The organism is Undibacterium sp. WLX3042 (assembly GCF_049544825.1).
Taxonomy (GTDB): domain Bacteria; phylum Pseudomonadota; class Gammaproteobacteria; order Burkholderiales; family Burkholderiaceae_D; genus Undibacterium.
In genome coordinates, this window is the sequence record NZ_CP186698.1 from 749,730 (window position 1) to 807,400 (window position 57,671).

Genomic DNA, 57,671 nt, shown 5'->3' on the forward strand with positions numbered 1-57,671 from the left:
AGACTCACACCTTGAATCGAAGCGTCGCCGAGATTGGCGGGTCTTTGCACATAGCGCGGGCTTGGTGCCCAAGACACAGGCATTAACAGAAGCTCGCTGCCAATTTTCCTGTCGATCTGGCGCGAATAGACATCAATACTGATTTGACTATCCCGACTCAGGCCATGTTCATAACTCAAATTCAAAGCGAGCGCCCGTTCTGGCTGCAAGCCCGGATTACCGGCACTGTCGGCGGTATCGATCGTATTATTACCGCAACCAGTATTGGTAAAACATGGTGCAAACGGGTTAATTGCGGGCTGCAGCATTAACTGGCTTGAATCTGGTGCCCGGAAACTACGTGCCAACGAAAGACGGAACTGGCGCTTCTGATCGGCCGCCAGTTTTTTTGACAAATGCGCCGACGGCGACCAAACTCTGAAACGCGCCTGATTACGCATACCCTCTTCAAGCATATTCAGCGTCTGATCTTCCATTGACAGACCAGCATTTAAGGCCAGGGTCTTATTCACACGCCAGTCATCCTGAACAAAAATCCTGTACTTTTTCTCAACATTCTGACTTTGTCCGCCTAACCAAATGAGACTCGTATCAACGACATCATTGAGCCAGTACACACGCCGGGTTTCATGTCTGCTATGTGTCCACTGCAGGCCGGATTTGATGTTATGCCCATCGCTGATACTGTTACTGTAATTGAATGACCAGATCGTGTTGCTTTGATCATCGCGATAATGCTGGCGACGCAAGGCATAATTAGCTCCATTCGGATTGGCGCTATCCTGATCAATTCGCAAGCTATCACTTATATTTTGCATTTGACTCAAGCGCAGGCTTGTATCAATCTGACCGAAATCGCCACTATCATAAGTCCAGCTCAGTGGCAGGTTATAACCGCTGAGGGGTGATGTGCTGCGTTGCCAGGCTTGTTGCAAACGGTCATTGACCCAGTGTCGTTGTTCGGTCTTGGTTTGATCCAGCGTGATCTGGCCATAATCCGGTTTAAAACTCAGCGTATTTCCGGCACCAAATTGATACGCCAGCTCAGTGGTCAGCGTTGAAAATTCATCCCTCCTCAAGGTATGACGGCTTGCCTGGAACTGCGGTTGCATACCGAGCGATGTGAGCAATTGCTGATCATCTGCTCCGTTACCCGGGCTGCGGTTGTGGCGCGCATTGGCGCTCAGGCTAAAACTCCATAGACTCTCCGGACTGAACTGATTCATCCTCCATGTGCCATTAGCGCCATACTCACCCCTCGTTTCGGTCACACCAAGGTTTAGTTGCTGCTGAATTTTGCGTTCAATTTTGCGACTGATCACGTTGATCGTTCCGGCTATCCCGAAGGGCCCAGTTTCTGCCGTAGTGGACTTAATGATTTCTATCTTATCAACCTGGCTCAAATCCAACTCTAACGGGCTTTTTCCCATCGGAGCACGTCCATCCAACAAGATTTGGGTATAGCCAGGCAAACCCAGCAAACTGATACGGCCGTCTTTACCAAGTGTAATGACAGGGTCGCGTTTCAGTATTTCTGTCACATTTTGCAAGCCGCTTTGTTCGATTTGCTTGCGCCCGATAATCACCTTGCCAGCCACAAAATCCTGGCTGGCCTCGATATCTGTCTGTGATCCATTCACGACGACTTGCTGGGGGGACTGCTCAGAACCTTGAACCTGACCGGCTTGCTGTGCAAATGCGGATACGCTGGTTAGCAGCAAGCTACCTAACGTGTTGATCTTGTTATACATAAATCCTATTTCTACGCTGTCAGGAATCGCTGGCTTGTCTCATTAATTGGCAGGGTACTACCTTTGGTGGCTTGGCTTCTATTCAGGATTACCTTCGCACATAAACTCACAAAATTCAGCCAGCTTTTCTGTGGCGCGTTCCAATTCCTCTTTTTCTTTTTGGCGCAATACCTGGACTTTTTCCGGATCGGTTTCTTTTGCGATCTCTTCACGGATTTTGTTTAGCTTCCCACCAAACTTAGGCTGCGTTAATCCTCTTTCATTGCAAAGCTGTGTGCATTCAGCGCGAGGACGTGCCTTCTTCAATGTCTGCGCAAAACTTGTTGTCCCGACTAGTGCCGCGACGATGAGAACGAGCAGATGACTTTTTTTTATATCCATTTTTATCAATGATCCACTTAATTTACTTAAGGACATCTTTTCCTTCGAACAAACCTCATATCTCTTATGTCAATTGCAGAAAGAAAATTCTATTTATTCCAATTACTTTACGTATTACATTAAAGATAAAGTATTGTTTAGATAATACTTTGTTGCAACTCTTTTTACATTCTTGTTTTAATCGAAATAAATACGTCTATTGGTTAGCCGCAAACCGCCCTGCCGAATCAGCACCAAGTGTTATTAGCGTTTTGAGATTGATGACATAATCGATATTCAACGGTGTCTTACCGTTGAGTGAATCGGGTGGGAATTGCTTCTTGTTTCGCTGATCTACAATTCCGTTCGTGCTGTAACCTCCTGCAAGCACGCGTGACCGCCCCACCCGGCCGCTCATTCACCTTGCTGGCGAATTGCAAGTTCAAGTAATTCCGGTTGTACTGACAAAAAAATCCCCGGCAGTGATGTCGGGGATTTTTTATCAGGGGCAGAAATACTTCACTTCGCATTCAGCAGTTTTGTCAGTTTGTCGATACCGACCGGCTCTTCCGCCTGCAAAGGAATAATCGCCCAGCGCTGGCTGTGTTGATCTGCGACCAGGCGGATTTGTTGCAATTCATTTTTTGCCCTTTGCTGCAACAAGCGCGATTGCGGCTGCGCCATCGCCAGGCTGTTGTTGATGACCCATGCCCACGGCTCAATACCGGCGCGGCGTAAGTCATTCTGCAGGCCAGCGGCTTCCAGCACTGGTGTGGTTTCTGCCAGTGTCACGATCACGATTTTCGTTTGTTGCGGGTCCTGCAATTGCATCATCGGTGTTGTGTAATGTACGCCGGTATGCGCCATCTGCCGTTCGATTTCGCGATGATAGGCACCGGTGGTATCGAGCAGCAATAAGGTATGGCCGGTCGGTGCGGTATCCATCACCACAAATTTTTTCCCGGCTTCGCGGATGACGCGTGAAAACGCCTGGAACACGGCGATCTCTTCGGTGCATGGCGAGCGTAAATCTTCTTCCAGCAAGGCTTTTCCCTGTGAATCAAGGTGCTTGCCTTTGCTCGCCATCACTTCCTGACGATAACGCGCTGTTTCGGCAACAGGATCAATCCGGCTGACGCTCAGATCCGGCAGGCTGCCTTCCAGTGTTTCAAGCAGATGCGCAGCAGGGTCAGAGGTTGTCAGATGCACCGGAAAACCGCGTTGCGCGAGGGCGATGGCGATCGCCGCAGCAACTGTGGTTTTACCGACGCCACCTTTGCCCATCGTCATGATCAGGCCATGCCCGCTGCCTGCCAGCCCATCGACCAGCGTCGCCAGCGATGGCGCATCAGTCAGGGCAGGCAATGTTTGCGTTGCGGATGGATCAGCGGCATTAGCACCAACAACCGCGGTAGAGGCTGTCAGCAAATGGCGCAAGGAATCAAGCCCGACCAGATTAAATGCGCGCAACGGAATATGATCTGTCGGCAAGCCGCGTAATACCTCGGGCATAGTTGTCAATGCTGCCTGCTCGCGTTTCCAGACGGCGCGCGCCAGCGCATCGCCTTGTGTTTCTGCTTCCGGCAACACGCCATTGATGATCAGATATTGTTGATGAAAACCGATGGCAGCCAGCTCGTCATGTGTGCGGGCGGCTTCCTTCAGGCTGGAATGCTGGGCACGTGCCACCAGCACCATGCGGGTACGTGCGGGGTCGGCTAAGGTCTGCACGGCTTCATGGTATTTTTCACGCTGCTTGCCCAGACCTGCCAGCGGCCCGAGGCAAGAGGCATCGCCTTTACCCTCTTCCAGAAAGCCCGACCAGGCACCGGGCAGTTGCAACATGCGTATTGTGTGCCCGGTTGGCGCGGTATCAAAAATGATGTGATCGTAATCGTGCAGCATCTGCGGATTGGTCAGCAGCCCGGTGAACTCATCAAATGCGGCAATTTCTGTGGTGCAGGCACCGGATAATTGTTCCTCCATCGCTTTGATCACCACCTCGGGCAGGGTGCCGCGCGCAGGTGTGACGATGCGGTCGCGGTACAGTTGTGCTGCCGCTTGCGGATCAATTTCCAGTGCAGACAGATTGGCAACCGACTCCACCGCTCTGATGCTGTTACCGATACGGATGCCGAATACCTGACCGACATTCGATGCCGGGTCGGTGCTGACCAGCAATACGCGTCGTCCCTGATCGGCAAGCCAGACGGCAGTGGCGCAAGCGACCGAGGTTTTGCCGACGCCGCCTTTACCGGTAAAGAATAAAAATTTCGGCGTATGGTCCAGAAAAAGCATATTCATTCCTTTTATAAAAACGGTATAAGGCTGTTACCCGGCAACGACTCAGTTAAGCACGAATCAGGCTTTGGCGATGATCTTGTTGGCGGCGTTCAATGCATCCTGTTTGCGTTCACTGTAACGGCTGGTCAGGTAATCGCTGCGACCACGTAGCAGCAAGGTGAACTTAAATAATTCTTCCATCACATCCACCAGCCGGTCGTAATACGGTGATGGTTTCATGCGTCCGGCCTCATCAAATTCTTCATAGGCTTTCGGCACCGATGACTGATTCGGTATCGTGAACATGCGCATCCAGCGTCCCAGCAGACGCAGCGTGTTGACGGTATTAAACGACTGCGAGCCGCCACATACCTGCATCACTGCCAGTGTACGCCCCTGGCTGGGGCGTATCGCACCTTGTTCGAGAGGAATCCAGTCGATCTGATTTTTCAGCACCGCCGTGATCGCGCCATGACGTTCAGGGCTGCACCAGACCTGCCCTTCCGACCACAAACAACTCTCGCGCAATTCCACGACCTTGGGATGCGTTTCCGGCACACTGCCGACCAGAGGCAAATCATGCGGATTAAAAATTCTGACTTCCGCGCCCATGTGTTGCAGCAGGCGCGCCGCTTCCTCGACCAGCAAGCGACTGAACGAGCGTTCACGCAGCGAGCCATACATCAGCAGTATCCGTGGCGGATGCTCAAAACCCGCCACCGGTGCGAGTTTCGCGGCATCAGGAATATCCATGTGTGCCATCTGTACGTTCGGCAGATCATGCGTTAAATTTTGGGCCAACTCATTGACGAATTTACCTGCCACATCAGTCATGCTTTACTCCTTTTCGTTGATAGCGCCGGTGTCAGCTTAGACGTAATGCCAGCGCGGCCAGTGTCAGCAACAGCACCGGCAAGGTCAGAACGATACCCAGCCTGAAATAATAGCCCCAGGAAATCGTGATATTTTTGTTTGCCAGCACGTGTAACCACAACAATGTGGCGAGGCTGCCGATAGGCGTGATTTTCGGGCCGAGATCGCAGCCGATCACATTCGCATAAATCATGGCTTCGCGCACCGCATTGTTTGCCACGGCGGCATCAATCGACAAAGCGCCGATCAGCACGGTCGGCATGTTGTTCATGATCGAAGACAAAAATGCGCTGAGTAATCCTGTGCCTAGCGCCGCGCCCCAGACACCATGTTCGGCAAAATAATTGAGCACGCCACTGAGTTGATTCGTCAATCCGGCATTGCGCAAACCGTACACCACCAGATACATGCCCAGCGAAAAAATCACGATCTGCCACGGCGCATTTCGGACGACATCACGGGTGTTAATCACCCCGGCGCGCGTAGCGACGCCCAGCAACACCGCCGCCCCCGCTGCTGCGACCACACTGACGGGAACACCCATGCCGTCCAACCAGAAAAAACCGAGCAACAGCCAACCCAGCACCCACCAGCCCGTATTGAATGTGGCGCGGTCACGAATCGCCAGCGCAGGTTGGCGCAGTTGTTGCACCTCATAATCGGCAGGCAAGTCGCGCCGGAAAAACAGCAGCAACACCGCGATCGTGGCCGCGACCGATACCAGATTCACCGGCAGCATCACCGATGAATAGGCGGCAAAGCCCAGCTTGAAATAATCAGCCGAGACGATGTTCACCAGATTCGATACCACCAGCGGCAGACTGCCGGTGTCGGCGATGAAACCCGCCGCCATCACGAAGGCCAGCGTGGCTTGCGGTGAAAACCGTAGTTCCAGCAGCATCGCAATCACGATCGGCGTCAGGATCAGCGCCGCGCCATCATTCGCAAATAAAGCGGCGACCACGGCACCGAGTAACAGCAGCAACACAAATAATTTGCGGCCGCTGCCACCGCCCCAGCGCGCCACATGCAATGCCGCCCACTCAAAGAAACCCGCTTTATCCAGCAACAGACTAATGATGATGACCGCGATAAATGTGGCCGTTGCATTCCAGACGATATGCCACACCAGCGGAATATCCGATAACTGTATGACCCCGGCCAGCAAGGCCAGCAACGCGCCGCCAGCCGCGCTCCAGCCTATGCCCAGACCGCGCGGCTGCCAGATGACAAAGGTCAGTGTCAGCAAAAAAATCAGGATAGCAATCAGCACGACATGCGCCCCATTTCAGAAATGAATTTGATGTACTGCGAGATCATCAGATGGACGCATCAGTTGAGCTGATCTCTGATCGCTTTAAGTTCCTGATGAATGGTATTTTTTTCCAGTATGTGCGCAGGGAGCGAGACGAAGCTATTGATGCAAGACATAATTTCGCGGAATACCTTATGAAATGCCGCACGCTTTGCTTCATCGCTGCCAGTCACTGCAGCCGGATCTTCAAAACCCCAGTGCGTCGTTACCGGACGACCGGGCCAGACCGGGCAGACTTCACCGGCGGCGTTATCGCAGACGGTGATGATGAAATCCATCACCGGCGCATCGGCCGCTGCGAACTCGTCCCAGCTTTTGCTGCGTAAAGCAGTCAGCGGATAGTCTGTCGTCTGAATCTGCTCTATCGCCAGCGGATTAACCGTACCGGTGGGAAAACTACCGGTAGAATAGCCCTTGAAACGCCCCTGCCCCATCGTCGTCATCAGGGCTTCCGCCATGATGCTGCGCGCAGAGTTACCGGTGCAAAGAAACAGTACGTTGTACACTTTATCAGTCATTTTTGTCTCGATTCATTGGTGGAAAGGAATTGCAAGGATAAGGAATTACAAAGAAAACCAGTGTTCACAGCAGCTGCTTACTACGCTTTACACGGAGCCTGATCCGCCAAGTGACTACCCGCCAGGCTGCCTGTCTGCAATGCAGGCAAACAAGCCTGACCGTTGCAACAGCTGTCACTCAGAAATGCCAGCAAATCATTCATGGTACTGAAATTGGCGGCGTAAATAATAAAACGCCCATCCTGACGCGCCGAAATCAGATCAGCATTACTGAGTTCTTTGAGATGAAATGACAATGACGAAGCCGGAATCGCCAGCTCTTCCGCGATTTTGCTGGCTGCCAAACCTTCAGGGCCAACCCGCACCAGCAGGCGAAACACCGCCAGCCGCGACTCTTGCGCCAACGCCGCTAATGCGCTGATTGCTTGTTTATTTTCCATAGGCGGACTCCGGTTCAGGCTTATTTCTATATTTCGACAATTATCGAATTATAGAAATGAAAGCGAAACTTTGGCAACAGGAATTTGTGATTCCTCATGTCCGGCGTGTGCAAAACCGACAGCCCAGTCAATATTGGTACGTATCAGCCAACGCAGCCAATATCCGCCTTGAAAAAAAGCATGAAAACAGCCCTAAAATAAGCACTTTTCGGGGAGTATCTGGCGATTTTGCCTTTATGTCCTTATAAATAAAGGGCTTTAAAAAATACTCCCCCCAGTATATTTATGCGTCCAGAGGCATGAAAATCGACTTTTCCAGCCTCTTTAGCCCGCGACTTCCAACCAGATTCATATTCCGCGTCTGTGCTTATTTTTGCGACTGCAGATCCAATTCAGTTTCAGCAACAAAGACTTCTGCACCGACGCCAACCTTGTCGAACAATTCGACGATATCGGCAGAGCGCATGCGTATGCAACCATAACTGGCGGGATTGCCGAGCAGGCTTTCCTGCGGCGTGCCGTGAATGTAGATGTAGCGCTGATACGCATGCTGATTGCGCTCTTCTGTGCCGCGTAACCAGAGTATGCGGGTCACCACCGGGTCGCGCCCGGGCGCATCAATCGCAACGATTTCGCCGGTCGGCACACGATCTTTGAACGCGGTGCCGATGGGCATACCGGCACCGAATTTTTCAGCAATTTCCATTTTGCCACCCGGTGTCATGTAACTATCGGGCAAATCGCCAATACCCCGCTTCGCAGTTGAAATGGTATAAGTGGCGATGAGCTTGCCGTTATCGAATAAGCGCATTTTCTGTTCCGGCACAGACACGACGATGCGGTGTTGCATATCTTTTGGCGTCTGCGCAGTATTCAGCAAAGACTGGCAGCCGGATAAGAATAAAGTCAGCAGCAAAAAGAGGAAGGCGAACAGTCGTTTTTTCATGTGGCAGAGATGTCAGATGTTATGTCATGGCCTGCTAAACAGGGCAGGCTTAAAAAGCCAGTTGATAGCGCCGGATTATGATGCAAGAAACAAAGTGCATGAGTGGCAGAATAAGCACAGGCAGCCATGCTGGCAAATACCAGTTCGCCAGCAGCACATTACCTGCGGTTATGACTGCGCGATCAGCTTTCATTTGTGAGCAGCGCTAGTCCTCTGTAAGTTCAATAGCATCGTGGAGAAATGATCATGTTGAACACCGAAACACCGAATGTCTTACATACCGAGCTGGATACCTATGCGACGGCAGATCTGGCCGCCGCATTGATCGACGATCAGTTCATTGCGGTGCAGGCGGTGCGCGCTGCTGCACCACAGATCGCCGCAGCGATAGATGCGGCACTGCCACGTATAGAAGCGGGCGGGCGTCTGGTGTATGTCGGTGCAGGCACATCGGGGCGGCTCGGTGTGCTCGATGGCGTGGAATTATTACCGACCTTTTCGTGGCCGGATGAACGGGCGATTTCGCTGATCGCTGGTGGCAAACAGGCGATGTTCGTCGCCGTCGAAGGTGCAGAGGATAATACAGAACAAGGCGCGATCGACATTCGTGAGCTGCATCTGAATCAGCATGATGTGGTGTTGCTGATCGCGGCATCGGGTGCCACGCCGTATGTGCTGGGCGCGTTGCAGGCAGCGCGTGCCAGTGGCGCATTAACCGTGGGCTTCGCCAATAATCCTGATGCGCCGGTGACCCGATGCGCAGACGTCGGCATCACACTCAACACCGGCAGTGAAATCATTTCCGGCAGCACAAGGCTGAAAGCCGGTACCTCGCAAAAGATTGCGCTGAATACTTTTTCCAGCGGGCTGATGGTGAAACTGCATAAGGTTTACGGCAATCTGATGGTGGATGTGAAACCGACCAATATCAAACTACTGCGGCGTACGGTCAGCCTGACCATGCATGCAACCGGCAAAGATGAACAGACCTGTCGCAAAGTGCTGGAAGAATGTGACTTCCACGTCAAGACTGCGATCGTGGCGATACGCAACAAGCTCAGTGTGGCTGACGCTGAAAAACTGTTGTCGCTCTGTCAGGGTGACGTTCGAAAAGCGCTCGAAGCTGCCGAATAAACTCCTTCTGCGGTTACAATCGCAGGGTACAAACGGGTAACGGTAACAGGTCAACACTCATGCGATTGCGTCACATAGAAGTTTTTCATGCGATTATGCAGGCCGGCACGATCAGCGGTGCCGCACAATTACTCAGTATTTCCCAGCCCGCAGCAACCAAGGTCTTGCAACATTGTGAATTGCAGCTCGGCCTGAAATTGTTCGAGCGTATCAAAGGAAAATTGCATCCGACACCGGAAGCGCACAAGCTGTTTGCCGAAGTCGATAAACTGAATCGCGATCTGCAATCGGTACGCCGTCTCGCCAATAATCTGAAAAATCATCCGGATGAGGCCGTCCGGCTGGCATCGACACCGACCTTATCGATCACGGTCGTGCCAGCTGCACTGGCCGCCTGGCGCAAAAAATTCCCGCAAGTGCACTGTACTTTATCAACGCACCATACCAGCGATATGGTGAATGCGCTGCTGCTTGGCGACGTTGATTTTGCTTTGTCTTTGTATGACCCATGCCATCCGAATCTGGCATCGGAACCGCTGGTACGCGGCAGTATGACGGCAATTGCACCGATAGGCAGCTGGGCAAAAAAACTCGACAACACGCCTTTGCACGTCGCTGATTTACCCAAAAATCTGATCGCGCTGGATCTGGATGATCATCTGGTCAGTCGTGTGATGGACGCCTGCGAAGAACTCGGCATCAGCTTTACTTCTTACACCGAAGTGCAGACCTATGTGCTGGCGCGCACGCTGGTGGAGTTTGGTGCCGGTGCCGCAGTGATCGATCCGTTCACAGCCGCGACCGCTAATCACGATAAAGTGCAATGCCGCCCACTGCTACCGAATGTGCCGGTGGATCTATATTTACTCACCAAAAAATCGACACCATTGTCGCGCTCTGCCCGGGCGTTTGTTGATTGCGTACAAGCGGCGGCCGCTGAATTTATCGCCAGAACCAGCAAGGAATAATTCAGCGAAGCTGTTTTGCCAGCGCGGTCATGATTTGTTCCTGCCACAAACTGAGGCTGGAATACTCACCGGTGTTTTTATCCGGATCGGCACCAGTGCCGCCGATCAGATAAATCATACCGTTACGGATTTGCGGGTCGAACACAAAACCTGACTCCAGACCGTAGGCAAATCCCAGATGACCAACACCGGTGAATCCATGTCCGCCGGACGTGACAGGTGGCGTAAGACGATCGCCATGATGCGCTGCGCTCGTATCGGTGAATACCTGAAACCCCAGCGCCCAGGACTGAAACATGCCCTGATAATCATCGCCATTCTGCAATGTTGCATCGTAGCGCCACTGTGGTGTTAATAACGCCCGCACACTGGCTGGCTGCAATACACGTACGCCATCAAGCTCGCCCTCGCGCATCAGCATCTGCATCAAGCGGCCGAGACCGCGCGCGCTGATACGCAAGCCGCCCTGCGGGCTGAATAAAGTGGCATTCCAGCCTGGACGATACGTCGCCAGATATGTGCGCTTCGGCACGCCTTGCTGATGATAATCATCGACCTGAGGCTGCCATGCAAGTGCTGTATCCCAGACATCATTTTTCTGTTTGCGGTACAAGGTGGCGAGATTACTCAGCTCTGCCGAATTCAGATTTTCCGGATGAAAACTACCGCTGATATGCAGCGGTTGCAAAATCAATTCCTGCATCAGTACATCGAAACGTTGTCCTGAGACCGCTTCCATGACCGAGCCGATCACACCCCAGTTCAGATTCACATAACTAAAGTAGCTTCCCGGTGCATAATTTTTGTTGCTCGCATCCGGTCTGGCCCAGACCACGGCGGGTGTTGCAGATTTATCTGCTGCCTGCAAAACGCTTTGCAGCGAAACATTCGCCGGGAAATTATAGCCACCATCATCGCGCAAGGACGAAGTATGACTCAGCAACATGCGCAGCGTAATCGCGACATCGGGATAGTAAGTATTTCTGAGGGTGTAACCAAGATAGCGGCTGACATCGGTATCGAGCGTGAGCTTGCCTTGCTCAACCAGACGCATCAGCCCCAATGCCGTCACCATCTTGGATACCGATGCGACACGGAATAAAGTGTCGGCATTCACCGGCAAGCTGGCGGTGGCCTCAGCGGCAATATATCGTTTGCCGAACTGCTGTTCATAAACGACACTGCCGTCACGGATAGCAATCACGGATAAACTTGCGAGTGGCCGTTGCGGCTGACTGACAATCGCTTGTAGTTGCTGATCGGTCGTCGTTTTCATGGATGACACTGAGGACGCTGGCTGCATCGTTTTTGCCTTGTTCAGCGGTGCGGACGGGGTCGCTGCCGGCACTTCAGCAATGAAAAACAGCGTCAGCGCAAGACTGAGAGTGACGCAGGAAACGCGCTGCGCAAACATGCTCAGTCTATCCGCAGATAAGTCTGACGGACGACCGCCGGATCACCGAAATTGAAATGCCACCATTCGCTGTTGATCCCTCTGAAACCCGCATGAAACATGGCTTGTCGCAGTATCTCGCGATTGCTGCGCTGCTGCGCGGTAATTTGTCCGGCCGCGAGCATTTTTTCTTCCAGCGCCGGATGCGATTTTTCTGCCATTTCATCGAAGCCGCTGCCCATATCGATTTCTTTGCCTTGCGGATCAAGGATAGTCACATCCACCGCCATGCCAAACGAATGAATAGAACCGCGCGCAGGGTCAGCCACATACATTTGTAAAGGTGTGCCATCGAGATGCGCCCACAACATTTCCTGTACACGGTGCGGGCGCAAAGCGTCCAGCACAATAATCCGGTAACCCGGATGCTGCTCCGCAAGATAGTGTGCCGCCTGCTCCAGCGCTGCTGCGGCTTCCCTGTGCAGCCACGCGCAATCAAGATCGCCATACAAGTCGCGTCCGACAAAATTATCGGCACCGACATAGCGCAGATCAACTGCAATGCCCTCTATCGCAGAAAGACGACGGAAGTCAGGGTGATCAGCAATCAATTCACAACGCATGTACGACTTCTCCAGATAATCAGACAACAACCAGAACTCTTTTCAGTTTGTCAGAATAGAGTTTGCTCTCGCTGTCTTCCAATGAAACTTTACTTGTCACGTATAACCGTAACTCATTATTTGATATGCGCCCTTAACGGTGGCGCATGCGCCTGTATTTATCGCTTCGCGTTTTGTTTCGCATCCGGCGCGATATCAAGATAACGCCAGTTCGTAAAATCGACCGGATGGCGCTGATAATGCAGTACCCACGGCTGTCGTATATCAGCGGATAAAGGATGCACCCGTGGTATCCACGGGTTATAGGCATGCATCAGCAAGGCCATTTGACGGTATAACGCGCGCCGTTCCGGCGTGTCCGTCATCGACAGCGATTTTTCATACAACTGATTAAATGCAGGCAAATTAAAGCGCGAATAATTTGCCCGCCCGATATTGGCGCCATACAGCAATTGGTAAAAATTTTCGCCGTCAGGAAAATCCGCAACCCAGTTTGCCTCAGTCATCTGCACCTGCCCCAGACGGGAAGCGCGCAAGATTTCTGAATGTTTATCGGTTTTAAAACTAATACGTATGCCGATCGCATCCATGGTCTTGCGCCAGACTTCATCGCGCAGACGCCCGGTGGTATTGGCCTGACTATGCATCACCAGATGCAAAGGCTGCCCGTCCGGTAAACGGCGATAGCCGTCCGCACCGCGCTGATAGGAAAAACGATCAAGCAAAGCATTCGCCAGCGCAGTATCGTAAGGCACCGGGCTCTTGAAGCCGGCATCGTAGCCAAGCACGTTCGGTGGCAACGGTGACTGCGCGGGAATCGCCAGACCTTTTTCCATCAGGCTGATATCTTCGCGGCTGTTATAACTCATCGCAATTGCGCGCCTTAACGCAATTTTTTCGTGGCTATATCCTCCGATAACAGGATCATCCATATTCATCCAGACATAGTAGGTCTGCAACGGAGAGAATAAAGACAGCTGCACACCTTGCTGTTGCAGATCAGGTTTCAGTTTACCGTCTTTCATGACCATGTCTGCCAATGGTGGCGGCACCTGTTCCAGCGTATCAAATTCGCGATTCAGGAAGCCCAGCACACGCGCCTGCTGCTCTTCAACGATCGCAATCGTGACGCGCGACACCAGGGGAATAGTCCGTCCTTTCAAGTCTGCCGCGATCTGCTGTGCTACGCTGTCCTTGCCTGCCTCGCCATCAAACACTACCTTGCGATAGTCAGGATTGGCATTCAGTACCAGACGAAAACTACGCTGCCATTCACCCAGCATAAACGGCCCGGTACCAACAGGATGATTGCCCGCCTGATTGCCGTAGCTCTCGATCACTTCTCTGGCAACTGCAGATGTGGCCGTGGTCGCCAGAATAAACAAAAAATTGTTATCGGGCGCATTCAGTCGTATGCGTAAGGTATAACGATCCAATGCCTGCAGGCCAGGAATGGCGGCATTGCTATCGAATTTCCAGCTGGATGCGGCTTGCAGATTGCGCAGTTTTTCGTCGCCCAGCAACTTACCTTCAAACATGAATAACCACGGCGATTTCAGCGCAGGATCGTACAAGCGGCGTATGCTGTACACATAATCATCAGCGGTTAATTCGCGTACTTTGCCTTTGAACGCCGGGTCGGGTGTGAAATGGATGCCGGATTGCAAATGCAGTGTATAAGTCTTGCCGCCATCGCTGATTTCCGGCATCGCCTTGAGAGTATTCGGCTTCAATTTGACCGGGCGCGCCAGATAATCGTAGCGCAGCATAGGTTCAAAAATATTCTCATTAATGCTGAGCGTGGCAATATCGGAAGCAACAGCCGGATCGAGAGCGCTTTCGGGCGTCGTCAGCAAAACATTCAAGGTTTTGCCTGCACTTACCGATGTTGAGTGCGCATTTAGCACCAGCAACGACAACGCTACTAATATGAACAGACGAGACAACCAGGGCATCGCTAACCTCATGCGTTTTCTTCCTGAATCCTGTCGCTGTAACGGGTGATATAAAACCATTCCTCGCCACAATGCGCACCGGCATCCGGAAAAATCATACGGCCATCCATTTCCGCTCTGACCTCGCTGCCATCATGACGGAGGCCGATCAGATCACCTTTTTTTACTTCGTCAAAACTGCGCCACTCACGAATGAAATGATCGTCGTCGTGCAGCTTGTCGATCACATCATAGATACGTAGGGTTTCAATTTCTTTGACAGCAGCAGGTGCTGTTCCGGCAATGATACCGAGATGCGTCAGCGTATTGATAATCGCGCGGTACGCGACTTCCGGTGCCTGCGGGTCGAGATGCTGACCGCATTCCAGCGTGACTGCATAACCGCCGACGGAACGCATATATTCGGTAGTGCCGACACCGAACTGGGTATTCGCATTCGCCAGCATTCTGGCATCCGCATCCGGCCCCAGCCTTTGCTGACGGCGGGCGACACCGCGCGCATAAGTGCTGAGCCAGCCATCCACCATGCGATGCACTCCCAGACGCCGCGCCATCGCCAGCTCGGCTTCTGCATGCCGGAAAGGTTCGATATCGCCATTATTATTTTCCGGCCCGACCAGAACGAAAGCCTCGCCTTCGCCGCGGAAAGAATGCAGGTCGAGTAAAACATCGTGCTCCGCCAGTAAAGGGCACAACCAGTTGGCAACATGATCCTCAAACTCCACTGGCGTTGCCGTTGGCAACAAGCGGCGGTTCAGATTGCGGTCGCCCTGTCTTTCGCCGCGCTGATAAGCCAGCGGATTTGTGACCGGTACGAAAGTCACACAACCGGACACGATCTGAATGATGCCAGCGTCGATTTCAGCAATCACGCGCCGTATCGCCAGCGTGCCGCAAATCTCGTTACCGTGTACCGCACCGGTAATGATGATGCGTGGTCCGGCAAGCGTGGACTGATAGCGCTGACTGTTAAAAAACAAATGTTGCGAACTCATACTTTTACTCATTTCAGACTAAAACAACGCTGTATTTTTATTTATTACTTCTTGCTTATAGGACTGACGCAAAATTGCCCTGACACGGAACCATAACGCCGCTGGAGCGGTTTTGCGTCATTCCCTTACTTATTACTTCTTGCCAAATTCGGGATCAACCTTAATCAGGGCAGTCACAATAAAGGTCGGGATCGCGGCAAGACAAATCCATACAAAGAAATTCGCGTATCCCAGCGTTGCCTGCAACCAGCCACTGAACATACCGGGCAGCATCATGCTCATCGCCATGAACCCGGTACAGATTGCATAATGCGCCGTCTTGTGTTCACCATCGGCAATCATGATCATATACAGCACATAAGCGGTGAAACCGAAGCCATAGCCCATTTGCTCTATCGCCACGGCGGCACCGACCAGATAAATATTTTGTGGCTGTACGAATGCCAGATAGACATACACGATATGCGGCACGTTGATTGCCAGCGCCATCGGCCACAGACAACGCTTTAGGCCATAAATTGAAATCAGCGCACCACCGGCGAGGCCGCCCAGCGTCAGCGCGATCATGCCGCCGGTACCGTAAACGATACCAACCGCCTGCGTCGATAAACCCAGCCCGCCTTTATCCAGACTATCGAGCAAAAACGGCGGCGCCATTTTGACTAACTGAGCCTCGCCGAAGCGATACAGCAACAGGAAAGCAATCGTCAGCAGAATATTTTTTTTCTTAATGAATTTGCCGAAAATCGTAAAAAACGTCGCGACCACCTGATTCGGATCACCCTGCGCGTGATCGCTGTCGGGTCTGGGCAAAGCCCATTTGTGATACAGCGACAGGCTTACAAACATCGTCGCCAGCACGCCGAACACGACCATCCAGCCAAAGGCGACATTGCCGGTCAGATCTCTCAGCGTACCGGCAAGATAGACCAGCGCACCCTGTCCCGTCAGCATAGAAAAACGGAAAAACATACTGCGCACACCGACGAATGCCGCTTGCTGATGCTGTTCCAGCGCCAGCATATAAAAGCCATCACTGCTGATGTCATGCGTGGCGGCACCGAATGCCAGCAACCAGAACACCAACAGGGTCATCTGAAAAAAACTGCTCATCGGTATCGTGAATGCGACCAGCCCAAATAACGCTCCGATCACCAGCTCCAGTGTAATCACCCAGAAGCGTTTGGTCTTAAACATGTCCACAAACGGCGACCATAAGGGCTTGATCACAAAGGGCAGATATAACCAGCTGGTGTATAGCGCGATATCCGCATTGGAAATACCCATATTCTTGTACATAATGACGGACAAGGTCATCACAACCACATAGGGAATGCCCTGACTGAAATACAATGACGGTATCCAGCGCCAGGCACCGGTGGCAGGTGTTTGTTCAGTATCAGGAGAGGTTGTGACGTCTTTGGTCATCGTGTGAATTTTTCTTAGTGAACTACTGCAATTACATCTTCCCAGCAAAATTACTGGAAAACGATTGAATTTTTACGCTTTGCTCATAGAGTAAAGTTATACACTGGCTTTATCTTTTCATTTTCTGCCTGTCGTAAAAGCGACCTATGATAAACGAAGCAAATACCGATGAGTATGCTGCGTTAAAATTTGATGCGCCATCGTGAGTAATACGTTTTACCCGACAACATGACAGAACAGATCAGCACAATATGAACTCAGCGGCAGCTTTTGTTTCCCCCGACATCAACGACAGCGCATCAGCGCTGGCTCTGGGTATCGATACGGGTGGCACACAAACACGCTGGGCACTGGCAAAAGCCAATCAGGACATTATCGCCAGCGGCACTGCTGCAGGATTGACAGCTCTGCAACTGAAGTCACAACAGGGCAGACGGGAGTTCGCGCAGGTATTTTCAGATCTGGCGGCAGCGGTTCGCAGTCACGGTCATTTACAGACAGTCAGAGTCGGTATTACCGGGTTCAGTGATGATATGCGTATCGTCATCCAGGAAATGCTATCCGGTATTCTGCGATTACCGGAAGAGCGGATTCGTATCGGCAACGATATTGAAATCGCCTATCTGGACAGTTTCAAACCCGGGAGCGGCTATCTGGTTTACGCCGGCACCGGCTCTATCGCTGCCTACATAGACGAAGCCGGACAATTTCATCGGGCAGGTGGCCGAGGCTATTTACTCGACGATGGCGGCAGCGGCTTCTGGATCGCGCGTGAAGCAGTACGCCATATCTGGCGCACCGAGGATGGGTGTCCGGGAGCATCGCGCGATTCCCTGCTCGCGCAAGAAATATTCAAAGCAATCGGTGGCGATGATTGGGACAGTTCCAAAGATTTCATGTATCACCGCAGCCGTGGCGACATCGGTAAACTTGCACTGGCAGTGGCTGCCAGCGCGAATGCCGACCCAGTGGCAGCCGATATACTGAAAAGAGCAGGTCAGGAACTGGCACGTCTGGGAATGGCGATGTGCCAGCGCTTTGGCAACAAGCCTGTGGTTCTCAGCGGACGGGTACTTGAACTTCATCCATTCATCGCAGCTTCTTGTCGCACCCATTTACCTTCAGAGATCAACTTACGTACCAGTATTTGCCAGGCACATTTTTCGGCAGCCCGGCTCGCTGCCAGACAACTTCAATCAATCACATGAAAAAATTACTTTTACTCGGATTTCTCGCCGCCTTCCTCACCGGCTGCGCCACGTCAAGGATCGATTCCAGTATCTCGGCGAAAAGCCAGGAGGATCGTGTGCAGTTTCTGATTCTGCACTACACCGCGATTGATGAACCGACCTCGCTCAAGGTGCTGAGCCAGCAGGGCGTCAGCAGCCACTATCTGGTCGGCGATCAAATGCCGGTCAAGGTATGGCAACTCGTTGACGAAAGCAAAATGTCGTATCACGCCGGGCTCAGCGACTGGAAAGGTTATAGCCGTCTGAACGCCAGTTCGATTGGCATCGAAATTGTGAATCTGGGCTTCCGCGACACACCTGAAGGCCGTACCTATTTTCCTTTCCCACAAGCGCAGATCGACCGCGTCATTGCGCTGGTAAAGGATATCGTAGCCCGCCATCAGATACGCCCTGAATACATACTCGGTCATTCCGATATTGCTCCGCAACGTAAATCCGACCCGGGCCCGCTGTTCCCGTGGAAACAACTGGCCGACGCAGGCCTGATCCCGTGGCCCGATGCAACCCAGGTTGCGCAGCGCGTCAGCATTTACGAACAGCAGTTGCCGGACGTCAGCTGGTATCAGAAAAAACTGGCGCAGCACGGCTACAACACACCGCAGACGGGTGTGCTGGATGAAGCAACCAAAAATGTGCTGATCACGTTCCAAACCAAATATCGCCCTGAAAAATTTGACGGCGTGCCGGACGCGCAGACCGCAGCCATGCTGGATGTCCTGACCTCGAACACGAAGACACGATAAATGCTGGACGCACTGGGGATCAGCGCTGAGATTTTGCGGCAACGAGGCTTTATTGCTGTCTCCGAAGCTGAAACCCTGGTGCTTGCCGAAGTGGGCGCCGATGGCCGCGAATATCTGCTGACCCCTGCTGCCAATCAGGCCTGGCAAGCAATGAAGATTGCTGCTGCCGATGACGGCATTGCACTGCTGATGATTTCAGCCTTTCGCAGCATCCAACGCCAGGCTGACATCATACAAACCAAACTGGACTCAGGACAAACCATACAAGACATCCTGCAAGTTTGTGCGCCGCCCGGATACAGCGAACACCACTCCGGTCGCGCAATTGATATTGCGACACCGGAAGATCCCGAACTGGAAATCTCATTCGATACCACAGCAGCATTCCGCTGGCTGCAGCAACATGCTCTCGCATTTGGTTTTGACATGTCTTACCCGCCACAAAACAGCAGCGGCTATCAGTATGAGCCGTGGCACTGGTGCTACCGACGCTGAACACATCAGCATTGAGGCTGCTCTGATCCTCTGAGTTTCCATCTGAAAATACAGATATTCATCGCGGATAAAAACACTCTGTTCCCGCAAAATGACGCTTCATCGCAAACTGCTCGCCTTTACTGATCGCAGTGCCTACAGTGACATCACCTCACCTTATATTGAAAGGACATGGTATGAAACTCACAGCAAATATGGATGGCGTCGTCATCGCTGCAATCGCACTGGTTATGCTGGGTAACCTTATCCATCAGCTGCTGGCCTGAGGCGATGATGCTGACATTACTCATCTGGATTTTTTTATTGGTATTTTGCTGGCCGCTGGCCACCATGGCACTGTTGCTATATCCCGTATTCTGGTTGCTGTTACTGCCGTTCAGAATAGTCGGGATTGCAGTTGATGGTGTGCTGGAATTACTGCGCGCGCTTGTCATGCTGCCAGCGCGCTTGCTGGGCGGACGCTGATCCGCCCGCAATATTTAATGAACGCTGCTGAACAAGTCGTGCAACTCTTCAAAACGATCTTCAACTTCATCGTTCGCGAGGCCAAGGAAATCACGTGCCAGCTGTCCGCCTTTATCCCACTCCGTCCAGTGTTCCTGGCCGTGATAACGGTGTATGCCATATTCTGCAACGAGCGCCAGTGCCACTAAGGCACGCACGCGTTCATCCGTCGCGGAATCGGCAAGAACGGCATAATCATGATGCAGCAAAATACCGTTAGAGACTTCTTCGGGCAATCCCCATGTACGCGCCATTAAAGCACCGATGGAGGTATGGCTGGTGCTGTGTCGCTGCTGCTCTATCGTTGTAAATTTTTCTTCCGCTTCCTGATTCGCTAATACCAGCGTCTCCTGATAATCCGGAAAACGTTCCAGCAGCAAGGGAATACCGATGTCGCAAAATAAGCCGAAAGTATGAGCGATATCCGCAGAACAAATCCGCATACGGCTCGCCAGATGCGCCATTGCCTGTGCACGTTTAGATGAAAAATCCCAGAATTTGGCGAGTGGAATTTTTTCCGTCTGGACAGCCTGACGCGCAATAATACCGGTCATCAGCAAACCACATTGCTGTATGCCTAATAATTTGACGGCATGCGCAACCGACGTCGCCTTTAAGCGCAGACCAAAAAATGATGAATTAGTCACTTTGAGTAAAGAGGCAGACAGCGATACATCATTCGAAATAATGGCTGCCAACCTTACGGGATCTGGTTCTTTACGGGATAACTCGGTCTGCAGATCCAATAGCATGCTCGGCCGTGGCGGAATGCGTATGGTCTTGATCAAGGCGTCAACGGATTGATCGCTGGCAACGTGCGCAGTGCTGGGTGGATTCATATCAGGACGACAATTAATAATCTTGTGCAGCGCACATTTTAACGCATATTCCCGCTGAGAAAGAACCGCATGACCTGCGTTTCTGTACTTATCTGAGCGGTGATTCTATTTATTTTTTAACAGGAATCGGTGTGTTTCTGTCGACCGGAACTGCGGTGACACTATTCTGCGGTGAACCATCAATCAGCTTGTCAGAATAGGTCAGATAAACGAGCGCATTTCTCTTCTGATCGACCATACGGACAATACGTAATTTTTTGAACAGTATCGATAAGCTCTGATTAAACACTTCTTCCTGCTGTTTCAGGGCTGCCGGAAAGCTGACAGGGCCAACCTGACGGCAGGCGATCGACGCTTCCGCTTTATCTTCCGCTAAACCCAGCCCCCCCGAAATGCCGCCAGTCTTGGCGCGCGAGACATAACAAGTCACCCCGTTCACTTTCGGATCATCATAGGCTTCCACCACCACTTTATGGTCCGGGCCTATCAGTTTGAAAGCCGTATCAACGCTGCCGATATGCTCAGCGTACGCAGCGATTGGAAATAAAATCAGTGCTGCACATGCCAGCAACAAATGTTTCATGTGGTTCGCCTTTCAGTGATGGTTCATTCATCGCCGGCATCTGGTGCCGGGCACTATTTATTCAGACCAGAGTGCCGCTTGCTGTATGCAAAATAAATACTGATCGCAATAAACATCCAGATAAAAAATACTTTAAATGTTGTTCCTGACAAATCTTTCAGAATATACAGGCAGGCAATAATACTCAGCGCCGGAATCAGATACGGACCAAAAGGTACGCGAAAACCCTGAGTACCATGACCGATACCTTTTTTCCGGATGACGGGTATCGATGCGGACACGACAATAAATGCCACCAGCGTTCCCATACTGACCATGTCCCACAAGAATGTCGCATCGACGAGACCGGCAACGATGCCGACCAGCAGGCAGACTAAAATCGTGTTGATGACCGGAGCGCGCGTACGCTGATGCACTTTCTGAAATGACGCAGGAATCAGGCCGTCTTTACTGATGGCGTACAAAATACGACTCTGGCCGTAAATCGTGACCAGCGTGACACTGAAGACCGAGATCACGGCACCGGCAGACAACACCAGCGCCGGCCACGCCTTACCGGTCACATTCTGCAGAATCACTGCCAGCCCTGCTTCCTGCCCTTCAAACATATGCGCGGGTTGTGCACCGACAGCGGCAATCGCCACCAGCATGTAAAACAAGGTCACCACAATCAGCGCCGCCATAATTCCCAACGGCACGTTCCGCTTGGGATTTTTGACCTCTGCACCGGCGGTCGCCACCGTATCCAGACCGATAAACGAGAAAAAAACGGTGCCGGCTGCAGCGGTCACACCCGCCATGCCCGCCAAACCCTTGCTGTTGTCAGTGTTGAAAAACGGGGTGAAATGCTCTGCATGAAAACCTGAAAAAGCGATGATGGAAAAAAACACCAGTATCGCCAGTTTAATCATAACCATGATCGCATTCACCGTCGCCGACTCTTTTGCACCGCGCATCAGCAGAACGCAACAAATCGCCACCAGGATAACCGGCGGCAGGTTAAATTGTCCCGGATGAATTTCAACACCATTTGCACCGGCAACGATCATCGGCGTGCGCAACATCTCGGGAATCTGCCAGCCCACCGCGTTGTGCAGAAAATTATTCAGGTAGGCCGACCAGCCTATCGCTGTCGCGCTTGCTGCCAGACCATACTCCAGCAACAGACAGGCGGCGACAATAAATGCAGCAAACTCGCCGACGGTCGCATAAGCAAATGAATACGAAGAACCGGAAGCCGGAATCCGCGCCGACAACTCAGAATAACAAAGCGCTGTCAGCCCGGCAGTTAACGCCGCAATCAGAAACGACAAAATAACCGATGGCCCGGCTTTCGGTACCGCTTCGACCATGGTGAAAAAAATGCCTGTTCCTATCGTCGCACCGACGCCGATCATCGTCAGCGAAAACAAGCCCAGCGAGCGATGCAGGCTGTGCTGATGCTGCTCCTCAATGATCACTTCATGTGCATCAATCGGTTTGGTGCGGGTTAATTGGCGGGCTAATGATGTAAAGCTCAAGATCATTCCTTGTTTTCAGAAGCGGCAGCGCATCCGATGAAATAGCAAAGACCAGACACTCAGATCTGGCGCGGCGTGTAAAAAGTGCAACTGCATCCGGAATCAGTCAGACACAGACAATTTCCTGACAGCAGAACTTGCTAAACAAAAATTGTACATACACAAACAGTTACGCTGAGCGGAGCGATTGCGTATATTTCATAACGATTACACGAAAACCGCAATAATAGCGGCAAATCCCTTCTGCATAACGCGAAGCAGTGTAATTTGCAGAGTTTGTGATACATCATGGTAAAAAAACACTGGCGATGTTAGCATTCGAAACTTATGCCTATACTCCGGATTTCCCTGCTGACATTTCACCACCTGGTGCGCACAGTCTTACTGACGTATGTACTGACGCTGGGTGTTGCGATGGCGTCGCCGCTGATGAAGCCGGACGCGATGAATCTGATCTGTACCAGCACCGGATATAAACTGGTCGGCACCAGCACAGATGCAGACCAGGGCAAGAGCAGTGCACAGACACATCTACTCGATTGTCCTTTGTGTGTCGCAACCACACTTCCTGTGGTGCTTGCCTCAGACAGTATTTTCGAACCGCCGCATGCATTATCGTATGCCACGCAGTCGATTCCGGCTGCACGACTTGCGGCAACCGTCTCCGCCCCCCTCCCCGCTCGGGGTCCTCCGTCGATCTGAAGTACCTTTCTGACTCTGTTGTCTCTTACGCATCTGAATGACATGCGCGGGTCTGATCACGCTCAAGCCTGATTGTGCTTGGCCGCGCTCGCCAGAAAGTCATCACACGCGCTCAACTGACAGAATCTTCTTTTAGCCCCGGTGCGGCCTGTGCCTGCCCCGAACGATTACTGAACCATGCCCGGAATCCAATTATTTCCGGAGCATGATGACTGCGGCTCTGCTTTTGTCCGCAGCGACGCATCACTTACGAAAGACCCTATTTTTATGCAAACTCATTTCAAACGACATATTCTGGCAACGTCTATCGCCGCCCTGCTTCCATGTGCCGCTGCGCACGCTCAGGAACTACCGTCAAAAAAGACATCTGAAGTTGTTGTCATTCATGCCGAAAAAATTGCGGCACCAAATGTCGATGGCATCAGCCAGAATGCGGCGCTCAGCGCCACCAGCGATGTCGCCACGCTGTTGCGCGACGTACCCGGTGTCAGTCTGTATTCCGCGGGCGGTGTATCGAGTCTGCCGGCTATCCACGGCCTCGCCGATGACCGCTTGCGGATACAGGTTGATGGCATGAATCTGATTTCGGCATGTGCCAATCATATGAACCCGCCTTTATCCTATATCGACCCGACGCAAGTGGGCAGTATTCAGGTATTGACCGGTATCGCTCCCGTCAGCAGTGGCGGCGACAGCATAGGCGGCACCATTAAGGTGAATTCGCCCGATCCGGAATTCGCAGCAGCAGGCCAGGGCACATTGCTCAAAGGTCAGGCCGGCAGCTTTTATCGCAGCAATGGCGATGCCAGAGGCGTCAATTTTGCAGCGACTTACGCCACTGAAATATGGAGCCTGAATTACACCGGCGCGATTGCCGAAAGCGGTAATTACCATGCCGCCAGCGATTTCAAAGCAGCAAAGCCAGCCGCGTCTGACAAAGCCTGGATCGCCGGTGACGAGGTTGGCTCATCCCGCTACAAATCTGAAAATCAATCCTTGTCTGTCGCAATGCGTAACGCAGGCCAACTGCTGGAACTGCGGATCGGTACACAAAATATCCCCTATCAGGGCTTTCCGAATCAGCGTATGGATATGACAGGCAATAACAGTGAACAGGTCAATCTGCGCTACAAGGGCCAGTATGAATGGGGCAAGCTGGAAGCACGTCTGTATAACGAACACACGCGTCACCGCATGAATTTCGGTGACAATAAGCAATTCTGGTACGGCAATGCACCCGGCATGCCAATGGATACCGAAGGTAAAAATACGGGTGCGCTGATCAAGGTGGAGTTGATGTTATCGGCGCGCGATACGCTCAGTGTCGGTACGGAATATCAGCGTTACCGCATGAATGACTGGTGGATTGCTTCCGGTACCGGCATGATGATGGCACCGAATACTTTTGTGAATATCGCCGATGGCCAGCGTGATCGTCTCGGTGTGTTCGCGGAATGGGATGCCAGCTGGACTCCGCAATGGGTAACGCAACTGGGCCTGCGCTACGAAAATGTGAAAATGAACAGTGGCAATGTCGCCGGATATAGCAATATGTACGGCGATCCGGCACTGGCCAGCTCTGTTCCAGGTGCATTCAATGCCGCGGACCGTCAGCGCAAGGATAACAATATCGATCTCACCGCCACCGCACGCTATACGCCGACTGCCACGTTCAGTATCGACGGCGGCTATGCGATGAAATCTCGCTCCCCGAATTTATATGAGCGCTATACCTGGGCCAGCAATAACACCATGGTGATGAATATGAACAACTGGTTCGGCGATGGCAACGGTTATGTCGGCAATCTTCAATTGAATCCCGAAATTGCCCACACCCTGAGCGCAACGCTGAACTGGCATGACGCGGAACTATCCGACTGGGAATTGAAAGTGGCGCCTTACTACACGCAAGTGCGCGACTATATTGACGCCAGCAGTTGTACTGCCGTCGGCAAAACCTGCGGCGCGCGCAAAGACGGCTTTCAGAATCTGAGCCTCAGTAATCAGAAAGCAAGGTTGTACGGCCTCGATATTTCCGGCCGCAAGCAACTCGTGAAAACGAGTGAAATCGGCAGTATTTCGCTCTATGGATTACTGAATTATGTGAATGCTAAAAACACCGTGACCGATAGCGGCTTGTATAACATCATGCCGCTGAACGCACGGATCTCGCTGACTCAGAAAAAAGATCATTGGGACAATACGGTGGAATTGCAGATGGTCGGTGCTAAAACCGATCTGTCAGACATACGCAAAGAACTGCGTACCGCCGGTTATACCTTACTGAATCTGCGCAGCAGCTACACCTGGAAACAGGCACGTTTTGATATCGGTATCGACAACCTGCTGAACCGCTTTTACAACTTACCGCTGGGCGGCGCCTATCTCGGACAAGGAGCCACGATGGGAGCCGGCGTTGCGCATGATACGCAAGTGCCGGGAGCAGGACGTTCTGTGTATGCCGGGGTCAATATCCGCTTTTAAACGGAGAAGCGCGCCTGCAACCGCGCCTTTATCCTGATAAAAAATGCCCGCCGTTTTTCATATGGCGGGCATTTTTTTATTAAAACAAAGCGTATCTGTTTTTCAGTGCCGATGCTCTTCACAGCGACAGCATGCAGTATTTTATTCGTGACGCAAGGCTTCAATCGGATCGAGCTGAGCGGCACGGCGTGCAGGGAAATAACCAAACAGCATACCTATGCCGGCGGAAAAGAAAAACGACATCAGGTTGATCGAAGGATTGAACATATAAGGCACCTGCATGATCTGCGCGAGCAAGATTGAGGCACCCGCTGCCAGCACAATACCGATCAGGCCGCCGAGCGTCGATAAAACAGTAGATTCAATCAGAAATTGCAGCAGTACTTCTCGCTCCAGCGCACCTATTGCCAGTCGCAAGCCTATCTCGCGGGTACGTTCTGTCACACTGACCAGCATGATATTCATGATACCGATGCCGCCGACCAGCAAACTCACCGCAGCAACCGCGCCAAGCAGGGTTGTCATGACCTTGGTCGTACCTGACATGGTTTCTGCCAGTTGCTTGGTATCGAGCACATTGAAGTTGTCTTCATCGGTATCGGCCAGTTTGCGTCGCTCGCGCAGCAATTGTGTCAGACTGACTTTCAGTGTCTCGCTATCGGCATCATCTTTCATCGACACCAGTAAAGTGGCGACGCGACGGTTGCCAGTCACGCGGCGCTGCAAGGTATGTAAAGGAATCAGTACCACATCATCCTGATCATTGCCCATGGCCGCCTGACCTTTCGACGCCAGCACACCGACGACTTCGCAGGAAAACTGCTTGACGCGCAAATGTTCACCAACTGCATTTCCCGCATCAAATAATTCGCGCCTGACTGTTTCACCGATAATGCAGACGGCAGAACCGGCCTGTAATTCCCCCTCGTCAAACTGACGCCCCGCCGCCAGTGTCCAGTTATTTGTGCGTAACCACGCATTGGTGCTACCGGTCACACTGGTTGACCAGTTACGGCCATTTGCGACGACGATGGCACTGGCACGTCCTTCCGGCGCCACGGCTTGCACACCTCCGATTTGTGAGGCGATGGCTTCAGCGTCGGCTTCTTTAAAAGAGGCAGTACCAGCACCGCCACCGCCGCCGAAGCTCAATCGCTGACCTGGGCGGACCTGCAATAAATTGGTGCCGAGACTGGAAATTTGCGCCTGTACCACAGCGGTCGCGCCGTTACCTAACGTGACCATCGTAATCACGGCGCTGACACCGATCACAATGCCGAGAATAGTAAGAAATGAGCGCAACAGGTTACGGCGTATCGAACGCAGCGCCAGCAATATCGTGTTCAGGAACATGTATCACCTCCTGTCGCAGCCGTCGCATCAGCCGTCGATATTGCGACCGGATGCGGATTGATGGTATCCGTATCCAGCAGACCGTCGACAAAGCGGACGATACGTTTGGCATACAAAGCCATATCAGGTTCATGTGTGACCATCAGGATAGTAATGCCATGCTCCTGATTCAGGCGCGACAGCAATTCCATAATTTCACGGCTGCGCTGAGAATCGAGATTGCCGGTCGGTTCATCCGCCAGCAACACCGCCGGCTCGGTCACGATGGCTCGCGCGATCGCTACCCTTTGCTGCTGACCACCCGATAATTCTGCCGGTGTGTGATGCTCCCAGCCCGCCAGACCGACCGATGCCAGGGCTTTAGCGGCCAGCCGATGACGACTGGCCGGGCTTTCGCCGCGGTATAACAACGGCAATTCCACATTTTCCTGAGCGGACGTACGCGCCAGCAAATTAAACCCCTGAAACACGAAGCCAAGATAACGACGCCGCAAGCGCGCCCGCTGATCACGCGTCAGGCTTTCAACATGCATGCCCTGAAATAAATACTCACCGCCGGATGGCGTATCGAGACAACCGATCACATTCATTGCCGTCGATTTACCCGATCCGCTCGGCCCCATAATCGCGACAAACTCACCCTCGCAGATATCGATATCGACGCCTTTGAGCGCCATCAGAGCCGCTTGTCCGCTACCGTATTGTTTCGTGACGCCACGCAGGCGTATCAAGGGCGGCGCTTCACCGTCTGCAAGCTTTGCCTCAGATACCGGAGCCGTTGCCGTTGCTGAAATCGGAGAACTCATTTTGCTGCCATCTGACGTTGTTCCGTAATCACCTGCATCCCCGGCTGCAATTCCGGTGCGCTGATTTCCGTCATTTTGCCGTCGCTGATGCCGCGTTTCACTGCAATCGCGACCGCTGCATTGTCACGTAAGATCCAGATCTGCTGCACTTTTTTACCATTCACCGATTCGGTCGCTAACTTCCGTGCTGCCTGACCTGGCGGACGCGGCATCAGACTGCTCATCAATCCGCTTTTACCCGGGGCAGCAGCAATACCAGCGTGCGATGGTGTAAAACGTAAAGCCGTATTCGGCACAATCAGCACATCGTTTCTCTCTTTCGCGGTGATCGTTGCGGTCGCCGTCATTCCCGGACGGAGACTGAGATCGCTGTTGTCCACATCCAGATAAGTAATGTAAGTCACCACGTTATCAGTAATCGTTGAACCATAGGCAACGCGGGTAATCGTCGCCGGATACTGGCGGTTCGCATAGGCGCTGACGGTAAAGCTTGATTTCTGCCCCAGCGCCACTGCACCCACATCGGCTTCATCGACATTTACCTGTAAGCGCAAACGTTGCAAATCTTCTGCAATCGTAAACAGCGTCACCGCCTGCAGTGACGCAGCTACCGCATTCCCGGGATCAACCGAACGGGTCAGTATCACACCATCGATCGGTGAGCGGATAGAAGCACGTGCCAGATTCGTTTCATCTGTCGATAAAGTGGCCTTGGCACTGACCACATTTGCTTCTGCACTGAGAACCGATGCGTTTGCTCTGTCGAGTGTCGCCGCGGCAGTATCGAGTTCGGCTTTCGATGGCACTTTGCCGCCGGACAGTCGCGCCACTTCCTGCAAACGATCAAAATTCGCCTGCGATTCTTTCACGGTTGCTTTGGCCAACGCCAGCGCGGCTCTCGCGGAATCCAGCGCGGCACGCGAACGGACAATCTGATCGTTTAACTTGGCAGTGTCGAGTTCGACCAGTACCTGACCTTTCTTGACTTTGTCGTTCACATCGACCAGCACACGGCTGACCGTGCCGGATAATTCACTGCCTATACTGACCGAACGCGTCGGCTGCAAAGTGCCATTCGCCGTCACGGTTAACGTCAGGTTGCCGCGCGTCAGCGGCGTGGTGACAAATACCGGTGCGGTCTGATTTGTCTGACTTTTATTCCAGAAAAACCAGGCCACCATCAACGCTGCCAGCAACAGCATGATCAGCGGAAATGCTGGCCGCCGCCACCAGGCGCGCGCCTTGGGATCTTGCAGCACATTGAGCGCATCCGCTCCGTCTTTTTTTGTCATCACAGGAGGTGTCATCATCATTTTTTAATATCATCATTGCTCGGGTTACGGCTGTCACGCATGCTGACAGCCTCATCCTGATCCGGCTGCCAGCCGCCGCCCAGTGCTTTATACAAACGCACATAATCTGCAGCCAGATCGTTGCTGCCGGTGGCGACAGCATCCTGGGCGCTGTACCAGGTACGCTGTGTTTCAAGAATGGTCTGGAAATCAATGAGCCCGCTGGCATAACGCTGACGGGCCAGTACCGCCGCATTACCGGCAGCATCGGCAGCATTGCGCAGACGTTGCAGGCGCTCTCGATCATTCTTCAAAGCGACCAGCGCATTTTCAACATCCTGTAATGCAGTCAGTACTACGGCTTTATATGCAACCTGCGTTTGCTCCAGTGCTGCCTGCTGCGCCTTGATCTGCGAGCGGTTTGCACCGCCGTCCAATACCGGCAGCGAGACACCCGCCAGTATGCTGCTCAGCAGGCTGCCGCTGCCACCGAGCGCACCGGCCGTCAACGCGCGCAGACCGAGCGAGCCACTCAGATTGAAATTCGGATAATTCGCCACATCTGCCTGACGCACCCGCGCCAGTGCCACATTGATCTGATGTTCAGCCACGCGGATGTCAGGACGTTGGCGTAAGGTTTCGGCAGGCAGACTCAGCGCCAGATTGTCATCTGCCTGTGGAACGCCGGATGCGACACTCAGCATGTCGCCAGTGATGGCAACACGGCTTTGCAGTTGTTGACGCAGGGATTCCGGTGCCTGCCCGCACAGCACCTCCAGACTATGCCGACTCTGCGCTTCCGTCGTTTCCAGCGCAGAGATCTGCGCCTGTGCCTGTTCACTGGCAGCACGTCCCTGCTCACCTTCGACAGACGTCAGTAGCCCTGCCTGTACGCGCCAGTTTGTAATTTGCAAAGTCTCAGCCTGACTCGCGACATTCGCCCTCGCAATTGCCAGACGAACCTGCGTCGTTCGCAATTGTATATAGTTCAGCGCGACTTCAGCCGCAACGGAGATCTGCACGTCGCCCAGACTGGCGGCACTGGCGCGGGCGCTTGCTTCACTGGCGGCAAGTCCCTGCCGGTTAGCACCAAAAATATCCGGCTCCCAGCTGGCATCGAAACCGGCAGAGAAGGAATTGGCCGGAGCAGTCGTTCCCGACTTACTGCGTTGCGCTGCTGCGGATGCACTGAGTTTCGGCATAAAGGCCGCGGCACTGACATCTCGCACAGCGCGCGCCTGGCGCAATGCTGCCTGTGCGCTCTGAACCGTAGTGTTGGTCTGCAGCGATTGTGTGATCAACTGATTTAACAACGGGTCCTGAAAGCGCTGCCACCAGACGGCTATATCTCTATGTGGTGTCCCTTCCGGTGATAACGCATCTTTCGTACTGCGCATGCTGCCGGACCAAGCAGCAGGAACATTGATCCCCGCGGCCTGATCTACCGTTGGCGGCACCATTGACGAGACGCAGCCAGCCAGTGGCGACAGCAGAAACAGCAGGCAGATTTTGTGCTTCATAGCATTTTTCTGGTAACTCATTAAGCCCATCAGGTCTGTTAATCAATCCAGTGCAAATTGTAGCGCCGTGGCGTTGTTATCAAAGCGTAATCTGTGTATCGCTTTGTGACGGATTATTGCGCACGATCAGACAAATGCGATATTCACCAGACGCTGCCCGGACCGCGCGTTTCCGATATACGCCGAGCAATGCTGCTACCCTGCTAAGACCGCGATCTGCTGCGCCATTCCCGCGCCAGAAGGGAATAACATTTCAGATCGACATAGCGATCGTCCTTGCGTTCACACTCGCGCAGAATTCCTTCTAACTGAAATCCGAGTTTTTCTATCAATTTCCAGCTTGCCGGATTATCCGGCTCGACCATGGATTGCATGCGATGCAGCCCGAGTACGGAAAAGCAGTAATCCAGCATCGCCGACAGACATTCCATCATGACGCCTTTCCCCCAGTATTCAGGAAAGATCCAGAAGCCGGTTTCGGCGCAATGATCATCCTGCTCCCATTCGTTGATACCGCAGGTGCCGATCAAGTCCTGCGGCGCATCGCGATGGCAGATGCCCCACCAGATTCCGGTACCGGTTTCATAAATCAGTTCAAACCAGTCCAGCTGCGCTTGCGTCAGTTCCAGTGTTTCGTAACTGATACCGTAATACTCTGTGACACGCGGATCAGACATGCCGCTGAAAATGCGCGGCAAATCTGTTGCGACAATTTGTCTGAGCAAAAAGCGCGGGGTCTGGATCACGGGAAACGGAGATTTTTCTGACATAATCGAATCTGTTCACACATGGACAATGCTTGGATAACACACGAATAACATAAGCGGATAAGCAGCAGCAATAAACTTGCCTGATTTAAAACCAGAAACAGGATATTTCGCGGATATTCTGTTGCATAATCGTGCCCTCAATTTTTTCAGGAGTTTTTATGAGTATGGCGATGATCGTCTTCTTCAAGGCGTTGCTGGTGGTGCCTATCACTTTGTTGCCAATTTTAAATCCGATTGCGATTGCACCTATCTTTTTGTCGATGACAGGACCGATAGAACCGGAAATCGCCAACCGGCTGGCGAAACGCATTGCGATCAACTGTTTTTTTCTGCTGATGGGCGCGATTTTTATCGGCTCTTACGTGCTGGATTTTTTCGGCATTTCGCTGCCTATCGTGCGCGTTGCCGGGGGCATCGTGGTCGGCATGGCCGGCTGGAAATTACTGAATGACCAGAGTCAGGACAAATTGCTCAATTCGGTCGCTGCTTCGCACGGCGGACAGTGGAACCGTGAAGAATTGCGCCGCCGCAGTTTCTATCCGTTCAGCTTTCCTTTAACCGTTGGTCCCGGCACGATTGCCGCCTCCGTCACACTCGGTACGCAAATGCCTCACAAGCCTATCGACTGGTTGCTGACAAGCATCGCCTCTGCGATGGGCGTGTTACTGACGACGGTGGTGATTTATCTGTGCTACCGCTTTGCGCGGAATATGGAACGTTTCCTCGGCGATATCGGCGCCACGGTACTGATGCGCTTATCCGCGTTTATTCTGTTGTGCATAGGCATAGAAATCGGCTGGGCCGGCGTCTCTGATCTGATGGCCGATCTGCATCTGCGCTGATTTCCGGTCTGCACATCGCTTTTTCACAGGTTCTCCGCATGGCAGGCACACGCTTCGCCATGCGCCGCAGCCACCAGCTCATGCAAAATCCCGCACTCTTTTCCATGATGCCGTTCGTCGCAACGCGCACGTAACTGACTGAGCTGCTTTTCCAGCGCCCGCATGCTTTTCAGCCGCGCTTTGACGCGTGCAATCTGCTGATCGATGAGCAGATTAATATCGCCACAATCATCCGCCGGGCTGGCGATAAACGCTACCAGCCTGCGCACATCGGCCAGCGGAATATCCAGCGCCCGGCAATGACGGATAAACGACAAGCGCTCCAGATGCTCGCCGGTGTAGCTGCGGTAACCGTTTTCCTCCCGATCCGGTGCCGGTAACAGGCCTTGTTTTTCGTAATACCGGATGGTTTCCAGATCCACTCCGGTCGCTTTCGCCAGTTCACTGATGCGCATTTTTTCACTCACGCTAAATGATGATGGGTTGCTGAAGATGCATTTATGATTAATTAATACTCCCCCGGGTATATAAAAAGCCCCTTTGTTTATGAAGACATTAGAGCAATTTAATTAAAAACAGGGGGGAGTATATAAATATTGGTCTGTATTGACAGCTTTTCTGATGCCGGCTTTCAGTCAGCAACATCCTATTTTCCGTGCGATATCTCTATCCGCACTAGTGCGGAAAAGTATCCTCAAAAAAAATCTTGACCCCGTAGCCACTCCAGAGTCTACACTAAAGCAAATGTAATCATCAGGAAGTGATATGGCAGATAAAATTGCTTGTTGTGGCCACGACCACACTCCGGAAAATTCCGCTGAACCAGCGCCGCATGTACACGCGCACGCCCATGAGGGCAAACAAAGCGTGTGCGGGCATGATGCATGTACGGCGACTGTCCCGGCAACTGCCCGAGAACCGCAGCCGGATCTGCCAAACGATGTGCAACGCCTGCGCTTTCATGTCGCACAAATGGATTGCCCAACCGAAGAAGCGCTGATCCGTCGTTCGCTGTCAGAATTGCCGGATGTCCTGCGGCTGGATTTTGATTTGCTGAACCGTATTCTGACCATCCATCACCGCCAGCAAAATATTGCCGATATTCACCGCAAACTGAATGCCGTCGGTATGGCCGGCACCCAGCTGGACGTCGGGCAGCCAGCAGCGACGTTCAGCGAAAAGCCATCACGCCGCCAGTACTGGAAAATGGCGCTGGGCGGCATCGCGGCTTTCAGTGCAGAAGTTATCGCCTGGATCAGCGGCAAAGAAAGCTCGATCATCATAGGCGTACTGGCACTGTTTGCGATACTGATCTGCGGCATCCCGACTCTGAAAAAAGGCTGGATCGCGTTGCGCCATTTCACGCTGAACATTCATCTGCTGATGACGGCAGCAGTTGCCGGAGCGGTCGCGATCGGCCAGTGGCCGGAAGCAGCGATGGTGATTTTCCTGTTCGCTGTCGCCGAAATGATAGAAGCGGCGAGCCTGATCCACGCCCGCAATGCCATCAGCGGCTTACTCGAACAGGCGCCGGAAACAGCGCAGGTACAGCAGGCGGACGGCAGCTGGCAGGCTGTCAGCACACACGCTATTGCCGTCGGTACGCTGGTCCAGTGCCGCCCCGGCGACAGAATCGCGCTCGACGGCTTCGTTGTATCCGGCCTGTCGAGTGTTAATCAGGCCGCCATCACCGGTGAAAGCATGCCGGTAGAAAAGCAGCAGGGCGATATCGTTTATGCCGGAACACTGAATCAATCCGGCACCTTACAGATACGCGTCTCTGCACCGGCGAACGCGAGCATGCTGGCACGCATTGCCCATTCGGTGCAGGAAGCGCAAAGCCAGCGTGCACCGACCCAGAGTTTCGTCGATAGATTTGCCTCCATCTACACACCGCTGGTGTTTGTGCTGGCCTTACTGACCGCGATACTGCCACCGCTATTCCTGCAGCAAGACTGGCATGACAGCCTGTACCGGGCACTGGTGTTGCTGGTGATCGCCTGCCCGTGTGCACTGGTGATTTCAACACCGGTCACTGTCGTCAGCGGGCTGGCACTGGCAGCACGTCACGGCATCGTCATCAAGGGCGGACTGTTTCTGGAGCAAGGCCGGCTGCTGAAAACGCTGGCTTTCGATAAGACCGGCACACTGACCGAAGGCAAGCCCGGCGTCAATCTGATACGCAGTCTCAGCGATCTCGGGGAACCAGAAATTCTGCGTCTCGCCGCCAGTCTGGATGCCGGTTCCAGCCATCCTCTGGCAGTGGCGCTGACGGCTGCCTGCAGCGAGAACTTATCCGCCGTGAACAATGCCCAGTTATATGAAACCCAGCGCGGGCGCGGCGTCAGTGGTGAAATAAACGGTCAGCTTTATTACCTCGGCAATCGCGCCATGCTTGATGCACTGTCCATCGCGACGCCGACCGCTGGCTGGCAAAATCTCGATGCCCAAATACACACTCTGGAACAACAGGGAAATACTGTGATTTTTCTCTGCCGTCAGCAGAACTTACTCGGCCTGATTGCGATCTCGGATCAGGTCAGGGAAAGCAGTCAGGCAGCGATTGCCGAATTACACGCGCTTGGCGTTACCACCCTGATGCTGACCGGAGATAATGCTGCGACCGCGCAGGCGATTGCAGCGCAAACCGGGATCAGCGAGGTACGCAGCCAGTTGCTGCCTGAAGACAAACTCGAGGCCATCCGAACACTGCGCGCACAAGGCGTTACCGGTATGACCGGCGATGGCATCAATGATGCACCAGCTATCGCCACCGCTCATATCGGCTTTGCGATGGCAGCCGGCAGCGATACCGCACTGGAAACAGCAGACGTCGCTCTGATGCAGAATGATTTGCGCAAATTGCCGGAATTCATCCGTATTTCACGCAAAACCAGTCAGGTTTTATGGCAAAACATCAGCTTTGCACTGGCAGTCAAACTGATCTTTTTTGCCCTCGCACTGAGCGGACATGCGAGTTTATGGATGGCGGTATTTGCCGACACCGGCACCAGCCTGCTGGTGGTGCTCAATGGTGTGCGGCTGTCCCGTTACGCTGGTAAAGATGTCTGAGCCGTTTCAGCGACCGGCTCATTCAGTATCAGTGCATGTTCAACCTGATCGGATTCATCACCGATGCGGCTCTGCCATGCACGCAGAAAGTAATTTTTTTCCGCAGACGTCGGTGCTTCGTGCCAGATCACCATCAGCGTTCCTTTATGGTCGTGTATTTTCGCCAGTTTGGTGATGCAGTCAGTATTCTGATCGACGTCAGCCAGCCCGATCGCATAGCCATAAACACGGCTCAGACGCTCAATCCGGTCTGGCTCGGTTTCACTGTTCGTGGCAGAAATTCTTGGATGATCCAGATACATATACAGTCTCCATCAGGGTAGTCTCCGCCCGATTTTATCTGAAGCCGGAAGACGCGGCTATGCTTTTCCCGGCGAAGGTCTGAAGCTGACGACAGTTTGCAGCAAAAAGCCTGCAAAAGAATCGACGCTGGCCTGAGGATCGCTGACTAACCCGCCTCTTTCAGCAATGGCAGATGGCTCACCAGCAAATCACTCATGTCACGCATATTGAGCGGATGGTAGAAATAATATCCCTGAAAGAAATCGCAGCCGACTTCTTTTAAAAAATGTTCCTGATCCTTGTTTTCAACGCCTTCCGCGACCGTCTTGCAGGACAGAATCTCTGCCAGAGAAATAATCGCCTTGATGATCATTTCGCTCTTGGCGTTGTAGCCGATCTGGGCCACAAAAGAGCGGTCGATTTTGACTGTATGGGCTGGAAAATGACTGAGCTTGGACAATGAGGAATAACCCGTGCCGAAATCATCAATCGCAATGCTGAAGCCACGCTTTTTGAGTGCATTCAGATGCTGGATCGATATTGCTTCATTCGCGATCAGGCCGGTTTCTGTAATTTCCAGTTCCAGATAGCGGGTTTCAATCCGGTAGTGCTGGCAACGCTCTTCAATCAGCTCGATCAGATTAACGCGTGCCAGATCTATCACGGACAAGTTGAGTGCCACTACCGGGCTCTCGCCGTAGGTGTCGAGCCACTGACGAATTTGCGCGCACACCGCGTCAAGCACAAAATCACTGATGTGGTGAATCAGACCGGAATGTTCTGCAACCGGAATAAATTCCGCCGGCGAAACCCGGCCCAGACTGGCTGAATCCCAGCGCAGCAGCGCTTCCACACCTGCCAGACCGCCATCGTGGCTGATCTTGGGCTGATACAGTAAATGAAATTCATTTTGTTTGAGACCGCTGATAATGCCGACCTCGATTTCAATATTCCGCCGGATTTCCTGAGCTTCGTCGTCATCAAACAGGCTGGTGCTGTGATCGCTGGATCGTCTGGCGGCATCGAGCGCCATTTCACTGCGGCGGATCAGATCGTCCGGCTCGCTTTCTCCATGACGCAACAGGGCAATACCGGCGGAGAACTGCACCTGTATCATTTCGCCGTTAATCTCGATTTCTTTCGGCATTTTCTCGCGGACCTGCTCGACAAACAGCACCACATCCCCCGGCGTCTGGAAGCGTTCGAGCACAAACGAAAATACGATACTGCGCAGCCGTGTGCAGAAACTGTTTTCCGGCAGCACAGCGCCCAGTTCGTCGGCAAAGCGCCGTAATAAAGTGTCGCCGGCGGGTGCGCCGAATTGCTGGTTGGCGTGCCGTATACTGTTCAGTCTGAACGATACCAGGGCTGTCACATGGAGTCCGTCGTGTGCAGCCAGAACTGTGGTCAGATGCTGACGCAGCATGCTGCGGTTAGGAAGATTGGTGAGCGGATCATGGCTGCTCAGATAACCTTCGCGCTGAATGCTGAGTTGCAGCGCATGATGCATTTCATAAAACGAGGAGACATCGTTTAAAGCCACAATAAAATCGCCGGTCGCGGTCTGCGAGATATTGTTCAGAACAACCATTTTTCCATTGCGCGTCTGATAAGCGGACGCGCACTTATTTTCTTCGCCCTGGTCGTGTTCAGCGTGCAGACGCACCTTGTCATCGACGGAAAGCCAGCTGAACAGATCATGAGCGTGTTTTTCGTGTGCCTGCCGCCCGAGCAGAGTGTTTGCCTGATTATTTGCCCGTAATATCTGACCAGCCTCATCCGTCAGAATCAGGGCTGTTCCTGCATTTTCAAAAATTTCCTGATATTGCGCATGACTTAATTTCAGTGCGTGGCTGGCGTTTGTGAACTGATCCAGTGCGGCATCAAGCTCGTGTAGGACCCTGAACACGGCAAGTGGCAGGCAAAAATTAAAAAACAGAAAAATTAATGCGTGCACATCTGTCCGCACACCGGACAATGAGGTCTGCAGATCCGGCCATCCTGACTGGCTGGACTGAGAAATCAGAAATAAAAACGGAAGTATATTGAAAAACATCAGCCACAAGGCCGGTCTCAGTCCCAGAAACAAGCGGGCAATCAACGGCGCGGCATAGATCAGAATATAACCGAGCGCAGCGATCTGATGATCCTGAATCAGGGTGATGACCGCGAGAGTAACGCCATAAATATTCAGAATCAGCAGAGCTGCGCTGGCTCTGACCGACCGGGTTGAATAGTAAATAGCGACCGCCTTGATCACACACAACAAGCCGACCACCCACATGACTTTATAGTTATTGCGGGCAAACGCCGAGGCAGAGGTGTGTATGGCAATCCATAGTTCAAGCAAGAAACCTGAAACCAGGATGATACGTAATGCACTGAGTTTCCAGGCGGCGTTTTCAGCAGGCGTGAGAGCATGCTCATTCGGGAAAAGCCAGCGAAACATCATCGTCAGTGATCTGGAAAGTAAGTAGGTAAGAGAAAATGAAAATAAATTTTCAGCCGTGGTCTGATTTTCTCACAATACAAACTTACCCGGAAGCAACTATTACAAATATTTCACAAAAGAAACACTTTTAACTCTTTTTCTCCTGTTGTTTGACATTAGACGACTGGTCTAATAGAATGACGGCTATGCAAAAACATGAAGAACGCCCACACAATTATCAAGATACCCGCGAGCGCATTTTGGCGACTGGCGAGCAATTGATTCTGGGTCGCGGTTTCAGCGCTCTGGGTTTAAGTGAAATTCTGGCGGCTGCAGCCGTTCCCAAAGGCTCGTTCTATCATTATTTTCAATCAAAAGAAGGTTTTGGCGTTGCCATGCTGGAACGCTACTTTGCCGACTATCAGCAACGCCTGGCTGCACATTTCGCTGACCAGACTCACTCAGCACGCGAGCGGTTACTGATGTATTTCGCCAGCTGGCAGGAAAACGCAGAAAACGGCGGATGTCATAAATTTTGTCTCGCAGTGAAGCTGGCGGCAGAAGTATCCGATTTATCGGAACCGATGCGAACCGTATTGTCGGTCGGTATGCGCGGCATCTGTACACAGATTGCCAGCACAATACGGCTCGCACAGGCAGAGGGCAGCGTCGCAGCGACACTCGATGCGGAGGAATCCGCCACATCCTTGTACAGCTTGTGGGTTGGCGCTTCGCTGCTGGCAAAAGTTCATCATGAGCTGCAACCGCTGGTGCAGGCATTGAAACAGACAGAACTACTGTTACCGGCAAGCCGGTAATGCAGACATTGATATTGTTAACATGGGCATGTGCCCATTTTTTTGAAGCAAAAACTAGACGACCGGTCTAATTCATAAAGGAAATCGTATGTTGAAAAATTTACTCTCCCCTGTGCAGGCAGGTAGCGCTTCGCTGAAAAATCGCGTCGTCATGGCGCCGCTGACACGTTCACGTGCCGGCCAACCCGGTGATGTGCCGCGGGCATTGAATGTCGAATACTATGCGCAGCGCGCCAGTGCCGGACTGATCGTGACGGAAGCCAGCCAGATCTCTCGTCAGGGCCAGGGTTATGCATGGACGCCAGGCATTTACACCGATGCACAAGAAGCAGGCTGGAAAAATGTGGTCGATGCAGTTCACGCAAAAGGCGGCAAGATTTCCCTGCAACTGTGGCACGTTGGCCGTATCTCACATAACCTGTTACAGGAAAACGGAGCGGCACCGGTATCGGCTTCTGCACTGCAAGCAGCAAACAGCCAGTGTTTCGTTGTCCAGCCGGATGGCACACCAGCCAATATCCAGACAGCCGTACCGCGCGCGCTGACCACAGAAGAAATGCCGGGCATCGTCGATCAATACCGTCAGGCAAGCAAACGTGCCAAACGCGCCGGTTTTGATCTGGTCGAAGTGCATGCAGCGAATGGTTACCTGCTCCAGCAGTTCATGTCCACCAATAGCAATCAGCGCACAGATGCCTACGGCGGCAGCCTGGAAAATCGCGCCCGCCTGACACTGGAGGCAGTGGATGCGGCCATCGCTGAAATGGGTGCGGATCGCGTTGGTGTGCGTATTTCTCCTAACTTTGTAGCGCACGGTATCGCCGACACCGAAGCAGAAGCAATGGCACTGTATTTAGCCAAAGAATTTACTGCCCGTGGTATCGCTTACCTGCACATTGCCGAACCTGACTGGGCCGGCGGCGCAGAACTGACGCAAAGCTTCCGTGAACAATTACGTGCAGCCTTCCCGGCAACCCTGATTTGCTGCGGGGGCTACAGCGCAGCGGAAGCCGATGCGCTGATCAGCAGCGGTCTGGCAGATGCTGTGGCATTCGGCCGTCCTTATATTGCGAACCCTGATCTGGTTGAACGCTTCGCGGCAGGCGCAGAACTGAACACTCCTGACCGCAGCACTTTCTACGGCGGTGAAGAAAAAGGTTATACCGATTATCCGACGATGTAATTCTGCGCCGTCAGGTCATCGCGATGTTCGTGCGCTGACAGATATCTGAGACGAATTATTCAAAAGGCAGACTGCAGTCTGCCTTTTTCTGTTTAATCTGAGACACTTCAACGGCCTTTCTGCACTTCAGGCAGGCAAGATCAGCGTCACTTGCAGACCACCTTCCTGACGATTGCTCAACAATATGCGTCCGCCATGCGCCTCAATAATTTCCCTGGTCAGCGCCAGCCCCAGCCCGGTACCGTGTCGCTTTGTAGAATAAAAAGGTACCAGTGCATTCGCCATCACGGTATCACTCATGCCACTGCCATTGTCTGTCACATCCAGACGCCAGCCATCATGAATCGCCCTCACCTGCAAGCTGACGCCATCTTCACCGGCACCGGATTCACGGGCATTTTTCAGTAAATTCAATAAGGCCTGTTCCATCTGCGGACGGTCCATTCTCGCCTCTGCCAGCAAGACGGTGTCCTGCTCGCCCAGAAGCAGCTGAAATGGTATCTGCGCTTGTAATGTGCTCAGTAAATCCTGCCAGCGAACAAGCGTGTATCTGGGTGCAGGCAGTTTGGCAAACCGTGCGTAACCGTGAATAAAACTTTCCAGATGACGGCTGCGGTCTGCGATTGTTTCCAGAATCAGTGGCAGGCGTGTCGCATCTCCGCGTCTGAGTAATTCCTGGCCGGAATGCGCCAGCGAAGTCAGCGGTGCCAGTGAATTATTCAGCTCGTGACTGATGACGCGTATCACCTTCTTCCAGGTCTGTACTTCCTGCCGACGCAATTCTGTCGTCAGATGCCGCAATAAAAATAAGGTATGCAATTTTCCGTTCAGGCTGAAACTGCGACGCGCCAGATGATAGACCTCGTCGCCCTCATCATCAGGCTCACTCGCCATTGCCTTCGCTGTGCCTTCAATATCCGCAGCATCTGTCGTTGAAGCGGCAGCTTGCTGTTTGTTGCGCGCAGCCACAGTGAACAAACCATCTCCACCTTTTTCTATCGCTTCCTTTACTGCCGGGGACAGCCCCAGCAAAATTTCCTGCAAACTGAATCCTTCCAGTTGACGACCGTGATGTAACAGCTGACGGGCAGCGATATTCGCGAACACGATGGTTTTATTGTCGGCTACCAGCAACATTGCCACCGGTGTATTTTGCACCATCGTGTCGAGCAAGAGTTCACGCTGCACCAGATTCAGCCTTTGCAGCCGTAAGGTATTGCCCAGTGCATTATGCATTTCGGCCAGTTCAGCCAGTTCATCTTTGTACGGCCAGTGCAGACTGAAAGAATAATCACCGTCCTGGTAGCCAATAACAGTACCATTCACTGCGCGAAACAAAGCGAGCATCGGCGCCAGCTGGCGATACATCAGCCACGCCGCCAGCAATATCATTACCAGCGCGAATGCGATCAGCGCCATCGCACGATAAGCATCAGGCAAGCGCATCAGCCAGACGCTGCAGAGTATGCTGACGGAGGTAAGCGCCCCCGCCAGCAAGCTGAATCGCCATACCAGTGAAATACGTCTGCTCTGTCGCATGCTCATTCCTGACCAGGCCTGGCAATACCGAACCTGTCCATACGACGGTACAGTGACTGACGGCTCAGACCCAATGCCGACGCGGCCTGCGCGATCACACCATGCGCCCGCAGCAAGGCCGTTTCGACTGCGGCCTTATCCGGCTCCGCATCACTGCTCAGACGCATTACCGGTGCTGCAGGCAGACCAAGATCGCCAACACCGATGTGCTCACTGCGGGCGAGTAACTGCGCCCTGTGCATCAGGTTTTTCAATTCACGGACATTGCCCGGCCAGGTATGTGCCAGTAATGCCGCCTTTGCATTTGCATCGAGTTGCTTATCCTGATCGAGAAACGCATGTGCCAGAGGCAGGATATCTTCGGGGCGATCTGCCAGCGCTGGCAGATTCAGTTGTATCACGTTCAGGCGGTAATACAGATCTTCGCGGAATTGTCCGGCCCGTATCATGGCCGGAAGGTCAGCGTTGGTCGCGCTGATGATGCGCACCCTGACCTGCTTTTCGCGGTTCGATCCGAGTCGCTGAAAACGTCCGGTTTCCAGTACACGCAACAACTTCACCTGTCCTGCCAGTGGCAGATTGCCAATTTCATCCAGAAATAAAGTCCCGCCATCGGCAGCTTCAAATTTACCTTCGCGCGATTTTCCGGCACCGGTATAGGCACCGGCCTCAGCACCGAATAATTCAGCTTCAATCAACTCAGCCGGAATCGCGCCGCAATTCAGTACGATAAATGGCCCGTCTTTTACAGCGGAATTTTTTTGTACAATTTCGGCGATGCGTTCTTTGCCGGCACCATTCGGCCCTGTGATCATCACTGAGGCGTCAGAGCGCGCAACCTGACACGCGATTTCCAGTACTTTTTCAGTAGCGCTATCCTGCCACACCAGACCGCACAGATTGAATTGTGTTTCCAGCGCTTGCTTACGCTGGCGTTCGCGCTGCAGGCGACGTTGCAGGGCACGATTGGCCTGTCCGAGTTCAATCAGGTTACGCACCACGGTCAGCAGACGCTGATCGTTCCAGGGTTTTCCCATGTAATCCGCAGCCCCGGCTTTGATCAGACCAATCGCAGTATCCAGATGTGTCCATGCCGTCAGCAAAATCACCGGCATATCGGGGCAGCGTTGCCGGATCTGACGAAACAGTTCCATACCCTCTTCGCCTGAAGTTGTATCGGTACTGAAATTCATGTCCTGTATCACCAGATCAATCACCTGCTGCGACAGTAATGTCAGCCCCATGTCGGGCGTCGATGCAGTCACACTCTCAATCTCGTGCAGCGACAACAGTACTTCGAGTGCCAGAGCGACTGAGGGATTATCGTCAATGATTAAGACTTTAGGCATGTCCGTATTAACTTTTAATTTGCTTCAAAAAGCCGCACGCCGGTTAATCAAGGATAGCAAGCAGCCGGGTGCGAATAAGAGTCTGTATTAATAAGCAACAGAGTTGCCTGCATTATCAGATAAACAGGCACCCTGCCGCAAACCATTTCATCAGACGCTGCGGGTGGCGGTCGCCGGTGCAATTCTGGCCGCCCGCCACGCAGGTGCCAGCGCCGCCGCAATACCCAGCAGACAGAACAACAGCGGGGACCACAGCAGATAAGACAACGGTAATTTGCGCATATCAAACTGGGTCACGAGTAACTGATTCAGACCCAGCGCCAGCACGCAGCCCAGTAAAACACCCAGTGCTGAAATCAGCAGATTTTCGGTCAGGAAGTGCATCAGAATATGCCGTCGTGTCGCCCCTAAAGCGCGGCGTATGCCGACTTGTTTGGTGCGTTGTGTCACCCACAGGCTGCACATGCCGACGATGCCGCTGGCAGTAATCACGATCAGTAATCCGCACACGGTGAGCAACATCCAGGACAAGCCTTTTTCATTGCGATAGCGGTTTTCACGTATCGTGGTCAGCGTCTGTATCGCGATATTCAGCGGCTCTGAAGATGCCGCACGCAGCGTTTTTTCGACCTCGGCCTGCACACGCTCACGCTGCCCCGGTGCAGTCCGCAAGACATAACCCGAATAGGCATCATTAGTCAGACGTACCGGCAGCAAAACAGACATATCGCCGGATAATCCTTCCTGCGCGCCCGAAGATTGCAGCGTATCGACGACGCCAATAATCCGCATCTGCAGCGCACCATCCCCTGTACCGAAATAAAAATTCTTCCCTGCATAGCTGCTGGCTTCAGGAAACAAGGTGCGTGCCATCGCTTTCGTGATTATCGCCACTTCCGGATAATTGTTCGCCGTATTCTGATCCAGCTCCTGAAACTCGTCCTCTTTAAAATCACGGCCATCGATCAGGCGCAGTCCCCACACCTTTACCAGCGAACCGGGCGAAATATAAATTGCTGCATTTCCGGTCGGAGAAGACTGCCTGCGATCCGCTGCAAAGCTGTTGTTGGAGCCGGACTGCGACATCGGTATCGAATTGACCCTTGCCACGCTTTGCGCCCCGGGTACGGAACGCATAAGCTGCTCCTCCCGTTTTTGCATCTCCAGTTGCTGCTCATGCCCGCCTGATTTCTGATTGCGTACGAACACGCTTAATATCTGCTCTTCCTGCGCAATACCACTGGGACGCGCAGAGCTGCTGAGTCTCTGATTCACCAGATATAAGGCGTTCGATAATATCGCCAGGCTCAGGGCAATTTGCAGCGCGACCAGCAACGGCCCCGTTTTATTTTTCAGCATCGCCAGTAAGACTGGCTTCAATGGAAACAGCTGTGTCATAGATCCTCACTGAGATTTCAACTGGATAGCAGGTGTAATCTGGCACGCACGCCAGGTCGGCAACAGCCCTGCAAGTAATGCCGCAAGTACGGACATGGCCACAGTCAGCAACAGCATTTCCCAATCCATGCGGGCAACCGTTTTCAGGTAACCGGCCTGCAAGCTGATCAGTTTCAGAAACAACATCGATAACAAAATGCCGCTGATTGCGCCAACCAATCCGACCACGCCGGTTTCTATCAGCACCTGTAAAAATATCTGCCGGCGTGTCGCACCCAGCGCACGTCGCACACCGATTTCTGCCGCACGCGCTGAAAATTTAGCCAACAACAGCCCTATCGTATTAACAAGGCAAAGCATCAGAAATCCGAAGGCCAGCCACACCGACATTTTTTCATCATCCCCCACGACTTTCATTTCCTGCAACCAGCCGCGTACGTCGAATAAAAGATTCGGCGCGTGCCGTGGGAAACGTCCCAGTTTCTGCTGCTCACTGACATAGGCATCCAGAAATGCTGCCAGTTGCGGCCGTTCCGAGGCCTTGTTCATCTCAACCCAGAAAGTCAGCCAGGTACATTCTGAGTCCAGTAACGCCTGCCAGCCCGGCTCACGCTTGCTTGAACAACTCATGCCACCCGAATGCGGCGTCTGATTACGCATCGCACTGTAAAACGGGACAATGAAACCTTCTTCGTTACCAAATGCACTATTACGCCCGTTGAACCGGTAAAAACGCGGGAGTGGACGCCAGTTATCCATCACACCGGCGATCAGATAACTCCGCCCCCACATGGTCGCTGTGCGGCCGACGGGATTTTCTGCGCCGAACATTTTTTCCGATGTTTTCCGGCTTAGAACAACCACATCAGCACCATTTTTGTCATCCGCCACTGACCAGCGTTCGCCATACAGCATCGGTACCTGCATCATGGGAAAAAAATCACGCGACGCCGCCATTCCCTCGACCTCTATCACCCCCAGATCTTTGCGCGGCATTTCTATCAGAGCGGAGATACCGTATAAACCTGCGCGATATTTTCCAATATCGCTATTGAGTAAAGCATGCACATCACGATAACTCATCTGCTCGTCACCATAGCGCTCTCCGGGGTGATAACCGCTGGCCGGTGCGTTATCAAGAATAGGACTGAATAATCTGTCACTCTTTTCGGGTATCGGGTCTGCAGACATCATATGCAGTATTGTCAGCGTGGATACACTGGCAGCCACGCCGACCGATAAAATTAATATCATCAGTCCCGTCAGCCACGGATTTCTGCGTAAGCTGCGGAAGCCCAGCCATGAGTAGTAAGAAAACATAGGTGCTCCCGTTCAGGCGTATTGCAATGAGGTTACCGCCAGCGACGGTGTCGGCCGCACCAGATCCGAGACCTGGCCGTCAATAATATGCACATTGCGCTGAGCGCGGATCGCCAGTTCAGGATCGTGTGTCACCATTAAAATAGTCGTGCCACGTGCATTGATTTCTTCCAGCAATTCCATGACGCTGCGCGCCATCTGGGTATCGAGATTCCCGGTAGGTTCATCTGCCAGTAAAAGCCGGGGCGAACCTGCCAGCGCACGGGCGATCGCAACCCGCTGTTGCTGGCCGCCGGACAATTCAGCAGGATAATGCTTCATGCGCGCCGCCAGCCCCACCTGCGCCAGCGCATCTTCAATCCGCTCCTTGCGCTCTTTCGCAGGCAAGCCACGATAACGCAGTGGAACGTCAACGTTATCAAACAAATTCAGGTCAGGAATCAGATTAAATCCCTGAAAAATAAATCCCAGCTTTTCATTCCGCAAACGCGTGCGTGCATTGTCATCAAGTCCTTTAACATTCACACCATCTAGAAAATAATCACCATCACTGAATTCTTCGAGCAAACCGGCAATATTGAGGAAGGTTGTTTTGCCTGAGCCGGAAGGCCCGGTCACCGTCACAAACTCACCTTCTCTGACATGAATTTCAAATCCCCGCAATGCATGGGTTTCGATTAAGTGTGTGCGATAGACTTTATTTAATTTCTGCATTCTTAACATCACAAACTCCTATTGATTGATGGTGATCCGTTCGCCTTTTTCGAACAGCTCCGTCCCGGAAATGAAGATTTTGTCTCCGGCTTTTAATCCACTTCTGATTTCAACCGCATGTAAACTTGTTGCGCCAAGAACGATCGGTGTCCGTACAGCGATCCCGTCGCGCAGCAGATAAGCGAAATGTCCGCCGTCACTCTCGACAAAAGGGCCGCGCTGCACCATCAGCACATCCGGTTTTTCCTCGATCAGCATACGCGCTGACACACGCTGACTCTGCCGCAATCCGGCTGGTACGTTTCCATCAAAACGAACCCGTGCCAGCACCTGATTTCTGACCACTTCCGGCGACATCGCCGACAGAATACCGCGTGCCTTGACGCCATTAATATCCAGATCCACGGCCATTCCCAATCCCAGCTCGGCAACATAACTCTCCGGAATTTCCAGCTCGACTTCCAGTTGCGATAAATCGACCAGTGTCATCAGTGCCGTGTTCGGTGCGACCACTGTGCGGTTCGCCACTGCCAGCGTGCCAACGACACCATCTACCGGCGCACGCAGACGCAGCTCATCGACCCTTCTTTGTAGATTATCTTTGAGGAGACGTTGTTGCTGTAATTGCGCCAGTTTTGATTTCAATCCGAGATCAACATCCTCGCTTTCCAGTGAACTCGCCTGCAATGCATGGCGGGCGCGGATCTCAGCGCTCTGTAAGGCATCCTGTACGCGCAGGAATTCATTTTTCTGCACCACGCCGCTGACGCCGGCTTTTTCGATACGCTGATATGCACGCTCAGCTGAGACGCGTTCAATTTCAGCCTGCTCGGCATCGCGTACTGCCAGCATTTTTTGCTTGCGTGCCAGAATTTTTTGTCTGGCAATTTCTGCTTCTAATTGTTCAAGCAAGGCTTGTTCGCGCTTCAGCTCTGACACCAGGTCAGGTGAATCCAGCTCAGCAACGACGTCGCCTTTTTTAACTTTATCTCCGGCTTTGACCAAAAAACTGACGGTACTGGCGGTACTGGAATACAGACTTGGGCTGTTAGCGGCCACCAGCCTGCCATTCACCGCTGCATCGCGCACCAGCGTTCCTTTGCCCACCGTCGCGACGCTCAGTCTGGACATAGACACAGAACGGCTGCTCCCTGTCCACAGTATTAATGCATAAACGGCGGCGATGAACAGCAAAAGTCCGGCGAGAATGCGCCAAACCCATTTAGACTGCCGCCAGAACGGTACGGCGGCGATCGGCGTATCTTGCAGTGAGGTGTCGCGGATAGACATAGTTAGTATATTTTTAGTAAATGAAAACTGAATCAGTTACCCGAAAAAGACATCGATATCAGCCTAATCTTCGGCGTTCCGGCATGTTGCTGCTATCGGCAGTTGAAAGCAGCAAATGCTTGCACGAAACGGGGAAACTGCGAGTGTCCGGAAAGTGTCCGGCGACTGTCCATTGTTTGTCCGGTACAGGCCAGCCGGTCAGCGTTCTGCCCCAGTCCAGCGGACCGAATGACCAGTGGCCGCTGGTGCGGTAATCCAATGTCAGACCGGCCCAGGGTTGCACACGGATTTGAAATTGAAAACGATCCAGAGAGAGTTCTGCTTGCACACCGCAACCACGGCAGGCGTCTGCCAATGCTGGTGCAGCACGACTATTTTTGAATTCAATGCGGCTGATGCTTTCACGCTGATCGGGGGTCAGCAGCAACAGCGATAACAATAATAAAGCGGTCGCACACATCAGTTCTGTCGCTCTGCAGCACAACCAAAGCCAGCGTTGCAGTCTCGCATCTGTCTTTGCTATATGTCTCATGATCACCTTCCTCCTCTGTGTTGACTGAGGTATTGCAGAAAGCGTGCCACAAAATATGAAATTGCAAGTATTTGATTTTATTCAGATTTATATGAATCAATCTGAATAATTGTGATAGTCCGGACAATAAAAAACGATGTCCGGACACTGTGCGGACGTTCAGGCGGATTCTGTACCTGAAGTTTGATGACAATCACTGGAATGACCTAAAGCCTTGATAATCGGGCATTGTGCCTGCTGCGGCGCCGATGCGCAGGCATCAATCAGTTGTGCCAGCATGGTTTCCATTTTTTTTAAGTCCGCCAGTTTGGCGCGTACCTGATCGAGGCGCTCACGGGCAATATCGCGTATCGCCGGTTTGTCGTTACTGTCTTCCAGCATCAGTAAATGCGAAATTTCTTCGAGCGAAAACCCCAATTCCTGCGCCCGCTTAATAAAGCGGATGCGCTCGGCATCGGCAAACGGATAAGTACGAAATCCGCTGCTCACATCGGGAACTGCCAGCAAGCCGCGGCGCTGGTAGTAGCGTATAGTTTCAACTCCCACGCCAGCAGCTTTTGCGAGTTGTCCTATGGTGTATTGATCTGAAGCAGACATAAATAAAAAGTCCTTGACTCTGTTCTCAGGTACGGAGTCTATGATACAGCGGATAGTCGATTAAGGAGAATAGTCATGACAGACCAGCATCAACATAGCGGCAATTGCTGCGGACAATCTGCCTCTGAATCTGCGACCCCATCTGCGCCTGAAGAAAAAAAATACATAGATCCTGTGTGCGGCATGCAGGTAGCAAAAAATACTGAAAAAACGGCGCGCTTTCAGGGTGTTGCCTACTATTTCTGCAGCCAGTCATGCGTGAGCAAATTCAACGCGGCACCTGAAAACTATGTCAAAACCAAACGTGTGATCGGTATGGGCAGCGTCCCGGGTGCATCTGCAGCGGTGTCCGCATCTGCGCCTGCAACTACGTCCACTGCTGCTGTGTCTGACCCGGTAGTACGTGAAGTCAGCCGGATCAAGCAGGCAGGTGGAAATTCTTGTTGCGGCGGCAGCCACGCTGCTCCGCAAAGCATGCAACACGACCCGCAAGGTGCGCATAAAGATCCGGTCTGCGGCATGACGGTGAATGAGAATAGCCAGCATCAGTTTGTGCACGCTGGTCAGACCTATTATTTCTGCTGCGACTCGTGCAAACAGAAATTCAGTAAAAATCCGCAGACATATTTAAATCCCGAGCTGGCGCCAGCAGCCAAACCGGTCGCCAAAGATGCGATTTACATGTGTCCTATGGACCCGGAAATTGAGCAAATCGGCCCTGGTATCTGCCCTATCTGCGGTATGGCACTGGAACCGAAAGAAGCGATCATTGAGGAAGACAACAGCGAACTTCAGGATATGAGCAGACGCCTGAAAATCAGTATCACACTCAGCCTGCCCTTGTTACTGCTGACGATGGGCGACATGCTGCCCGGTATTTCTTTCCATGATTTACTGGGAATGCGTATATTCGACTGGCTGCAGTTTGCATTAGCAACACCCGTTGTGGCATGGCTGGGGCGACCGTTTTTTGAACGCGCCATCGCCTCCTTCAAAAGTGGCAATCTGAATATGTTCAGCCTGATCGGCGTCGGCACTGCGGCGGCGTATCTGTTCAGTCTGTTTGCGTTGCTGTTTCCGCAGGCTTTGCCAGATGCATTCAAGATGGATGGCATGGCACCACTGTATTTTGAAGCCGCCGCCGTCATTATCTGTCTCGTTATTCTGGGCCAGGTGCTGGAGTTGCGCGCACGCTCACAGACAAATCAGGCCATCAAATCTTTGCTGGCACTGACTCCTGCGACGGCGATACGCATTGCCGCCGATGGCAACGAAGCTGAAATTCCACTCGACAAAGTTCAGGTCGGTGATCTGCTGCGCGTCAAACCCGGTGCGCACATTCCGGTTGACGGGTTGCTGGTCGATGGACATTCGCATGTGGATGAGTCGATGATTACCGGCGAACCGATTCCGGTTGGCAAACAGGCCGGAGATAAACTCAGCGCCGGTACCATCAATCAGCAAGGCAGCTTCAGCCTGCGGGCCGAAAAAATCGGCAGAGATACCCTGATCGCCAAGATCATCGATATGGTGAATCAGGCAGGTCGTTCCCGCGCACCAATACAAAAGCTCGCCGATAAAGTCGCGGGCTGGTTTGTGCCTGCCGTGATCGCGGCGGCAATACTGGCATTTATATTGTGGGCGCTATTTGGGCCGGCACCGGCACTCGCAAATGGCCTGATGGCCGCCGTGTCCGTGCTGATCATTGCCTGCCCTTGCGCTCTGGGTCTGGCAACGCCGATTTCAGTGACTGTCGGTATCGGACGTGGTGCGGTGGAAGGCATACTGATCAAAGATGCCGAAGCACTTGAGCGCCTGGAAAAAATCGACACGCTGGTCATCGATAAAACCGGCACCCTCACCGAAGGCAAGCCAACGCTGCAGGAATTCATCGTCGCAGATGGCGCGAATGAAAAGGAATTATTAGCAATCGCACTGGCGACAGAACAGCAAAGTGAACATCCTCTGGCGCAGGCAGTGGCGGATTTTATCCGCAAAAAATATATCACCGCAGCCAGCATCAGCGACTTTAAAGCCATCAGCGGCAAAGGTGTGCAGGCAACGTGCAACGGACAGCAGATCTTGCTCGGCAAACCTGCGCTGCTGGAAGAAAACCATATTGGCCTGCAGGAGTTCAGCTCTCGCATCAATGAATTACAGCAGCGAGGTCATACGGTCATGGTGATGGCGGTCAACGCGAAGGCCGCAGCGCTGATCAGCGTTGCCGACAGCATCAAAGCCAGCAGCCTGCAAGCCGTGCAACAGTTACAGCAACAAGGAATCCGCGTGATTGTACTGACTGGTGACAATGCTCAGACAGCGCAGGCGGTTGCAACACAGCTGGGATTAAACGAGGTGCATGCAGACGTGCTGCCGGAAGATAAATTCCGTTTCATTCAGCAATTGCAGCAACAGGGATGCATAGTCGCGATGGCAGGTGACGGCATCAACGATGCACCGGCACTGGCACTGGCGAATGTCGGTATTGCCATGGGTACCGGTACCGACGTTGCTATGCACAGTGCGCATGTGGTGCTGGTCAAAGGTGATCTGCGCGGCATTGCCAAGGCCCGCACACTGAGCCGGAATGTCATGCGCAATATTCGTCAGAATCTGTTTTTTGCGTTTGCCTATAATTTCATCGGCGTGCCGGTTGCTGCCGGTGTGCTGTTCCCGTGGTTTGGCATCCTGTTAAGCCCGATGATCGCCAGCGCAGCGATGAGCCTCAGTTCAGTCTCGGTGATCAGCAATGCGCTGCGGCTGCGTTATACCCGCCTGTAAGCCCGCGATCATCTGCAACTTTCAGCATTGATGAATTAAAAACAGGAAGTGCGCAACGCACTTCCTGTTTTGCATTGCACGGCAGGTTCAGCAACGCTGATGACACTACACAGACTTGTCACATCGGGGTCATCTGTCGCTGCTAGCATCGCACTCCGGCACTGCCCCCTCCCCATATCTCTTTCGCGACGGACATCGATTCTGAACATGGGAGGAGAATCTGGCAAAAAAATTGTTCAGCCAGCCGGGAGGACGCCACGATGTCTGTTCCTCATTCAACTTTTGCTGACCCATGATGAAAAAATTTCCCCTGTCAGCGCTTATACTCAGCGCTTTGTACGCCCACAACAGCTATGCCCAAACCACCACGCCGATTGAGCACGTGATTGTATTGGTCGGTGAAAACCGCACGTTTGACAATCTGTACGGCGTATATCAGCCAAAAAAGAAGCAGACGATCTCGAATCTCTGGTCAAAAGGTATAGTCAAAGCCGATGGCACACCGGGACCTAACTATCACCTGGCAGCACAAAAAACAGCAGAAAATTTTACCGCCTACACACCGACGCCAGAGGTCAAAAATTCTTACGCCACTCTGCCCCAGCCTTATGCTGCGGGCGCCTTTGGTCAGCGTCATGATGTACCGGATGCACGTTTTCCGGCAGACATGCCGAACGGGCCATATCAGATTACCAAACATGTCAGCTACGGGGCGCATACCGGTGATCCGGTACACCGCTTTTTCCAGATGTGGCAACAGATTAACGGCGGGAATAATGACCTGTTTGTCTGGGTTGCGGAAATGACGGGTGTCGGTCCAAGTAACGTACCGGCGCCGTTCGCCCCCGGCCGCACCTATCAGGGTGGCATTGCGATGGGTTTTTACAACATGTCTGCCGGCGATGCACCAATATTCAAAAAGCTGGCCGACAACTATGCGATTGCCGACAATTATCATCAACCTGTCATGGGTGGTACCACCGCCAACTATCTGGCCCTTGCGACCGGCGATGTGACCTTCTATACCGATCAGGGCAAGCCGGCAGTGCCTCCTGTCAAGATGATAGAAAATCCTGATCCACAACCTGGCACCAATAACTGGTACACCGAAGACGGCTACCGTGGCGGCACTTATATTCAGTGTGCCGATCTGTCTCAACCCGGTGCGGCAGGCATACATGCATTCCTGAAAAAGCTCCCGTATCCTGCCTTCAATCAGGGTAACTGCGCACCTGACACTTACTACATGGTGAATAACATGGATCCGGCTTATTCGCCGTTGGGTGAGCCATTGGTATTAGGTGCAGATAAGTTCCTGCTGCCGCCACAAACTATTCCCCATATTGGTGATGCGCTGACAGCTGCCGGCATTTCATGGAAGTGGTACAGCGGTGGCCGCAATGACGGTAAAAAAGTCGATAAAGAATATTGCGCCATGTGCGACACGCCGTCATTCTTTACATCCACAATGACCGGACCTGATAAGCACAAATTGCAGGATCTGCATCAGTTTTATATTGATGTGAAAAAAGATGAAAAATCTTTCCCTGCTGTTTCTTATATCGCGCCGTACGACAGTATTTCAGGCCATCCGGGTTATGCGGTCGAATCCAGTTTTGATGAACTCGCGGCAGATGTGATCGCCCGCGTCAAAGCGAATCCCGAACTCTGGAAAAAAACGGCTATCCTGATTACTTTCGATGAAGGCGGTGGCTATTATGATTCCGGCTATGTACAGTTTATCGATTTCTTCGGCGACGGCACGCGCATCCCTATGCTTGCCGTATCACCTTATGCGAAAAAAGGGCATGTCGATCATACTTATTACGATCACGCATCGATCCTGAAATTCATACAGCGTAACTGGAAGCTGGCTCCACTGTCGAAGCGCAGTCGCGACAATCTGCCTAACCCTGTTATTGATAAGAAAAATCCGTATGTACCTCTGAATCGCCCGGCATTGGGCGACCTGATGGGCTTATTTGATTTCAAACAAAAGCCTTAAGCACACATACCATCCGCATCAGTATCTGATGACAAAAGCAGGCAGACGGCAATTGCTGTATGCCTGCTTTTTTTTACGAAAGCGCAGATCATTGACGCTCGTCACCATGCGCGGATATGTCGTGTTCACCTTGTAAAAACTCGCCGCAAATATGTCGCCATGATGACCACATTCATCATTCTGTTGCAGAAATGTAGCGAGTATTTCATCCAGTCTTAATTCACTTTCCTGTCATGTTGTCTGACTACACTTTGCCGCGTTGACGTCTGGAATCTTCTGCTTTTCATCGCATTAAAAGCACTTTGCTTCCGCGCTTCTGCAGGTACGCCATCAGATCAATTCATACCCGTACTGCAGAGTCGCCTGAAGGCACACAACAATTTCTCACTCTTATTTATCATCGACTCAGGAACCCTAACATGGCACCCAAACTTCGTCGTTCCCCGCTGTATCTGATTTTGCTCCAGGCTTTTGCCACTCCCGCATTTGCGGACGAGGCACCGGCCGACATTGTCAATGTCGTCATCTTCGGCCAGGGCAATACACGTCAGGTACAGGACGTGTCCAAAAAAGATCTGGCACTCGCATTACCAGGCACAAGCCCGCTGAAAGTTCTCGACAAACTGCCTGGCGTCAGCTTCCAATCTGCAGATCCGTTCGGTGCCTATGAGTGGTCAACCCGCTTCAGCGCACGTGGTTTCAATCAGAGTCAAATGGGCTTCACGCTGGACAATGTACCGCTCGGCGACATGAGCTACGGCAACAACAACGGTCTGCATATCAGCCGTGCAATTTCATCTGAAAACATTGGTCGCGTGACTCTGTCTCAGGGTGCTGGCGCGGTCGGTACGGCATCGACCAGCAATCTGGGCGGTACAGTGCAATTCTTCTCATCTGCACCGACCGATGAATTCGGCCTCACTGGCGCACAAACAATTGGCAGCGATAAAACTTATCGTACCTTCGCGCGCGTTGATACCGGCTTGCTTTCTTCCGGTACCAAGGCTTATCTGAGTGTGACACGTCAGCGTGCAGAAAAATGGAAAGGCGCTGGCGCTCAGGATCAGGACATATTCAACTCCAAGCTGGTGCAAAAACTGGGTAACAGCAAGCTGACTGCTTTCTTTAATTACTCCGACCGTAAAGAAGTCGATTATCAGGATTTGTCGATAGAAATGGCAAACCGTCTGGGTTACGACTGGGATAACTATGCTCCAGACTGGCAGCGTGCCATCAATGCAGCCAAAGGTGTCTACAGCGGTAAAGTTAACAGCCTCGATGACGCCTACTATCAGGGCAGTGGTCTGCGTAAAGACAGTCTGCTCGGCGCGACACTGGACAACCGTTTTGGTGATGACGTTTATCTGAAAACAACCGCTTACCATCACAGTAATGAAGGTCAGGGTCACTGGTACACACCTTACACACCTTCAACAAATGGCTTGCCGATTTCCATCCGTACCACAGAATATTCGATCAGTCGTAATGGTGTGATTGCCGACCTGACAGCCGAACTTGGCCAGCATACATTCAACGCGGGTTTCTGGGCAGAAAGCAGTCTGCATACGCTGACCCGTAATTTCTACAACGTCACCGGCGGACAGGATACCAACGAGTTCCTGAGCAATCCGACCTCGACGGGCTTCAAACAAAATTTCACGACCACCACCACTCAGTTCTACGCTCAGGATACGATTTCCCTGATGGCGGATAAATTGAAACTGAATGTCGGCTTCAAAACTCCGAACGTCAAAATCAATGCCGTCAACGTGGTCGGTACCCGTGCTGCCGGTGATCTGACCGCCTCTAAAAATTTCCTGCCGCAATTGGGTCTGAATTACGCGCTGACGAAATCCGATGAACTGTTCCTGAGTTATTCGGAAAACATGCGCGCGTACCAGCCAGGTGTCAGCGGTCCGTTTTCACAGACACAGACAGCATTTAATCTGAGCGCTGGTTCGATCAAGCCAGAAACATCGAAAACGATTGATGCCGGCTATCGCTTCAAAACTGATAGTCTGGTCGGTTCCGTCGCCGCCTATTTCACACGTTTCGATGACCGTCTGATGGCAGTCGCTACCTGCGCCGGTATCGTGGGTTGCCCAAGTACATTCGTCAACGTTGGTAAAGTCGAAACCAAAGGTATCGAAGCTGCAGCGATGTGGACACTGGCCAAAGACTGGTCTCTGTTTAACTCGCTGACATATAACGATGCGCAATATAAATCCAACTATATGGATGGCAAAACGCTGGTCGATATCGCTGGAAAACAGGTTGTCGATTCACCGAAGCTGATGTTCAAAACTGAACTTTCTTATGAAACGCCACAATGGTTTGGCCGCGTCGGTGGAAAATATACGGACAAGCGTTTTTACACCTACAGCAACGATGCCAGCGTTCCTGCTTACTGGGTCATGAATCTGTCAACCGGCTATAAGCAGAAAAATCTGGGCGGCATTAAGGATTTCTCCATCCAGTTGAACGTTGAAAATCTGCTCAACAAACAATACTTCAGCACCATCGGTTCCAACGGTTTCCAGACCTTTGATCCGACTGGCACCGCACAGACTTTACTGACCGGCGCACCACGTCAGCTGTTCGTGACTGTCAGTGGCAAGATCTGATTGAGGTGGTAACTCTGGCTGTCAGCGAATAACTGACTGTCTTATTCAACGCCCCGTACCCGGCATTCCGGCGACGGGGCGTTTTGTATCCGTCAAGCGTCAGGCACATGCTTGGAAAAAGCATCACAGTCCACACTGCTGGGCAGGTAAAATACGCACCTTTGTTACTTCCTTTTGTTGTCCGGAAATACTTATGCGTTTACGCTTCTCTCTGTTGTTACCTGTTCTGATTTCATCTGCTCTTGCTCTGGCTGCTCACCCGGAAGCGGTGACAAAAAAAGGAAATCAGAAAAAATCTGTCAGTCCCACGATCACCGTGTACGCCGCTGGCGATATTGCCGATTGCCGGAAAAAGCCTGCTGCTGAATCTGTCGCGGCACGCACCTCAGACATGATCGCCAACGCATTAGAAAAGGACAGTAATGCCATCGTGATCACGCTCGGCGACAATACCTATCCCGTCGGTAAGCCTGAAGAATTCAGCGATTGCTATGATCCGACCTGGGGACGCTTTAAAGAGCGCACACTCCCTTCGCCCGGTAATCATGATTACGGCATGCCGAAAGCACTGGGCTATTACAATTATTTCGGCGAGATCGCTGGTCCCGACCGGCGCGGCTACTATACGAAGCAAATAGGTGCATGGCGCATACTTTCGCTCAACAGTAATATCGATCCGGCACAGATGGAAAAGCAAGTCATCTGGCTGAAAGAAGAACTCAGTCACAGCAAAAGCATGTGCACACTGGCATTCTGGCATCACCCGGCCTATAGCTCTGGCGGACACGGCAACAACCCGCACATGCACAGCATCTGGAAAATTCTGGCAGCGGCCAAAGCCGACATCGTACTGACGTCTCACGATCACGATTACGAACGATTTGCTCCCCTCGACGGTAATGGCGACAGGGACGATAAAAATGGTATCCGCAGTTTCGTCGTTGGTACTGGTGGAGCTAAACTAACACCGATGTTTCTGCCAAAAGCGGCAACCGAAATCCGCGACAACAATACGCATGGCGTGTTGAAACTGACGCTGCAGGAAAAATCC

At 52.5% G+C, this 57,671-nt stretch carries 49 protein-coding genes (2 of these 49 cut by a window edge); 17 read left to right on the plus strand and 32 right to left on the minus strand.

The genetic code is table 11. The features are described from left to right. The 7 genes from ACPAOP_RS03405 to ACPAOP_RS03435 form a co-directional block, all read right to left on the minus strand. Positions 1–1,751, minus strand: the 5' portion of a protein-coding gene (locus tag ACPAOP_RS03405; RefSeq protein WP_423709340.1) for a TonB-dependent receptor plug domain-containing protein. 451 nt of this gene lie to the left of the window's left edge; only the first 1,751 of its 2,202 coding nucleotides appear in the window; its start codon is at positions 1,749–1,751; its stop codon lies beyond the left edge, outside the window. Between the two features lie 78 nt (positions 1,752–1,829). Further along, entirely contained in the window at positions 1,830–2,168 is a 339-nt protein-coding gene (locus tag ACPAOP_RS03410; RefSeq protein ID WP_423681190.1) for a hypothetical protein, read from the minus strand. A gap of 462 nt (positions 2,169–2,630) precedes the next feature. Then, positions 2,631–4,409, minus strand: coding sequence for an arsenical pump-driving ATPase (arsA, locus tag ACPAOP_RS03415; protein WP_423709341.1), 1,779 nt, complete (start codon positions 4,407–4,409; stop codon positions 2,631–2,633). 63 nt (positions 4,410–4,472) lie between these two features. Next, positions 4,473–5,228: an arsenical resistance protein ArsH gene (gene arsH, locus ACPAOP_RS03420; RefSeq protein ID WP_423709342.1), complete on the minus strand. Its 756-nt coding sequence runs from the start codon at positions 5,226–5,228 to the stop codon at positions 4,473–4,475. A gap of 31 nt (positions 5,229–5,259) precedes the next feature. Next, a complete protein-coding gene (locus ACPAOP_RS03425) occupies positions 5,260–6,540 on the minus strand; it encodes an arsenic transporter (protein WP_423709343.1) in 1,281 nt (426 codons plus the stop codon). Positions 6,541–6,599: 59 nt separating this feature from the next. Then, positions 6,600–7,100 carry an arsenate reductase ArsC gene (locus tag ACPAOP_RS03430; protein ID WP_423709344.1) on the minus strand — a complete coding sequence of 167 codons (501 nt, stop codon included), beginning with the start codon at positions 7,098–7,100 and terminating at the stop codon, positions 6,600–6,602. 80 nt (positions 7,101–7,180) lie between these two features. Then, complete coding sequence (locus ACPAOP_RS03435) at positions 7,181–7,540, minus strand: ArsR/SmtB family transcription factor (protein ID WP_423681196.1); 360 nt, start codon at positions 7,538–7,540, stop codon at positions 7,181–7,183. 56 nt (positions 7,541–7,596) lie between these two features. Between ACPAOP_RS03435 and ACPAOP_RS03440 the strand changes: the two genes are divergently transcribed. Further along, positions 7,597–7,788, plus strand: coding sequence for a hypothetical protein (locus ACPAOP_RS03440; protein WP_423709345.1), 192 nt, complete (start codon positions 7,597–7,599; stop codon positions 7,786–7,788). Positions 7,789–7,907: 119 nt separating this feature from the next. Here ACPAOP_RS03440 and ACPAOP_RS03445 read toward each other — a convergent pair whose 3' ends face one another. Beyond that, positions 7,908–8,486: a L,D-transpeptidase family protein gene (locus tag ACPAOP_RS03445; protein ID WP_423709346.1), complete on the minus strand. Its 579-nt coding sequence runs from the start codon at positions 8,484–8,486 to the stop codon at positions 7,908–7,910. A 246-nt stretch (positions 8,487–8,732) separates the two neighbouring features. Between ACPAOP_RS03445 and murQ the strand changes: the two genes are divergently transcribed. Both murQ and ACPAOP_RS03455 read left to right on the plus strand, forming a co-directional pair. Continuing rightward, positions 8,733–9,620 carry an N-acetylmuramic acid 6-phosphate etherase gene (gene murQ / locus ACPAOP_RS03450; RefSeq protein WP_423709347.1) on the plus strand — a complete coding sequence of 296 codons (888 nt, stop codon included), beginning with the start codon at positions 8,733–8,735 and terminating at the stop codon, positions 9,618–9,620. 59 nt (positions 9,621–9,679) lie between these two features. Further along, positions 9,680–10,588: a LysR family transcriptional regulator gene (locus ACPAOP_RS03455; protein WP_423681199.1), complete on the plus strand. Its 909-nt coding sequence runs from the start codon at positions 9,680–9,682 to the stop codon at positions 10,586–10,588. Between the two features lies 1 nt (position 10,589). Here the strand turns inward: ACPAOP_RS03455 and ACPAOP_RS03460 are convergent, their stop codons facing one another. From ACPAOP_RS03460 to ACPAOP_RS03480, 5 genes are all read right to left on the minus strand, one after another. Continuing rightward, on the minus strand, positions 10,590–12,002 hold the full coding sequence (locus ACPAOP_RS03460; protein WP_423709348.1) for a serine hydrolase domain-containing protein: 1,413 nt from the start codon (positions 12,000–12,002) through the stop codon (positions 10,590–10,592). A gap of 2 nt (positions 12,003–12,004) precedes the next feature. Beyond that, positions 12,005–12,604, minus strand: a complete 600-nt coding sequence (locus ACPAOP_RS03465; RefSeq protein WP_423681202.1) for a M15 family metallopeptidase — start codon at positions 12,602–12,604, stop codon at positions 12,005–12,007. Between the two features lie 158 nt (positions 12,605–12,762). Further along, on the minus strand, positions 12,763–14,571 hold the full coding sequence (locus ACPAOP_RS03470) for an ABC transporter substrate-binding protein (RefSeq protein WP_423709349.1): 1,809 nt from the start codon (positions 14,569–14,571) through the stop codon (positions 12,763–12,765). Then, positions 14,568–15,554 (minus strand): succinylglutamate desuccinylase/aspartoacylase family protein, encoded by a 987-nt coding sequence (locus ACPAOP_RS03475; RefSeq protein ID WP_423709350.1) that lies wholly within the window; start codon positions 15,552–15,554, stop codon positions 14,568–14,570. The genes ACPAOP_RS03470 and ACPAOP_RS03475 overlap by 4 nt, the downstream gene beginning before the upstream one ends. Before the next feature lie 132 nt (positions 15,555–15,686). Then, complete coding sequence (locus ACPAOP_RS03480; protein WP_423709351.1) at positions 15,687–16,982, minus strand: AmpG family muropeptide MFS transporter; 1,296 nt, start codon at positions 16,980–16,982, stop codon at positions 15,687–15,689. A 251-nt stretch (positions 16,983–17,233) separates the two neighbouring features. On the opposite strand from ACPAOP_RS03480, the gene ACPAOP_RS03485 reads away from it, so the two are divergent. From ACPAOP_RS03485 to ACPAOP_RS03500, 4 genes are all read left to right on the plus strand, one after another. Then, positions 17,234–18,190: an N-acetylglucosamine kinase gene (locus ACPAOP_RS03485; protein WP_423709352.1), complete on the plus strand. Its 957-nt coding sequence runs from the start codon at positions 17,234–17,236 to the stop codon at positions 18,188–18,190. Continuing rightward, complete coding sequence (locus tag ACPAOP_RS03490; protein WP_423709353.1) at positions 18,187–18,975, plus strand: N-acetylmuramoyl-L-alanine amidase; 789 nt, start codon at positions 18,187–18,189, stop codon at positions 18,973–18,975. The genes ACPAOP_RS03485 and ACPAOP_RS03490 overlap by 4 nt, the downstream gene beginning before the upstream one ends. Further along, positions 18,976–19,470 (plus strand): M15 family metallopeptidase, encoded by a 495-nt coding sequence (locus ACPAOP_RS03495; protein ID WP_423681209.1) that lies wholly within the window; start codon positions 18,976–18,978, stop codon positions 19,468–19,470. Between the two features lie 273 nt (positions 19,471–19,743). Beyond that, positions 19,744–19,935 carry a hypothetical protein gene (locus ACPAOP_RS03500; protein ID WP_423709354.1) on the plus strand — a complete coding sequence of 64 codons (192 nt, stop codon included), beginning with the start codon at positions 19,744–19,746 and terminating at the stop codon, positions 19,933–19,935. Between the two features lie 14 nt (positions 19,936–19,949). On the opposite strand, the gene ACPAOP_RS03505 is transcribed toward ACPAOP_RS03500, so the two are convergent. From ACPAOP_RS03505 to ACPAOP_RS03515, 3 genes are all read right to left on the minus strand, one after another. Next, positions 19,950–20,813 carry an HDOD domain-containing protein gene (locus ACPAOP_RS03505; RefSeq protein ID WP_423709355.1) on the minus strand — a complete coding sequence of 288 codons (864 nt, stop codon included), beginning with the start codon at positions 20,811–20,813 and terminating at the stop codon, positions 19,950–19,952. Between the two features lie 109 nt (positions 20,814–20,922). Next, positions 20,923–21,396: a CreA family protein gene (locus ACPAOP_RS03510; protein WP_423681212.1), complete on the minus strand. Its 474-nt coding sequence runs from the start codon at positions 21,394–21,396 to the stop codon at positions 20,923–20,925. A 53-nt stretch (positions 21,397–21,449) separates the two neighbouring features. Beyond that, positions 21,450–22,916, minus strand: coding sequence for an APC family permease (locus tag ACPAOP_RS03515; protein ID WP_423709356.1), 1,467 nt, complete (start codon positions 22,914–22,916; stop codon positions 21,450–21,452). A gap of 327 nt (positions 22,917–23,243) precedes the next feature. Here ACPAOP_RS03515 and ACPAOP_RS03520 point away from each other — a divergent pair, with 327 nt between their 5' ends. Beyond that, positions 23,244–23,618, plus strand: coding sequence for a DUF2946 family protein (locus ACPAOP_RS03520; protein WP_423709357.1), 375 nt, complete (start codon positions 23,244–23,246; stop codon positions 23,616–23,618). 267 nt (positions 23,619–23,885) lie between these two features. Beyond that, the gene (locus tag ACPAOP_RS03525; protein WP_423709359.1) at positions 23,886–26,102 is read left to right on the plus strand and encodes a TonB-dependent receptor; all 2,217 of its coding nucleotides are present in this window, start codon (positions 23,886–23,888) and stop codon (positions 26,100–26,102) included. Between the two features lie 141 nt (positions 26,103–26,243). On the opposite strand, the gene ACPAOP_RS03530 is transcribed toward ACPAOP_RS03525, so the two are convergent. The 5 genes from ACPAOP_RS03530 to ACPAOP_RS03550 all read right to left on the minus strand — a co-directional run bounded on the left by ACPAOP_RS03530 (position 26,244) and on the right by ACPAOP_RS03550 (position 31,843). Beyond that, positions 26,244–27,455, minus strand: coding sequence for an ABC transporter permease (locus ACPAOP_RS03530; protein ID WP_423709360.1), 1,212 nt, complete (start codon positions 27,453–27,455; stop codon positions 26,244–26,246). After that, positions 27,446–28,261, minus strand: a complete 816-nt coding sequence (locus ACPAOP_RS03535; RefSeq protein ID WP_423709361.1) for an ABC transporter ATP-binding protein — start codon at positions 28,259–28,261, stop codon at positions 27,446–27,448. Before ACPAOP_RS03535 ends, ACPAOP_RS03530 begins: the two co-directional genes overlap by 10 nt. Next, complete coding sequence (locus tag ACPAOP_RS03540; RefSeq protein WP_423709362.1) at positions 28,258–29,574, minus strand: efflux RND transporter periplasmic adaptor subunit; 1,317 nt, start codon at positions 29,572–29,574, stop codon at positions 28,258–28,260. The genes ACPAOP_RS03535 and ACPAOP_RS03540 overlap by 4 nt, the downstream gene beginning before the upstream one ends. Next, positions 29,571–31,073, minus strand: a complete 1,503-nt coding sequence (locus ACPAOP_RS03545; protein WP_423709363.1) for an efflux transporter outer membrane subunit — start codon at positions 31,071–31,073, stop codon at positions 29,571–29,573. Before ACPAOP_RS03545 ends, ACPAOP_RS03540 begins: the two co-directional genes overlap by 4 nt. Before the next feature lie 203 nt (positions 31,074–31,276). After that, a complete protein-coding gene (locus ACPAOP_RS03550) occupies positions 31,277–31,843 on the minus strand; it encodes a GNAT family N-acetyltransferase (RefSeq protein WP_423709364.1) in 567 nt (188 codons plus the stop codon). A gap of 158 nt (positions 31,844–32,001) precedes the next feature. On the opposite strand from ACPAOP_RS03550, the gene ACPAOP_RS03555 reads away from it, so the two are divergent. After that, positions 32,002–32,685: a MarC family protein gene (locus tag ACPAOP_RS03555; RefSeq protein WP_423681223.1), complete on the plus strand. Its 684-nt coding sequence runs from the start codon at positions 32,002–32,004 to the stop codon at positions 32,683–32,685. Between the two features lie 23 nt (positions 32,686–32,708). Here the strand turns inward: ACPAOP_RS03555 and cadR are convergent, their stop codons facing one another. Continuing rightward, the gene (gene cadR, locus ACPAOP_RS03560; RefSeq protein ID WP_423681224.1) at positions 32,709–33,140 is read right to left on the minus strand and encodes a Cd(II)/Pb(II)-responsive transcriptional regulator; all 432 of its coding nucleotides are present in this window, start codon (positions 33,138–33,140) and stop codon (positions 32,709–32,711) included. Between the two features lie 310 nt (positions 33,141–33,450). On the opposite strand from cadR, the gene ACPAOP_RS03565 reads away from it, so the two are divergent. Next, the gene (locus ACPAOP_RS03565) at positions 33,451–35,757 is read left to right on the plus strand and encodes a heavy metal translocating P-type ATPase (protein ID WP_423709365.1); all 2,307 of its coding nucleotides are present in this window, start codon (positions 33,451–33,453) and stop codon (positions 35,755–35,757) included. Here ACPAOP_RS03565 and ACPAOP_RS03570 read toward each other — a convergent pair. Together ACPAOP_RS03570 and ACPAOP_RS03575 are read right to left on the minus strand one after the other, a co-directional pair. Next, a complete protein-coding gene (locus ACPAOP_RS03570) occupies positions 35,736–36,059 on the minus strand; it encodes a hypothetical protein (protein WP_423681226.1) in 324 nt (107 codons plus the stop codon). The genes ACPAOP_RS03565 and ACPAOP_RS03570 overlap by 22 nt on opposite strands. 146 nt (positions 36,060–36,205) lie before the next feature. Continuing rightward, on the minus strand, positions 36,206–38,488 hold the full coding sequence (locus ACPAOP_RS03575) for a putative bifunctional diguanylate cyclase/phosphodiesterase (protein WP_423709366.1): 2,283 nt from the start codon (positions 38,486–38,488) through the stop codon (positions 36,206–36,208). Positions 38,489–38,676: 188 nt separating this feature from the next. Here ACPAOP_RS03575 and ACPAOP_RS03580 point away from each other — a divergent pair, with 188 nt between their 5' ends. Continuing rightward, positions 38,677–39,288 carry a TetR/AcrR family transcriptional regulator gene (locus ACPAOP_RS03580; protein WP_423681228.1) on the plus strand — a complete coding sequence of 204 codons (612 nt, stop codon included), beginning with the start codon at positions 38,677–38,679 and terminating at the stop codon, positions 39,286–39,288. An 88-nt stretch (positions 39,289–39,376) separates the two neighbouring features. Continuing rightward, the gene (locus ACPAOP_RS03585) at positions 39,377–40,471 is read left to right on the plus strand and encodes an alkene reductase (RefSeq protein ID WP_423681229.1); all 1,095 of its coding nucleotides are present in this window, start codon (positions 39,377–39,379) and stop codon (positions 40,469–40,471) included. 126 nt (positions 40,472–40,597) lie between these two features. Here the strand turns inward: ACPAOP_RS03585 and ACPAOP_RS03590 are convergent, their stop codons facing one another. From ACPAOP_RS03590 to ACPAOP_RS03625, 8 genes are all read right to left on the minus strand, one after another. After that, positions 40,598–42,010: a sensor histidine kinase gene (locus tag ACPAOP_RS03590; protein WP_423709367.1), complete on the minus strand. Its 1,413-nt coding sequence runs from the start codon at positions 42,008–42,010 to the stop codon at positions 40,598–40,600. Positions 42,011–42,012: 2 nt separating this feature from the next. Beyond that, positions 42,013–43,359, minus strand: coding sequence for a sigma-54-dependent transcriptional regulator (locus ACPAOP_RS03595; RefSeq protein WP_423709368.1), 1,347 nt, complete (start codon positions 43,357–43,359; stop codon positions 42,013–42,015). Between the two features lie 150 nt (positions 43,360–43,509). Further along, positions 43,510–44,757: an ABC transporter permease gene (locus tag ACPAOP_RS03600; protein WP_423681233.1), complete on the minus strand. Its 1,248-nt coding sequence runs from the start codon at positions 44,755–44,757 to the stop codon at positions 43,510–43,512. 6 nt (positions 44,758–44,763) lie between these two features. Next, a complete protein-coding gene (locus ACPAOP_RS03605) occupies positions 44,764–46,077 on the minus strand; it encodes an ABC transporter permease (protein ID WP_423709369.1) in 1,314 nt (437 codons plus the stop codon). A 12-nt stretch (positions 46,078–46,089) separates the two neighbouring features. Beyond that, complete coding sequence (locus ACPAOP_RS03610) at positions 46,090–46,800, minus strand: ABC transporter ATP-binding protein (protein WP_423681235.1); 711 nt, start codon at positions 46,798–46,800, stop codon at positions 46,090–46,092. A gap of 9 nt (positions 46,801–46,809) precedes the next feature. Then, the gene (locus ACPAOP_RS03615; RefSeq protein ID WP_423681236.1) at positions 46,810–48,081 is read right to left on the minus strand and encodes an efflux RND transporter periplasmic adaptor subunit; all 1,272 of its coding nucleotides are present in this window, start codon (positions 48,079–48,081) and stop codon (positions 46,810–46,812) included. A 58-nt stretch (positions 48,082–48,139) separates the two neighbouring features. Continuing rightward, complete coding sequence (locus tag ACPAOP_RS03620) at positions 48,140–48,613, minus strand: hypothetical protein (protein ID WP_423709370.1); 474 nt, start codon at positions 48,611–48,613, stop codon at positions 48,140–48,142. A gap of 159 nt (positions 48,614–48,772) precedes the next feature. Beyond that, entirely contained in the window at positions 48,773–49,210 is a 438-nt protein-coding gene (locus ACPAOP_RS03625; protein WP_423681238.1) for a MerR family transcriptional regulator, read from the minus strand. A gap of 75 nt (positions 49,211–49,285) precedes the next feature. On the opposite strand from ACPAOP_RS03625, the gene ACPAOP_RS03630 reads away from it, so the two are divergent. The 4 genes from ACPAOP_RS03630 to ACPAOP_RS03645 all read left to right on the plus strand — a co-directional run. Continuing rightward, positions 49,286–51,991 carry a heavy metal translocating P-type ATPase gene (locus ACPAOP_RS03630; protein WP_423709371.1) on the plus strand — a complete coding sequence of 902 codons (2,706 nt, stop codon included), beginning with the start codon at positions 49,286–49,288 and terminating at the stop codon, positions 51,989–51,991. Positions 51,992–52,286: 295 nt separating this feature from the next. Beyond that, positions 52,287–53,996 carry an alkaline phosphatase family protein gene (locus ACPAOP_RS03635; protein ID WP_423709372.1) on the plus strand — a complete coding sequence of 570 codons (1,710 nt, stop codon included), beginning with the start codon at positions 52,287–52,289 and terminating at the stop codon, positions 53,994–53,996. A gap of 419 nt (positions 53,997–54,415) precedes the next feature. Further along, complete coding sequence (locus ACPAOP_RS03640) at positions 54,416–56,620, plus strand: TonB-dependent receptor (protein ID WP_423709373.1); 2,205 nt, start codon at positions 54,416–54,418, stop codon at positions 56,618–56,620. Positions 56,621–56,813: 193 nt separating this feature from the next. Continuing rightward, positions 56,814–57,671, plus strand: the 5' portion of a protein-coding gene (locus ACPAOP_RS03645; RefSeq protein ID WP_423709374.1) for a metallophosphoesterase family protein. It continues 69 nt past the right edge of the window; only the first 858 of its 927 coding nucleotides appear in the window; its start codon is at positions 56,814–56,816; the stop codon falls past the right edge of the window.

Excerpts from the sequence above, each read along its gene's own strand:
- ACPAOP_RS03410 (WP_423681190.1), bottom strand. The coding sequence starts at position 2,168 with ATGTCCTTAAGTAAATTAAGTGGATCATTGATAAAAATGGATATAAAA.
- arsA (WP_423709341.1), bottom strand. The coding sequence starts at position 4,409 with ATGCTTTTTCTGGACCATACGCCGAAATTTTTATTCTTTACCGGTAAA.
- arsH (WP_423709342.1), bottom strand. The coding sequence starts at position 5,228 with ATGACTGATGTGGCAGGTAAATTCGTCAATGAGTTGGCCCAAAATTTA.
- ACPAOP_RS03430 (WP_423709344.1), bottom strand. The coding sequence starts at position 7,100 with ATGACTGATAAAGTGTACAACGTACTGTTTCTTTGCACCGGTAACTCT.
- ACPAOP_RS03435 (WP_423681196.1), bottom strand. The coding sequence starts at position 7,540 with ATGGAAAATAAACAAGCAATCAGCGCATTAGCGGCGTTGGCGCAAGAG.
- ACPAOP_RS03440 (WP_423709345.1), top strand. The coding sequence starts at position 7,597 with ATGAAAGCGAAACTTTGGCAACAGGAATTTGTGATTCCTCATGTCCGG.
- ACPAOP_RS03445 (WP_423709346.1), bottom strand. The coding sequence starts at position 8,486 with ATGAAAAAACGACTGTTCGCCTTCCTCTTTTTGCTGCTGACTTTATTC.
- murQ (WP_423709347.1), top strand. The coding sequence starts at position 8,733 with ATGTTGAACACCGAAACACCGAATGTCTTACATACCGAGCTGGATACC.
- ACPAOP_RS03455 (WP_423681199.1), top strand. The coding sequence starts at position 9,680 with ATGCGATTGCGTCACATAGAAGTTTTTCATGCGATTATGCAGGCCGGC.
- ACPAOP_RS03460 (WP_423709348.1), bottom strand. The coding sequence starts at position 12,002 with ATGTTTGCGCAGCGCGTTTCCTGCGTCACTCTCAGTCTTGCGCTGACG.
- ACPAOP_RS03465 (WP_423681202.1), bottom strand. The coding sequence starts at position 12,604 with ATGCGTTGTGAATTGATTGCTGATCACCCTGACTTCCGTCGTCTTTCT.
- ACPAOP_RS03470 (WP_423709349.1), bottom strand. The coding sequence starts at position 14,571 with ATGAGGTTAGCGATGCCCTGGTTGTCTCGTCTGTTCATATTAGTAGCG.
- ACPAOP_RS03475 (WP_423709350.1), bottom strand. The coding sequence starts at position 15,554 with ATGAGTTCGCAACATTTGTTTTTTAACAGTCAGCGCTATCAGTCCACG.
- ACPAOP_RS03480 (WP_423709351.1), bottom strand. The coding sequence starts at position 16,982 with ATGACCAAAGACGTCACAACCTCTCCTGATACTGAACAAACACCTGCC.
- ACPAOP_RS03485 (WP_423709352.1), top strand. The coding sequence starts at position 17,234 with ATGAACTCAGCGGCAGCTTTTGTTTCCCCCGACATCAACGACAGCGCA.
- ACPAOP_RS03490 (WP_423709353.1), top strand. The coding sequence starts at position 18,187 with ATGAAAAAATTACTTTTACTCGGATTTCTCGCCGCCTTCCTCACCGGC.
- ACPAOP_RS03495 (WP_423681209.1), top strand. The coding sequence starts at position 18,976 with ATGCTGGACGCACTGGGGATCAGCGCTGAGATTTTGCGGCAACGAGGC.
- ACPAOP_RS03500 (WP_423709354.1), top strand. The coding sequence starts at position 19,744 with ATGCTGACATTACTCATCTGGATTTTTTTATTGGTATTTTGCTGGCCG.
- ACPAOP_RS03505 (WP_423709355.1), bottom strand. The coding sequence starts at position 20,813 with ATGAATCCACCCAGCACTGCGCACGTTGCCAGCGATCAATCCGTTGAC.
- ACPAOP_RS03510 (WP_423681212.1), bottom strand. The coding sequence starts at position 21,396 with ATGAAACATTTGTTGCTGGCATGTGCAGCACTGATTTTATTTCCAATC.
- ACPAOP_RS03520 (WP_423709357.1), top strand. The coding sequence starts at position 23,244 with ATGCCTATACTCCGGATTTCCCTGCTGACATTTCACCACCTGGTGCGC.
- ACPAOP_RS03525 (WP_423709359.1), top strand. The coding sequence starts at position 23,886 with ATGCAAACTCATTTCAAACGACATATTCTGGCAACGTCTATCGCCGCC.
- ACPAOP_RS03530 (WP_423709360.1), bottom strand. The coding sequence starts at position 27,455 with ATGTTCCTGAACACGATATTGCTGGCGCTGCGTTCGATACGCCGTAAC.
- ACPAOP_RS03535 (WP_423709361.1), bottom strand. The coding sequence starts at position 28,261 with ATGAGTTCTCCGATTTCAGCAACGGCAACGGCTCCGGTATCTGAGGCA.
- ACPAOP_RS03540 (WP_423709362.1), bottom strand. The coding sequence starts at position 29,574 with ATGATGATGACACCTCCTGTGATGACAAAAAAAGACGGAGCGGATGCG.
- ACPAOP_RS03545 (WP_423709363.1), bottom strand. The coding sequence starts at position 31,073 with ATGAAGCACAAAATCTGCCTGCTGTTTCTGCTGTCGCCACTGGCTGGC.
- ACPAOP_RS03550 (WP_423709364.1), bottom strand. The coding sequence starts at position 31,843 with ATGTCAGAAAAATCTCCGTTTCCCGTGATCCAGACCCCGCGCTTTTTG.
- ACPAOP_RS03555 (WP_423681223.1), top strand. The coding sequence starts at position 32,002 with ATGAGTATGGCGATGATCGTCTTCTTCAAGGCGTTGCTGGTGGTGCCT.
- cadR (WP_423681224.1), bottom strand. The coding sequence starts at position 33,140 with ATGCGCATCAGTGAACTGGCGAAAGCGACCGGAGTGGATCTGGAAACC.
- ACPAOP_RS03565 (WP_423709365.1), top strand. The coding sequence starts at position 33,451 with ATGGCAGATAAAATTGCTTGTTGTGGCCACGACCACACTCCGGAAAAT.
- ACPAOP_RS03570 (WP_423681226.1), bottom strand. The coding sequence starts at position 36,059 with ATGTATCTGGATCATCCAAGAATTTCTGCCACGAACAGTGAAACCGAG.
- ACPAOP_RS03575 (WP_423709366.1), bottom strand. The coding sequence starts at position 38,488 with ATGTTTCGCTGGCTTTTCCCGAATGAGCATGCTCTCACGCCTGCTGAA.
- ACPAOP_RS03580 (WP_423681228.1), top strand. The coding sequence starts at position 38,677 with ATGCAAAAACATGAAGAACGCCCACACAATTATCAAGATACCCGCGAG.
- ACPAOP_RS03585 (WP_423681229.1), top strand. The coding sequence starts at position 39,377 with ATGTTGAAAAATTTACTCTCCCCTGTGCAGGCAGGTAGCGCTTCGCTG.
- ACPAOP_RS03590 (WP_423709367.1), bottom strand. The coding sequence starts at position 42,010 with ATGCGACAGAGCAGACGTATTTCACTGGTATGGCGATTCAGCTTGCTG.
- ACPAOP_RS03595 (WP_423709368.1), bottom strand. The coding sequence starts at position 43,359 with ATGCCTAAAGTCTTAATCATTGACGATAATCCCTCAGTCGCTCTGGCA.
- ACPAOP_RS03600 (WP_423681233.1), bottom strand. The coding sequence starts at position 44,757 with ATGACACAGCTGTTTCCATTGAAGCCAGTCTTACTGGCGATGCTGAAA.
- ACPAOP_RS03605 (WP_423709369.1), bottom strand. The coding sequence starts at position 46,077 with ATGTTTTCTTACTACTCATGGCTGGGCTTCCGCAGCTTACGCAGAAAT.
- ACPAOP_RS03610 (WP_423681235.1), bottom strand. The coding sequence starts at position 46,800 with ATGTTAAGAATGCAGAAATTAAATAAAGTCTATCGCACACACTTAATC.
- ACPAOP_RS03615 (WP_423681236.1), bottom strand. The coding sequence starts at position 48,081 with ATGTCTATCCGCGACACCTCACTGCAAGATACGCCGATCGCCGCCGTA.
- ACPAOP_RS03620 (WP_423709370.1), bottom strand. The coding sequence starts at position 48,613 with ATGAGACATATAGCAAAGACAGATGCGAGACTGCAACGCTGGCTTTGG.
- ACPAOP_RS03625 (WP_423681238.1), bottom strand. The coding sequence starts at position 49,210 with ATGTCTGCTTCAGATCAATACACCATAGGACAACTCGCAAAAGCTGCT.
- ACPAOP_RS03630 (WP_423709371.1), top strand. The coding sequence starts at position 49,286 with ATGACAGACCAGCATCAACATAGCGGCAATTGCTGCGGACAATCTGCC.
- ACPAOP_RS03635 (WP_423709372.1), top strand. The coding sequence starts at position 52,287 with ATGAAAAAATTTCCCCTGTCAGCGCTTATACTCAGCGCTTTGTACGCC.
- ACPAOP_RS03640 (WP_423709373.1), top strand. The coding sequence starts at position 54,416 with ATGGCACCCAAACTTCGTCGTTCCCCGCTGTATCTGATTTTGCTCCAG.